Source organism: Gillisella taibaishanensis (assembly GCF_001938985.1).
Classification (GTDB): Bacteria; Pseudomonadota; Alphaproteobacteria; order Rhizobiales; family Rhizobiaceae; genus Allorhizobium; species Allorhizobium taibaishanense.
In genome coordinates, this window is the sequence record NZ_MKIN01000019.1 from 57,672 (window position 1) to 113,813 (window position 56,142).

Sequence of the window (56,142 nt, forward strand, 5' to 3'; positions counted from 1 at the left end):
GCTGAAATGTCGATGCGCTTGCCGCTTTGCGCGCTTTCAATCGCGGCAAAGACCATGGCGAGGCTATTGATATTGTCGGAACCGACGGTTTCGGGCGCACCGCCGCCCTCGACAGCGGCGATGAAGCTTTGCAACACGCTTGCATGGCCGTGGGTCTCGCCCGGAAATATATCACCGGAAACGTTTACGGTGGAAAACCCGCGCAGCAGGCCTGGTTCATCACCGGCAACGGTCGCTTCGAATGCCTCTTCGCCATCCCACGTCAGCATGCCCTTGCTGCCGACCAGCCGCCATTGGCTTTCCCAACTGGTCCTTCTGCCCTCGGCACACCAGGATCCCCTGTAGGTGAAGACCACGTCGTCGCTGAATTCGAAGATCGCGTTGGCGCTGGCGCCATGGGCATACCAGGAGCCGCGTGGATTGCGCTCGACGCAATAGACGGAAAGCGGCTGGCGGTTTGCGACAAAGCGGGCCGCGTCGAAGGTATGGATCGCCATATCTAGCAGCAGCACATGCTGCATCTCGTCACGGAAGCCACCGAAATGCGGGGCCAGGAAGAAGTCGCAGTGGACCGCCGTCAAATCGCCGATCGCGCCGCTGTCAATGAAGGCGCGCATACGCCTTATACCTTCAATGAAACGACGGTTCTGCACCACGGCATGAACGCGGCCGGTCTCGGACGCAAGGCTAACAAGAGCCTTGGCCTCATCAAGCGTGTTGGCCATCGGCTTTTCGCTGAGCACGTGGCAACCAGCGCGTAGTGCCGTCGACACAACATCGAAACGGGCAACCGGGATGACAACGTCAAAGACGAGATCCGCTTGAACTGTGTTTAAGATATCAGAGAGACTGGTTGCAACCACGGCGTCACGCAGGCCGAATTCCTCTGCCAGCGCTTGAGCGGCCGCTGGATTGAGATCGACCATTCCGACAATATTGATCTTATCAGCGAGATCGGGGGTCTCGGTCACGGCGCGCACCCAGCCCTTGGCCATAGCTCCGCATCCGCATAAAACGGCTTTGAACGGCAAAATATCCTCCCTACGTTTCGGTAACCACCTTCCGACCTAGCACCTCTGCCAGAGTCCTCCAGCTGTCCTCTGCCTGCGCAAACTCCTCACTTGCACATGCTCCGTAAACGTTTACGATCCTAATTCCAATTCTTGCTACCTGTCAAGTCGGGGCTAATATCTTCGTCGGCTGGCGTGCAGATCTCTCAGTCCGCTCTCGGTGAACGCGGTCGACGCGAGGGATTCCGATTTCAAGAATTTTGCAGTAAACCAAAAAGGCGAGCCGACGAAACGGACAGCTTGCGGGGGAGAAAGCAGCGCATGAAGGGCATACACCAGCTGGCAAAGCATCTCGATATTTCGATCGGGACTGTATCGCGCGCGCTGAACGGCCGGCCGGATGTCAATGCCGAAACACGCCGGCGCGTGCTGGAAGCGGCCGAGCAGTTGGGCTATGTCGCCAACCAGTCCGGCCGCAGCCTGCGCAAGGGATCGACGAATGTCATCGGGCTAATGATCGAGTCCGGCAAGGACAATGTCGACAACAGCGACAACTTCTTTTTCGGCGTCATCGGCGGATTGCAGACAGTCTTTGCCCGCCACAATCTCGACCTCGCCATTCTCCCCTGCCCTAGCGAAGAAGATCCGCTGGAATATCTCCAGCGTATGGTCGCCCGGCGGCTGGTCGATGCAATGATCATTTCCGCGACCCAAAAGATCGACAAGCGAATCGATCTCCTGATTGAAAAGCGCGTTCCTTTCGTCGCACTCGGGCGCAGCCACTCGGGCGGCAGCCATACCTGGATAGACCTCGACTTTGCTGGCGTCGCTAATTCCGCCGTCGACCGGCTCATCTCAAAGGGCCACAGGCGCATCGCTATCGCCGCTCCGACGACCGATATCAATCTCGGCTTCGTCTTTGTCGACGCCTACCGAGCAGCACTGGAACGGCACGGTCTGACCTACGATCCAGCTCTTGTCCTGCGGGCACGATCCAGCGAAGACGGCGGCTACAGCGTCGGCGGCGATCTTCTAGCCCTCGCCCCACGCCCGACCGCAATCATCCTGATCTACGAATTGATGGCCATAGGCCTTTACAGGCGGTTGATGGAGGCGGGCGTAAAACCTGGCTGCGATATTGCCGTCATCGGCTTTCGCGAAGCGCCGCGGGCCCGCTTTCTGCAACCTGCCCTGACCTGTTACCGCTTGTCGCTGCAGGATCTGGGCACGGAACTTGCCGAAACCCTGTTATCTTCAATGCCTGACTATGCCGAGATCTACTCCAGCCATGCCTGCAATCGGCTCTGGCCGCTGGACCTGGTGCCCGGCGAGAGCGATGCCTTTGAGCTCGCGCCATAACAGCTGAGCACCGCTTCAATCCGGTAGAAGCGGCATCGCCTGAAAAAAATACGCCGCTGCCGAACCGAATGCCAATTTAAAATACTCTTTCTGCTGCGGTAGAAAGGCGTTTGTCTCTCGAATTACCGATGATCGTTGACATACCCTATAACCTCAATAGATTTTAAGGTCTAAAGGGTGAGGAGCACGCAATGTCCCGGTTTCTAAACATAAAAACTCTTGCTGCATTTGCCATCGCAGCCGGGCTTTCAATGCCGGCATCAGCGGCAAACGTGACGTTGTTGAATGTCAGTTATGACCCGACGCGCGAATTGTATAAGGACTTCAATCCCGCCTTTGCTGCATACTGGAAGCAGAAGACCGGCGACACCGTCTCCGTGCGCATGTCTCATGGCGGTTCCGGCGCCCAGGCGCGCTCCGTCATTGATGGTCTCGCGGCCGATGTCGTGACGCTGGCGCTTGAGGCCGATATCAGCGCCATTGCTGAAAAGACTGGCAAGATCCCGTCAGATTGGAAGACCAAACTCCCAAGCAACAGCGCGCCCTACACCTCGACGATCGTCTTTCTGGTGCGCAAGGGCAATCCCAAGGGCATCAAGGACTGGGCAGACCTGACCAAAGATGGTGTCGACGTCATCACGCCAAACCCTAAAACTTCGGGCGGGGCTCGCTGGAACGTACTGGCTGCGTGGGGCTGGGCGCTGAAGGCCAACAATGGCGACGAACAGAAGGCTAAGGATTATCTGGCCGCGCTGTTCAAGCATGTCCCTGTGCTCGATACCGGTGCGCGCGGCTCGACCACCACCTTTGTCCAGCGTGGCATCGGCGATGTCCTGCTCGCCTGGGAAAACGAAGCTTTTCTGTCCATCGACGAACTCGGCCCTGACAAGTTCGACATCGTGGTGCCTTCCGTATCGATCAAGGCCGAGCCGCCTGTCGCCGTCGTGGAAGCCAATGCCAAGGCAAATGGCACCGAGGCCGTGGCCAAGGCCTATCTCGAATATCTCTATTCGGATGCTGGCCAGAAGATTGCCGCCAAGCGTTACTATCGGCCCGCCAAGCCGGAACTGGTCGATCCCGCCGATCTGAAGCGGTTCCCAAAGGTCGATCTCGTGACCATTGAGGACTTTGGCGGCTGGGCGAAGGTGCAACCCCAGTTCTTTGCCGATGGCGGCCTGTTCGACCAGATCTACCAGGGAAAATAAGAAAGTCAGAATGTCACATAATCCTGCGCAAAGCAGGTGGAGATTTCGTGAGCCGAGCGTTCTTCCCGGGTTTGGGTTGACGTTCGGCTTTACGGTGTCTTACCTCGCTCTCATCGTTCTCATTCCGCTGGCCGGCCTCGTGTGGCGCTCCGCCGATCTCGGCTGGACCGATTTCTGGCGGCTGGCGCTGGATCGGCGCACCCTCCAGGCCTTGAAGATCAGCTTCGGCTCCGCCCTCCTGGCCGCAACCGTCAATGTCGTGTTCGGCGTGCTCGTCGCCTGGGTACTGGTGCGGTACAATTTTTGGGGCCGGCGCGTCATCGACGCCATGGTCGACCTCCCCTTCGCGCTGCCGACCGCCGTAGCCGGTATTGCACTTGCCTCGCTTTATGCTCCGAACGGCTGGATCGGTTCGCTGCTGGCACCGCTTGGCGTCAAAATTGCTTACACTCAAGCCGGTATCGTCGTCGCCATGGTCTTCATCGGCCTGCCTTTCGTGGTTCGCACCGTGCAGCCGGTCATGGAGGAAATTGACCGGGAAGTGGAAGAAGCCGCAGCTACGCTGGGCGCTACCCGCTTTGCGACGATCTTCAAGGTTCTGTTGCCCGGTCTGGCACCTGCAATCCTTACCGGCTTTGCCTTGGCGCTGGCACGTGGGGTGGGTGAATATGGCTCGGTTATTTTCGTCGCCGGCAACGTTCCCTTCGTGTCGGAAATCGCGCCGCTCCTGATCGTCATCCGACTGGAAGAGTTCAACTATGCCGGCGCCACCGCCGTTGGAACGATGATGCTGGTCATTTCCTTTGCCATGCTTCTGCTGATCAATCTCATACAGGCTGCAAGCCGGAGAAAATACGGCCATGACTGAGCAACGATCCCCTCGTTTTCGCCGGGCGACGACCGAGACGCCGCTGGTCCAGGCGCTGATCATTGGCTTGTCGCTGGTGTTTTTGTCGATCTTCCTGCTGCTGCCGCTGATCGCAGTGTTTTCTGAAGCCTTTCGCAACGGCGCTTCTGCTTGGTTCGAAGCACTGATCGAACCCGATGCCCTGTCGGCCATGCGCCTGACGCTCTTGGTTGCCGTCATCGCCGTACCCGCCAATATGGTATTTGGCATTGCCGCCGCCTGGGCGATCGCGAAATTCGAGTTTCGCGGCAAGGCCTTCCTGATCACGCTGATCGACCTTCCGTTTTCGGTCTCGCCAGTCATCTCCGGCTTGGTCTATGTGTTGCTGTTCGGCTCCAACAGCCTGCTTGGCCCCTGGTTCAAGTCGATGGGCATCGAGATCCTGTTTGCCGTGCCGGGCATCGTGCTCGCCACGATCTTCGTAACCTTCCCCTTCGTCGCGCGCGAACTGATCCCGGTCATGCAGGAACAGGGCTCGGGCGACGAGGAGGCCGCCATCAGCCTGGGTGCAAGCGGCTGGCAGACCTTCTGGCGCGTGACCCTGCCGAATATCCGCTGGGGCCTGCTTTACGGCGTGCTGCTCTGCAATGCCCGCGCCATGGGAGAATTCGGCGCCGTCTCCGTCGTGTCCGGCCACATCCGCGGCGTCACCAACACGATGCCGCTGCATATCGAAATCCTCTACAACGAATATAACTTCGCCGCCGCCTTTGCCGTCGCATCGCTTCTGGCAGGTCTCGCCCTCGTCACCCTTGTTCTCAAGACAGCAATCGAACTGCGTTACGCCGACCAATTGTCGGCTGTCCGTGGGCATTGATCAGGAGTCCGCTCATGGAACTGAATATTCGCAACATCCGCAAGGACTTCAACTCGACCGCCGCCCTGCATGACCTGTCTCTGGACATCCGCTCAGGCGAATTGATCGCGCTGCTCGGCCCTTCCGGCTCAGGCAAGACCACCCTTCTGCGGCTGATCGCCGGCCTGGAACGGCCGACGGCCGGCCAGATCTTCTTTGGCGAGGACGATGCATCGCGCAAGACTGTCCAGGAGCGCCAGGTCGGCTTCGTCTTCCAGCATTATGCCCTGTTCAAGCATATGACCGTGCTGGAAAATGTCGGCTTCGGCCTTGCTGTTAGGCCGCGCGCAACACGTCCGCCCAAGGCTGAGATCCGCAAACGCGCGCTCGAACTGCTCGACTTCGTCCAGCTCTCGGGCCTTGAAAAGCGCTATCCGGCCCAGCTCTCCGGCGGCCAGCGCCAGCGCGTGGCTTTGGCTCGCGCCATGGCGATCGAGCCGAAGGTCCTGCTGCTCGACGAACCCTTCGGCGCCCTTGACGCCCAAGTACGCAAGGATCTGCGCCGCTGGCTGCGCGAAATCCATGACCGGACCGGCCACACAACGGTTTTCGTCACCCATGACCAGGAGGAAGCACTGGAACTGGCCGACAGGGTCGTGGTGATGAGCCAGGGACGGATCGAACAGGTCGGCACCGCCGATGATGTCTATGACAATCCGGCAGCTCCCTTCGTGCACCGCTTCATCGGCGAGTCCTCGGCCGTTCCCGTTCGCCTCGATTCCGGCCAGGTCTGGATCGATGACTGGCCGACGGGATTGAAGGCCGAAGGACAAGGTCCAGCCACCCTGTTTTTCCGCCCGCAAGAGGTTGATATCCTTGACGGTTGTGGCGGTTGTATCGCCGGAACCGTTACCGGCAGCCGGCGACTATCAGGAACGCGACGCCTGGAACTGGAACTTGGCGGCAGCCGACATCTGGTGGAAATCGACGTCCCCGTCGATCATCCCGCCGCGACCCGGTCAGGCATTTCCTTCCGCCCCAGGCGCTGGAAAGTCTACCCGAGCGGCACCTGACCGGCTCGCCACTTTCGCTTTTCAAGGGATTTTGAAGGCCGCGTCTCATGATGCGGCCTTTTTTGATGCACAGGCATTTATTCCTTCAAAGCTTGCGGACTTTGGTATGGAGCGTTAAGCGAAGCCTGCTTTCGCTGTGTATTCTCCCAAGTGCCACAGCAAGCCGTGGCTGCGTTCGCTGGCGCGCGCATCTCCGGCTGGTCCAGGAACAATCACGCCCTCCTCGGCGTTGCCAGCCGGCAGGCGCCTGTCGGCGCAGCAGTCGCTCCGCCTGAACGTTAACCCATGCCGCAGGTCACCTGCGTAGCATCAAGAAAAAAGAACCGAAAATGGCAGGAATTCAAACTGGCGTGCCGCAGGCCGCCCATGAAGGAGCTGGTCATGCTGGTCGCTCCTATACCGGCCCGTTGATCGCGCTGACGTCTCTCTTCTTTCTCTGGGGCTTTATTACCTGCCTCAATGACATTCTCATCCCGCACCTGAAAAACGTCTTCCAGCTGAACTACACGCAGACGATGCTGATCCAGCTGTGCTTTTTCGGCGCCTATTTCATTGTGTCTTTGCCGGCCGGCGCGCTCGTCAAGCGCATCAGCTACAAATGGGGCATCGTCACCGGCCTTGTCGTTGCGGCAATCGGTTGCGCCCTGTTTATTCCCGCCGCAAACCTCCGCGTCTATGAACTGTTTCTCGGCGCCTTGTTCGTGCTGGCCGCCGGCGTCACCATTCTCCAGGTTGCCGCCAATCCTTATGTCACCGCGCTTGGCGCACCCGAAACCGCCTCAAGCCGGCTGACGCTGACCCAGGCATTCAACTCGCTTGGCACGACGGTCGCACCGTCCTTCGGCGCGCTCCTCATCCTGTCTTCAGCCACGGTTGCCATGGATACGTTGACACCGGATCAGCTCGATGCTCTCAGGACGACCGAAGCAGGCGCCGTCAAATTTCCCTATCTGCTGCTTGCGGCAACCTTCCTCATCCTCGCCGCAATCTTTGCTGCGCTGAAACTGCCTGCCATCGAGGACGAAGAGGCTGCCCCCAAGCCCGGCGAAGCAAGCGGATCGGCCTGGGGCTACCGGCACCTCGTGCTCGGCGCCGTTGGCATTTTTCTTTATGTCGGCGCAGAAGTCAGCATCGGCAGCTTCCTCGTCAACTTCGTTGGTGATCCCAGCATCGCCGGTCTGTCGGAGCAGAGTGCCGCACATTACGTCTCCTTTTTCTGGGGTGGCGCCATGATTGGCCGCTTCGTCGGTTCAGCGGTGATGCGTTATGTCGACGACGGCAAGGCACTGGCCTTCAATGCCGTTGCCGCTGGCATCCTTCTGCTCGCCACCGTGCTGACAACAGGCCATGTGGCGATGTGGTGCGTATTGTCGATCGGCTTCTTCAACTCGATCATGTTCCCGACGATCTTCAGCCTGGCCCTGAAGGGCCTTGGCCACCACACCAGTCAGGGCTCGGGCATCTTGTGCCTGGCAATCGTCGGCGGCGCTTTGCTGCCGCTGGTGCAGGGCGGTCTTGCCGATAGCGTTGGCATCCACCTTGCCTTCCTGATGCCGATTCTCTGCTACGTCTATATCGCCTTTTACGGCCTCATCGGCTCCAAGCAGACGGCCTGAGCAACAGGCGCCGGCCCAGCGGCCGGCGCCACTCTTATCTGAGTGTCATGGCCAATCGTGGTATTCCAGGTTGGCGCCGAGGCCCGGCATGGCAGACGATTGCCGGACCATACGCCGGTATGAGGCGGGCGACAGCCCCGTCTTATTTTTGAAAAAATGGCTGAAATGAGCGGGATCCCGAAAGCCAAGCGTCTCCGAAAGATCGCGCACGCTGGCGTCGGATCGTTCAAGCCTGATACGCGCCTCCTGGCACAACCGTTCATGCAAAAGTTCGAGCGGCGAGCGGCCGAGATTGCGCCTGCAAAGATCGTGAAGACGATCAGTGGTGACGCCGAGCCTGGTTGCGTAGATCGAAATCGCCAAATGCTGCCGATAATCGGCCTCGACCAACTGCCGGAAACGCTGCAGCAACGGGACACTGCCACCTGATGACAATGATGTCGCGGGTTCGTCCGGCGTGTTCTCCCGCCAGACCCAGTGAAGCAGCAGGCGCAGACGGGCCGAAACCGCCATGCTCGATGGTTGGCCATCCCCATTGATTTCCTCGACGAGACCCGCCAGCGACTGATCCAACACATGTGCCTGCGCGCCGGTGAGACCGCTCATAATGGTCCTGATACCAATGAGGCGAGAGATTGGCTCTGATTCCGGATAATCGCCAATCGCATCCGCGATTATGTCGAGTGCCGCGCCAAAGAGATAGCCGCGCGAGCCGGCGGAAAGCCGCAATCTCACCAGTTCCGATGCCGGCAGAAGCAAAAGACAGGGACCAGGTATGGTTCTGGAGGTCTCGCCTGACGCAGCACGTATTGTACCAGCAGCGACAAAGATCAAATGAGTGAACCAACGATAGGGATGGTCTCCGATGCGCAGGAAACGTTCGGAAAGAGTCGGCTCCAAGCTTTGCGCTCTCAAGCGCCGCATCAGTGCGAATTCCTCGACCAACCACCGTCTCCATGGGATACGAAATGCCAGAAAAATACAAACGTAGCCCAGATATATACATTCTTCTTGGCGCGCAAACCTATAAAGTTGCCGAGACAAAAGGGATAAAACCCCAAAGATAGAAAGTGCCGCCGGTATCGAATCCGGCTCGTATTACTGAAGCGCCTTTGGGAGGAGGCTCTATCGATGGTCAGCAAGCGCTCCGCAGTGGTGGGCCGAAATGGCTCCGTCTCAGACGGATTGGCTGATCTCGTGCGCAAACAAACCTCTCCCTATCAACCCTTCACAGCCCCATTGTTGATCGGCGGCATGGCGGCCGAAGCAAGCCAGGGTGCTCAGTTTACCCGCGCCAATCCCTTGACCGGCCAGACCGTCACAGTGGCCGCAGCAGCAAGTCTCGGGGATGCCGAACGGGCGGCTCTTGCCGCCGCGGCAGCGTTTCCGGACTGGTCCTCCTCACCGCCGAAGACACGCCGGTCGATCTTGATGAAAGCCGCCGATCTCCTGCTCGACAGAAGCGAATTCTTAATCCACGTGATGATGGCCGAGACGGGGGCGACACTTGCCTGGAGCCGATTCAACATTGAGCACGGCGCCCGGATCTTGCGCGATGCCGCCGGGATGGCCGACCATGTCCGGGAACCGGCAGCACTCGCCGAGTTAAAACCGGGGGCATCCTTCGCGCTGCGCCAGCCGGCTGGCGTATGCCTCGCCATTGCGCCCTGGAACGCGCCGGTTCTGCTCGCGGTGCGCTCGATTGGGCTGGCGCTTGCCTGCGGCAACACCGTCATCCTGAAAAGCTCGGAACTGGCGCCCGCCACCCAGAGGTTACTCGGCGACGTCCTGCAGGATGCAGGCCTGCCCGATGGCGTGCTCAACATTATCTCGAATGCACCTGCCGATGCTTCGGCAATTGTCGAGGCGCTGATTGCCCATCCTGTTGTTCGGCGCGTGAATTTTACCGGATCGACCCGGGTTGGGCGGATTGTCGCGCAGATGGCCGCCCGGCATTTGAAGCGCTGCCTGTTGGAGCTTGGCGGCAAGGCACCGCTGATCGTCCTTGAGGACGCCGATCTGCATCAGGCTGCGGAGGCCGCTGCTTTCGGCGCGTTTTTCAACCAGGGTCAGATCTGCATGTCGACCGAACGGATCATTGTCGTCGAGGCGGTGGCCGAAGCGTTTCTAGCCCTGTTCACCGAGCGGGCCAAACAATTCAAGGCGAGCGATCCCGCCCTGGACCTGACGCCGCTTGGGGCCTTGATCTCACAGGAATCCGGCCGTCGGGTCGCCGCGATGATCGACGACGCCGTTGCCAAGGGCGCGCAGGTGCTAACGGGCGGGCGCGTCCATGACACGCTGATGGATGCGACAGTCGTCGACCGGGTTCTGCCGGGCATGCGGCTTTACCGCGAGGAGAGTTTTGGGCCAGTAGCCTCGATCGTGCGGGCCGGTGATGCCGATGAAGCCATCAGCATTGCCAATGACTGCGAATATGGCCTTTCAGGTGCTGTGTTCAGCCGGGACCTCCGCCGTGCGCTCGAGGTCGCACGGCGCGTGGAGACTGGCATCATTCACATCAACGGAGCGACGGTGGCTGACGATCCGGCCATGCCCTTTGGCGGGGTCAAGGCTTCCGGCTACGGCCGGTTCGGCGGCGAAGCGGCACTGGACGAATTTACCGAAATAAGGTGGGTCAGCCTCGCAAGCGGGCCGTCATCCGGTCCGCTGACGCAGCCGGATTGACCCCGCCAACCAGTTCAAAACATCACGCAATGGCCCGCAAGGGTTTAAGATCAAGTGGAGGAAAGTGACATGCAAGAGATCCAACAGATTATCGGCGGCAAGAAGACCGGCGCTCTGTCCGGGCGGACATTCGACCGCATCGACCCGTTCAACGGCGAAATCGCCTCGCGCGCGCCGGCATCGGGCGTAGACGACGTCAAAGCCACGGTTGCCGCAGCCCAGGCCGCTTTCCCCGCGTGGTCACGCACCGGTCCCGGCGAGCGGCGCGCATTGCTGCTGAAGGCCGCCGATATCATGGCGTCGAAGGCACCGGAATTTACCGCGCTGATGATTGCCGAAACCGGCGCAACCGCGCCCTGGGCCGGTTTCAACACCATGCTCGCCGCCGGCATCCTGCGCGAGGCTGCCAGCATGACCACCCAGATTCAGGGTGAAGTCATTCCGTCCGACAAGCCCGGCACACTTGCCATGGCCGTGCGCCAGGCGGCAGGGGTATGCCTCGGCATCGCACCCTGGAATGCGCCCATCATTCTTGGCACTCGCGCCATCGCCATGGCGATTGCCTGCGGCAACAGCATCATCCTGAAAGCCTCCGAAGCCTGCCCCGGCGTACATGTGCTGATTGGCCAGGTTCTGGTGGAAGCCGGTCTGCCGGACGGGGTCGTCAACGTCATCACCAATGCCCCTGAAGACGCGGCTGACGTCGTTGCTGCCTTGATCAGCGCTCCGGAAGTGCGCCGCGTCAACTTCACCGGCTCGACCAAGGTTGGCCGGATCATCGGCGAATTGTGCGGCCGCCATTTGAAGCCGGCCCTGCTGGAACTCGGCGGCAAGGCCCCCTTCCTGGTGCTCGAAGATGCCGATATTGACGCCGCCGTCAACGCCGCCGTCTTCGGCTGCTACATGAACATGGGCCAGATCTGCATGTCGACCGAGCGACTCATCGTCCATGAAAAGGTGGCTGACGAATTCGTCGCCAAGCTCTCCGCCCGCGCCGCCTCGCTGCCGGCCGGAGATCCGCGCGGCCATGTGGTGCTCGGCTCGCTAGTCAATCCGGAGGCAGCCGCTAAAATGCAGGCTTTCATCGACGACGCCGTCTCCAAGGGGGCAACACTGGCTGCTGGCGGCAAGGTCACGGGCAGCGTGGTCGAGGCCACCCTGCTGGACCACGTCAAGGCAGGCATGCGCAGCTTTGACGAGGAAAGCTTCGGCCCCGTCAAGCCCGTCATCCGCGTCAAGGATGAGGAAGAGGCGATCCGTATTGCCAATGACAGCGAATACGGCCTGTCTTCGGCCATTTTCAGCCGCGATATCCAGCGCGCCATGGCGATTGCCGCCCGGATCGAAGCCGGCATTTGCCACATCAACGGCCCGACGGTTGCCGATGAAGCACAGATGCCGTTCGGCGGTGTGAAAAGTTCGGGCTACGGCCGGTTCGGCGGTAAGGCAGGGATCAACGAGTTTACCGATCTGCGCTGGATCACTATCGAAGATCCGGGCCAGCACTACCCATTCTGAGCGATGGGCTAAATCCGAACAGCGGATGTAGAGCAATTGCAAGGACCGCTTTCGCCCTAGGAAATGCAGAATAAAAGGCTAGAGCACTTCACTGTTTCCGAAACACTGAAGTGCTCTAAAAGCCATGACGTCGGCCCTGCCCCAAGGCGTAATCATATACCTAAAGCGCCTGGAGACGATCGTATTCGATCGTCTCTACCATCGCCAATGCGGCATCGCTGGTAAGTCCACGCTCAATCGCCGTCACCAAGGCCCGGTGGCTTTGTAGAACCGGCGCAAGATCGTAAGGAAGTTCGTATGCGATTACAGATCGATAGGCTAACGCATGCGACAATTCTATCACGCCCTGCAGCGCCCGGATAAAGGGATTACTGGCCGCTTCAGCAATAATTCGATGCAGTTCGAAGTCGGCGAGACAGAAGCTTTGCGGCTCTGACAGGGCCACTTCCATCTGCCTCAGCCAGTAATGCATCAGGCGGATTTGATCGCCGGTGCGGTCACGTGCTGCATCTGCCGCGGCCAAGGGTTCAAGCGCATGGCGCACCTGCCAGAGACCGGCGAGAAACTCTTCATCAGGCTCAGCTTCCAGACACCAGGCCAATACCTGTGGATCATAGAGGTTCCAGCGACTCTTCTTCGCGACCTTAGTGCCTACTTTCGGGCGCGCTTCCACCAGTCCCTTGGCTTCGAGGGTCTTCAGCGCCTCGCGTAACACCGTGCGGGACACGCTGAACTCGTCCATCAAGGCGGCATCGTTGGGCAGGATCGAGCCCACAGGAAAGCGGCCGGAAATTACTCCGGCGCCGATTTCGTTGATCACGTGGGAATGGAAGTTGCGCGCCGTGGCCCGCCCGGAAAGGGAGCGAAGCAGGCTCCCCGGGTCGATCATACGGTAGCCTTTTTCATCCTCGTGCGTCCATTTCCAGCATGAAACACCAGCTTCTGCAACAGGATGAACATCAACAGCAAAGCCCCGATGGCGATTTTCGTCCACCAACTCGAGAGCGTGCCTTCAAAGACGATATAGGTCTGCACCAGTCCTTGCAGCATCACGCCGATCAGGGTTCCAAATATGAAACCGTAACCTCCGGTCAGCAACGTGCCGCCTATCACCACCGCAGCGATGGCGTCAAGCTCGATGCCGACGGCGGCGAGCGGGTAGCCGGCGGACGTGTAGAGGGAATAGACGATACCGGCCACACCCGAGAGAAATGCCGAGAGAGCATAGATGCCAATTGTTACCGGCCCGGTTGGCACACCCATCAGCGCCGCCGACACCGGATTGCCGCCGAGTGCATAGACATAGGAACCAAACCGAGTGCGATGAGCGATAAAGCCGCAGACCAGAAATGCGCCGAGCATCAGCAAACCGATTGCGCTGAGACGGCCCCCGCCCGGCAGGCGAAGATATGCCTGCGAGATCGCCCTGTAGACCGGGTTATCGATCGGAATACTGTCCTGCGTCAGCACCGAGGCGATGCCACGCGCCAGGAACATGCCAGCAAGCGTCACGATAAATGACGGTACCTTGAGGAAGTGAATGACCGCCCCCATGACCGCCCCGAAACAAGCCGCGGCCGCCAGCACGATCGGAAACACCACGATTGGATCAAGCCCGACATGGCTAATCAATAAGGCTGTCAACACGCCAGTCAGACCGATAATGGCACCGACCGACAGGTCTATGCCGCCAGAGAGAATGACGAAGGTCGCGCCGACGGCGGCAATACCCAGAAAGGCGTTGTCTGTCAGAAAGTTGCCGAGCACCCGGGTCGAGAACATTCCGGGATAGCTAATGACGCAGAGCGTATAGGCGACAACGAAGATCAGGGTTGTGGCGACCAATGGCCGATAGCGCGGGTTCATCCCATTTTCTCCGGAGCCTGAATATTGACTTGTGTTTTGGATTTGGCCTGATCGGCCTGCGGCAACACGGTGGAGCGGCGCTTCCAGCCGGCGACGAGCTCCCCGACCCTGTCGGACTGTAGGATCAGGATAACGATGATGACGCTGGCTTTGACGATCAGGTTGAATTCCGGCGGTAGGCCCGAGACCAGAATGCCGGTATTCATCGCCTGGATGATAACGGCGCCGAGTACGGACATTGGAATGGAGAACCGACCACCGAGCAGCGAGGTGCCACCGATCACGACTGCAAGGATCGCATCGAGTTCCAGCCAAAGGCCGGCATTGTTCGCATCAGCACCGCGAATGTCAGCGGCGGCAATGGTGCCGGCGATGGCCGCGCAAAGCCCCCCGAACCCGTAGACGGCAAGGATAAGAGAGCGGCTGCGAAGACCGGTGTAATTGGCGGCAGACAGGTTTGTGCCGATCGCCTCAATGAACAGGCCGATGGCAGTCCGGCGCATGAGAGCATGAGCAGCAAGCATCAGCACAAGAGCGATTACGACCGGCATCGGAAAGCCGAACAGCGAGCCGGTACCGACGAAAACCAAGGCCGGGTCGCTAAATGTCACGATGGTACCCGACGTGACCAATTGCGCCAGTCCCCTGCCCGCGACCATCAGCACAAGCGTGGCGACGAACGGCTGGATGCCGAGATAGGCAACCAGCAGACCGTTCCAGAGCCCACAGGCCAGGCCGATGCCAAGGGCTGCGGCTAAGGTGACGATTAAGGGCTGGCCAGCCACCGCGCAGGTGGCGGCTACGGCACCGGCAACCGCCATCACTGCACCGACCGACAGGTCAACACCGCGTGTGGCAATGATTGCGGTCATGCCGACCGCCAGAATGGCAACCGGCGCGCCGCGATTGAGCACGTCTATCAAGCTGCCGAACAGCCGACCATCACGCCAGGCAATGTCGAAGAAGCCTGGAAAGACCAGCCAGTTCAAGAGCAGAACAGCAAGAAGTGCTGCGAATTGCGGTTTCATAAATGCGGAACCCAAGCGGATTTTCATGGTGCAGCGCCTTCGAACGGGGCGGAAGATGTGGGTTGGGCCGCAATGGTCTGTACAATCACGTCAGGCGCGATATCGGCCCCATGCAATTCTGCCACCATTGCCCGGTCACGCATGACCACGATACGCGAGGAATAGCTGACGACTTCGTCAAGCTCGGAGGAAATGACAATCAGCGCCAATCCGTCTTCCCGCAGCCGACTGATCATCCGTACGATTTCGGCATGCGCACCGACGTCGATACCGCGCGTCGGTTCATCGAGGATTAGAAAGCGCGGATCGGTCGCAAGCCAGCGGGCAAGGATTGCCTTTTGCTGATTGCCACCGGACAAAAGCTTGATCGGCAATTCAGCAGACGCGGTGCGAATATCCAGCGCCTCGATAAAGTGACCGGCAATCTCCATCTGCTCGTCACGACTCAGCGTGCGGAACCAGCCAAGTTTTGCCTGCATCGCAATGATGATGTTTTCTCGCACGGAGAGATCACCGAAAATGCCGTCGGCCTTGCGGTCTTCAGGGCAAAAGCCGAAACCCAGATCTATTGCATCGCGTGGCGAGCGGATTTTTCGCGATTTGCCGTCTAGGACGAGTTCGCCCTGATCGGCGGCGTCGATGCCGAACATCAGCCGCGCCATTTCCGTGCGGCCGGAACCGAGAAGGCCAGCAACGCCGATAACTTCACCCTTGTGGATGTTCAAGGTAAAGGGCTGGACCTTGCCGCCAAGCCCGTAGGCCGAAAACTGCATGAGGCTCTCGCCAACTTCTGCCTCGATGCCAGCAACGGCATCCTCGTGAAGCGAGAGGTCTTTGCCCAGCATCATTCGCACCAAGGTCGTGCGGTTGAGATCGTCGATCGGCTGGCTGCCAACCAGGCGTCCATTGCGTAGCACTGTCGCGTGATCGCAAAGCTCGAATACCTGATCGAGGAAATGGGTAATGAAGACGATGGCGAGCCCCCTCGCCTTCAGCACTCGGATCACCTCAAACAGTTTGAGCACTTCGGAGCGATCAAGGCTGGCGGTGGGCTCATCGAGGATCAGCACCTTGCCGGATAACTCGACGGCGCGTGCAATGGCGATGATCTGTTGGACCGCGACGGAAAAGGTCGATAGCTCGGCATGCACGTCGATATCGAGGCCATAGCCTGCGAGAATGCGGCGGGCATCGCGTGCCATGGCGCGCTGGTCGACGAGACCGAAGCGACGCGGCTGGCGGCCGATGAAAAGATTGTCTGCCACGGTCATATTGGCCAGAAGATTGACCTCTTGATAGACCGTGCCAATGCCAGCGGCCTGAGCCTGCAGCGGTGTGGCAAAGCTCATTGGCGTGCCATCCACCAGCACAGTGCCGCTGTCGGGCGTATAGGCGCCAGTCAGTATCTTGATGAGGGTCGATTTACCGGCACCGTTTTCGCCGAGAAGTGCATGCACTTCGCCTGGGCGGAAGGTGATGTCTATATTTTGCAAGGCGACATGGGCGCCGAAAGTCTTGGTAATGGCTGTTGCGGCCAGCACGGCCTGTTGGCTGCTCGTCATCGTGTCACCCGGCTGCTGCCTCTCAGCGCATTCCGACAGAAAGCGGGACATGCTTCCGGTTCAGCAATGCACAACACAAAAGATCAGAGCGTTTCCGGGTTTCCATGAAACGCGGAAACGCTTGAGTATATGGAGCCGCGCCCGACAGACGTCCTGCCAGGCGCGGATGCGGCAACAGTCTTAGTAGCCAAGACCCTTGCGGCGCTCGTACTCACCCTTCGGGTCATCTGCAGGCGTATAGAGCTTGGATTCGGTGATGATGAACTTCTCAGGCTTCTTGCCGTCCTTGAGATAGGCGGCAAGTGCATCGAACGCCGGACCAGCCATGTTCGGCGTCAGTTCGACCGAAGCATTGGACTCACCCGCCATCATCGCCTGGAAGATATCAGGAACGCCGTCAATCGAGACGACCTTGATGTCCTTACCTGGCTTGAGGCCAGCGTCCTTGATAGCCTGGATGCCGCCGACAGCCATATCGTCATTGTGGGCATACATGGCGCAGATGTCTTTGCCGCCATTTTCAGCCTTTAGGAAGCCTTCCATGACTTCCTTGCCCTTTGCACGGGTAAAGTCGCCGGTCTGACTGCGGATGATAGAGATGTTGGAATGGCCCTTGATCGCGTCCTCGAAGCCCTTCTTGCGGTTGATCGCCGGTGTGGAGCCAACCGTGCCCTGAAGTTCCACGACCTTGCATGGCTTGTCGCCGACGGACTTGACCAGCCAGTCGCCGGCAACCTTGCCTTCCTTGACCTGGTCGGAGGCGACTGAGGTCAGGTACAGATCCTGCGGAGCATCGATACCGCGGTCGAGCAGGATGACCGGGATCTTGGCTTCCTTGGCTTCCGTCAGCACATCTTCCCAGCCGGTCGCAACGACAGGCGCGACAAGAATGGCGTCTACGCCCTGGGCAATAAAGCCGCGGATCGCCTTGATCTGGTTTTCCTGCTTCTGCTGGGCATCAGCAAACTTCAGAGTAATCTTGCGCTTTTCGGCTTCCATCTTGGTGACCGAAGTTTCAGCCGCGCGCCAGCCGGATTCAGAACCGATCTGCGAGAAGCCGACCGTCAGATTGGCCGCCATGGCCGAAGAGCAGGCGAGCGCGGTCATGCTCACGCCAAGCGCGAATTTGCAAAGCATATTCATGGATGTCCTCCCAAAAAAAACGTCACCTCCATGACGTCTGCGGCAATTCATAGGCACAAATATTAGGGTTGTAAAGATGATTAGTAGTATTATATGTGCTGCACTGCAGCATAGCGGAAATGATGTCCTCAAGAGCCCTTTATAGAATGCCCCAGGCCCGGTAACGACCACGGCCGGTCAACTCGCGCAACGGTAATTGCTTGAGTAGTCCGAGCGCGCCTTGAGGCGTCAAATCAAGTTGTTTGGCGACAAGGCCCGCCGAGACCAGCGGTCGCGATAACACCAGATCAACGAGGTCTGACAGCTTGGACGAACCGCGCCGACCCACGGTGCGGCGCTCGAGCGTCGTGCGGGCAAGAGATAGCCGGTCGTGCTCCTTCAGCCCGAGCCTAGCCCCCTTCTCGAAACCGTCGATAATCGCAAGCAGCCTCTGGCTCCGCTGATGCGCTTGGCGTTGTTCTCGCGGAACGGCCCTCAAGCCAATAGAAACCGCAGGCAGATGGAACTGGACCAAGCCGGTTTTGTGCAGGTAGGCTGCGGCGAGCAGCCGGCCTAGCCATGGGCTGTGCTCGCTCACGTCATGGCTTTGCCAGGCGTCGAGCAAACAGGCGGCAGCAAGAACCGGGGGGAGATTTTGGACGTCTTCGACCAATGCCCTCCAATCGGACAGCCTCTCCTCTTCGTTCCAGTCAGGGTCGTAAACAATGGCGCGCGGATCGTCGGCGCGGGATTGGAACCGACGAGTTGAGACATCGTCGAGTACAGATGCGCTGCGCTTGAGGATAGCATCAAAGCGGTCGAGTTCTGCTTGAAACTCATCTGCCGAGCTATCGCCTGTCTGGCCGTCTTCCGCAAAGTCTGCGTCCTGAGATGAACCGGCCGTCCCGGTGGGCCGGTCACCGCCTATCCCACTTTCACGTCCGCGCAATCGCAGAAGTCCCTGATCGCTGAAGGCCCACGCAGGTGGATGCTGCACAATTTCGCGGCGGCTGCGCAGGATGAGATGGGCGATGGTCAGTTCATGCGTAGGCGTCCGGGTGTCCATCCTCGCATCGTGGAAAACAAGATCTTCCATATGTACCAGTTCGCCATCCACCCAGAGCGACGAGATCGCATCGGCATAATGCTGACGCTCCCGCAAACCAGCGCCAACAGGAGATCGCGCCGCACGCTCATCAAGCCGTACGATCGCTTCTGCCGCCGCTGAGACAGGAGCGAGCAAGCTTTGCCAAGGCAATTTTTCAACTGAGTAACGCATTGAAAACACGTTACTCCAGTTTCTATATGAAAGAGAAGAGGGCGTTAGCTTTCATCAACGATATCGCGTGCGAAAAGCTTATTCGTCAAGATCTGGGGAAAATTGGACCGATCTTTCAGGTAAAATGCCACAAAGCGCGTCGGATTAGAAGCTTATTTTCGCTTTATTCGCAAGAATGGTTAAAACGGTATCTTTACGGCGCATGGCTGTGGCTACGGGCTGACCGACGCGTCGACGTGACAAGCGTATATGACCACGAGATCAGTCACCGTACATCACCTGCTGACAAACCGGTTTTTCGCGAACTACCTTAGGCTCGTTTAAAGCTAGCGACCTGGCAATGTTCCGGGGGCCTGCGGTCGCTGCATGGAAACTGTCTGCGAAAGTGGAGCTGACATCGGAGCGACTAATGATCGGCTTCGTTGGCGCCGTTTTGCTTTTTTACGCACGACGTCCGAACACTCAAATGTGGGGACGCAGCCTCATCAAAACTGGCATCCTTAAGTTACCATCGCCGCAAGTAGAATTTACATTGTCACTAAGAGACCATGTCGCGCGGTGAAAAGCGACTTTGGAGCCGTAGATCACCTCACCGATGGCGCCATGCTGATGCTCCGGGTCCAAGCCATAAGCCTGGAGGAGCAAGAACCCTGATCAATCCGGGTTGAGGTCTTCAGCAGATAAAAAGAATGCTGGAGCCATAAGTGTTTCATCCTCAGCGTCTGCATTTGGCGGCGCAGCTTCTTCGATGACTTTGTGCTCGGCCAGAGCCAGAAGGTCCGCCTGCTTTTGCCTGAGATCGAGATGTCGCAGGATATCTGCCGCATAGACGGGATTGGCTCGGGGATCATAGAATTCGGCGACAGGAACGCCCATCTCCCGCCTCTGAGTTTCCAGGCGCAAACGCAAGGCCCGCGCGGCATCCCGCGTCTCGAAATACAGACGCATAACGTCGACTAATGGGAAATCATGGTCGGGGCGGGCCATGAGACACTCCTATGCTTCTATTGAAGGAGTGCGCAGACACGATTCGCATGGCGAAGTCGAGGCAAAAGCCCTAAAAATCACTGGATAAATTCATCCAGAAACTGTCGCCGGAAAGAGTGAGGAAGCCGCGCGTACGCAATACATTTCGCGCTTGAAGCTGTTATGCCCGCGCAGGAGTAAAGAAGTCATGAAGATCTCGAAGCTTTCTTCTATAGCCCAATGAGTTCAGCATTGGCGGCGCCGAATTTCGTGTCGACGACATTGGTAGCTAGCGCTGTAGAGATCACGCGCCCGCCCTCCTTCGTTGACAGCTGTCAACACGAATGATGGTGCGAAGCTAATTCCGGTTGACAGCTGTCAACGCTCAAAGCGAAGGCGCCGTCTAGCAGTTGAAGTTCAAGCCAGCCAAGACTTCATGTCTAAAGCCCCCCACCCGCCGTCCGCACATGGACCAACAAGTCGACAAGGTGAACGTCACCGTCGCCCGATTCACGCAGCGATTACCGGCGACGAGCTAACCGCTTCTTTCTGTCGTTCGGCAGGCTGCCCAAGTCAAGCCACTTCAAGCTGTGCAGATCCTATGTCGCGGGAGCGGCTGGAACAACCGCCGCAGCCCCATCAAGAAGCAAAGCTACTCCAAGAGGCCGATGAAATGATGGGGAGGAAGCCCTGGGCTACTGAGCTGCAGAATTGCCCGACGGTAACGTAACGTACTTCATTTATTGATCTCAGAACCGCCAAAGCCGTCCTTCTGAAAGCGAGCTCTTACAAGCGGTCCTCGGAAAATACGTAGCAAGATAAACACAGCAAAAACCAGAACAACCATACTAGGGGCCAGAGCCGGGGTCAGAGTTAGGACAGTCGAGTTCAGCAACGCACAGCCGCCGTCAGCAGAAGACAAGCAAGAAGGCCATGATGTGGCAGCAGAATTACCTCCAGTTCAACTACTGGCCGAAGAGAGAAGAGGGAGGGGAGGGGAGGGGAGGGGAGGGGAGGGCTGGCTACCCGCTAACAAGAAGGCAACGCTCTTCCAGCAAAGCAAAACTTCCTCTTCAACGCCATCAGCATCGGGACCAACTTCAACATACCTCCAAATCCACCAGGATCCATGCCTCCGCTGGAGATAAGCCCTCGCCTACACACCGTCTCAACAAATCGTCAGTTCGATTTCATTTCACCCACTTGACGTTATGTTATCGATAACATAGGTTTACGAACGTCACTTTGGGAGGAGTAACAATGGTCGATACAAGGATCCTGGAATTTCGAGGAATCACCAAAACATTCGGTGGAACCCGCGCTCTTTCTGATGTCTCGATTGATCTCCGTCCAGGCGAAATTTTAGCGCTGCTTGGCGAAAATGGCGCCGGAAAATCAACGCTGATCAAGACGCTGGCAGGCATTTACAAGCCCGATCAAGGCGAAATTCGTTTTAAAGGTGAGGGCTATCACCATCGTCCTCCAAAACCAAATCAACGCCAACCGGTGGCGTTTATCCATCAAGATCTCGGACTGATTGAATGGATGACCGTTGCAGAAAATGTTGGTCTCGCCCAGGGTTATTCGCTTAGGAACAAATTGATCAACTGGCGCGCCACGGAAGCACGCACAGCAGAGGCACTACGGTTGGTGGGCTGCGACTTCGACCCGTCAACTCGCGTCCAAAACCTGACGCGGACCGAAAAATCATTGGTCGCTATCGCCCGCGCTCTTGCTGTAGAAGCCGATGTGCTTGTTCTCGATGAGCCTACCGCCAGCCTTCCGGCTGATGAAGTGGAAAAACTATTCGCCGCGATCAGACCGTTAAAGCAACGTGGCGTTGTAATGATCTATGTATCACACCGCCTGGACGAAATTTTTCGCATCGCAGATCGGGTCGCAGTATTGCGCGACGGGCAGTTGGTCGGCGAGAAGCCCGTCAAAGAGACCACGCCAGACGAGTTAATCCGCATGATCGTTGGCCGTAAAGCCGACCAACTCTTCACCAAGAGCAACGCACCCGCTGGCCCTGCCATTGTGAAGGTAAGGGACCTCGCCTGCCGTGGAGCGGGACCAGTTTCCTTCGATATTCGCCAGGGCGAACTGCTCGGGCTTGTCGGCCTGCGCGGCGCAGGCCACGAACTGGTGGGCCGCGCTTTATTTGGCGCAGAACCCGCCTCCGGCACCGTCACCATAGCGGACCAAAAAGTCGATCTCACCAATCCTACGACGGCCATGACGAGTGGCGTAGGGCTGATCGCACGCGACCGAACGGAAGAATCGGTCGCCATGTCTCTTAGCCTGAGGGAAAACACCTTCATCAATCCCGGCGCCTCCGGCCGGCGTCTCTTTTCCTTCAAGACTCCAGACCGGGAAGCCGCAGAAGCCCATGCCATCGGCACGCGCGTTGGGCTCAGGCCAAATGACCAGAGCCTCGCAATCGAAGCACTATCGGGCGGAAACCAGCAAAAAGTTGTCGTCGGCCGTTGGCTCGCAACCGATCGTAAACTTCTGGTAGCGGAGGACCCAACCGCCGGCGTCGATGTCGGCGCCAAGGCCGACATCTATCGTCTGATCGCCCAAGCGGTCGAAGGCGGGTTGGCCGTGTTGGTCGTCTCGACCGATTTCGAAGAGATCGCTCATATCTGCCAGCGAGCGCTGGTATTTTCCCGTGGCCAGATCCTGAGGGAACTGAGCGGCACGGATTTGACGACAGAAGCGGTGATTGCCGCAGCCTCCGCCTCTGACGCGGCGTGACTTTGGGAGAGAAACAATGCAATCCATCGAATCCAATGCACTGGAACCCACCCGCGCCGAATTGGCAGGAATGACGCTCGGTCAAAAAATCCAGCGCCTGCTACCTGTCTACGGCCTGGTATTTTTGACTGTCGGCCTGATCCTGCTGTTTTCGCTGCTCTTGCCGCAGACCTTTCCGACGGTGCTCAATCTCCGCTCGATCATCTCCGACAAGACAATCATCGCCATCCTGTCGCTTGCAGCGATGATCCCGATGGCTGCCGGCCGCATTGATCTCACCATCGGCTATGGCATCGTGCTCTGGCACGTTCTCGCCATTAGCCTGCAAACAATGTTCGGCCTGCCATGGCCTGTCGCCGTGCTGATCGTCATTGCGCTTGGAGCCATGACCGGCTTTCTCAATGGCTTGTTGGTCGAAGTTGCGAAGATCGACAGCTTTATCGCAACCCTCGGCACCGGAACCGTGCTTTACGCCATAGCGCTCTGGCACACCGGCGGCCGTCAGGTCGTCGGCATGCTGCCGCAGGGCTTCTATAATCTGAACGGCACGATGGTCTTCGGTTTGCCGATCACAGGCATCTACGTGCTCGTTCTCGCGGTCGTGATGTGGCTGGTGCTGGAATACACACCGCTTGGCCGCTACGTTTACGCTATCGGCGCCAATCCAAAGGCTGCAGCCCTGAACGGCATTCCGGTTCGCCGCTTTGTTATCGGCGCTTTCGTGACATCAGGCACTTTGGCCGCGGTTGCAGGCGTCCTGCTGGCGTCGAAGCTGCGGATCGGCCAGGCCAGCGTCGGCCTCGAATATCTGCTGCCCGCTCTCGTCGGTGCCTTCCTGGGTTCAACCACGATCAAGCCCGGACGGGTCAATGTCTGGGGCACGATGATTGGGGTGATCATCCTTGCGGTTGGTATCGCCGGCATCCAGCAGATCGGCGGCTCTTTCTATGTCGAACCGCTGTTCAATGGCGTCACGCTTCTGGTCGCAATCGGCATTGCCGGATATGCGCAGCGCCGCCGCAGCCTGTCAGGCCGAATGGCGCCCGTGCCAAAGCCCCAGGCCGAAAAACAACAAGCCTAACAAATTTCGAAATCAACATTTCCAGAGGGAGGAATGGATATGAAGCGCAGATATCTTTTGCAGGCGACCAGCGTCATCATGTTGCTGGCAGCTAATCAGGCTCTGGCCGATCCAATGGCAGACGCCAAGGCCGTTGTCGACAAATATGCCAGCAAGGTCACGACCTGGGACGGCCCAACAACTGCCCCGAAGCCGCAACCCGGCAAGACCATTGTCGTCCTGGCCGGCGACCTGAAAAACGGCGGCATCCTCGGCGTCAGCAATGGCGTGCAGGAAGCAGCCAAAGCCATCGGTTGGCAAGTCAAGGTGCTGGACGGCGCAGGCTCGATCGGCGGACGTACCTCCGCCTTCGGTCAGGCCATGGCATTGAAGCCGGATGCGATTATCATCGATGGCTTCGATGCGGTCGAACAGGCCCCGGCACTGGAACAGGCGAAAGCCGCCAAGATCCCGCTCGTTGCCTGGCACGCCGGCCCCACTATCGGCCCGGATGAAAAGAACGGCCTGTTTGCCAATATCAGCACCGATGCCATGGAAGTATCGAAGGCCGCAGCAGATTGGGCCTATGTCGATGCCAAGGGCAAGCCGGGCGTGATCATCTTCACGGACTCGACCTATGCGATCGCGATTGCCAAGGCCGATAAGATGAAGGAAGAAATAGAACGGCTCGGCGGTAAGGTTCTCGCCTATGTCGATACCCCGATTGCCGAGACATCACAGCGCATGCCGCAGCTCACGACATCGCTGCTGCAAAAATATGGTGACAGCTGGACCCATTCACTTGCCATCAACGACCTATATTTCGACTTCATGGGTCCGTCGCTTGCCTCAGCAGGGAAGGGGGGCACTGATGCGCCGATCAATGTCGCCGCCGGTGATGGATCCGAATCCGCCTATCAGCGTATTCGTGCCGGCCAATATCAGAAGGTGACGGTTGCTGAACCGCTGAACCTCCAGGGCTGGCAGTTGGTGGATGAATTGAACCGGGCGCTGAACGGTGAAAAATGGTCAGGTTATATGTCACCGCTGCACGTGGTGACCGCTGACAATGTCGAATTCGACGGCGGTCCGAAAAACTCGTTCGACCCCGACAATGGCTACCGCGACGCCTATAAAAAGATCTGGGGCAAGTGAGCTGCCGCTTTAGAGTTTGTCAGGGAAGAGCAAAACCCGGTTTTCCCGAAAAGATAAACGAAAACAGACTCTAGCGATCCAGACGAAAAAATCTTGGGCCATGCATCGAAATGGATGCATGGCCCAAATTGTATGGCAAGATCTTATGGGGCGTGGCCAGTTCCCTGTCGCACGGCAAGCAAACCAAGCGCCCCCGGGCTGGCGTTATCGGCTGCTGTCACGCAGGATCAGCTCGGGTTGAATGGTGATATTATCCGCCAGCGCCTGTCCATCGAGGAGATCCAGAATAAGCCGCGCCGCCTTCTCGCCGATATCCCGGGAAAAAGCGTTGATCGTGGTGATCGTCGGCACGGAAATCGCGCCGATTTCGTAATTGCCGAACCCGGCAATCGCGATACCGTCGGGCACCGGAATACCCCGCCGCTGACATTCCGTCAGAGCCCCAAAGGCCGAAAGGTCGGAAACGCAGATGACCGCCTCGGTATCGGGCAGCGTTTCGAGCAACCGTGCCATCGCATTGGCGCCTTCGCGCATCGAGATCGGTGGCGGACCTGCGGCAATCAACCGGGACGGGTCCAACCCATGCCGGTTCATGGCCGCAACAAAGCCGTTGCGGCGATCGCTGCCGCGAGTGTCGCGGCCGACATCGCCGCCGATAAATGCCAATCGCTGGTAACCGACGTCAACGAAATGATCGACCATGCCGCAGACGGCACCGGCATTGGAAAAGCCGACGAAATGTCCAATCGGATCAGGCGGCACATCCCATGTTTCGATAACCGGAATATGGGCATTGGCCAGCAGCTTGCGAGCACGTGGCGTATGCTTGCCTCCGGTCACGACGATCGCCTGCGGCTTGCGCCGCAGCAATTGCTCGATCAGCCGCTCCTCTTCCTGCATGTCATAATTGGTATAGCCGAGCAGGATCTGCATCTTGCGAGTGGCCAGCGTCTCCGAAAGGCCGCCAACGGTATCGGCAAAATTGGCATTGTTAATCGACGGGATCGTCACCGCCACGAAATCCGATCGCTGCGACCGCAGATTTGAGGCGGTCGAATCGAAGACATAACCAAGATCTTCCGCCGCCATCAGAATGGCATCCCGGGTTTCCTTGCTGATCAGGCTGTCGGTCTTGAAGGCGCGCGACACCGTCATCGGCGACACACCGGTGACGCGGGCAATGTCGGCCATCGTCGGCGGTTTACGGATATCGGTCAACAACGCCCCCTGTTATCGTTACCAGCCTACTACACAGGCTTTGATAAGCCAAAGCAAGCAGACATGCCCCATTTCCCCATAAGGTCAGCCCCCACCCATTTCGAAAGGGGAGGGGGCTGCTGCGTCAGAGCGAAAACTCGTTCGCCACAGTCACGTGATGATGAATCCGGCCATCGAAGAACTGGGAGAGCACGGCCTCGGTTGCCGCGCGTGCCTCCGACCGAACAGGACTTTTCAGAGCTGCGTCAACGGCCTCAAGGTCGGGATAGTTGATCGCAAGGATCATGGGAAATTCCGGTGCACCGTCATCGCGGCTTTCCGCAAAGGAGACGCGAACATCGAGCGCACCTGGGAACTGCTTCCATTTCGGCAATATCGTTTCGAGAACGGCAGCTCGAAAAGCCAAGGTCTGTCCCGGCTTTACCGTGCCCTCGAACAAAGCATAGCGTGTAATCATCAGGAGATCTCCCTTTTTGCTCCCTTGAAAAATTCCATCAGCATAGCCTGGTCCTCACCACCAAGGCCTGCTGCCGTCAGCATCCGGTGCACTTCGGCGCAAATCGCCGTCAGCGGCATCGGGGTATGGGTTCGGCGCGCCAGATCCTGGGCGCCGTTCAGATCCTTGACCATGTTGTCGATCCGGCCGGTCCGGCGATAATCCTTCGCGACATAGCGCGGCATATACTCCTGCAGGATCGCGCTATCGGCGCGACCGCCCTTCAGCGCCTGCGGAATTTTCGCGGCATCAACGCCAGCGTCGAGCGCCAATTGGGTTGCCTCGGCCACGGCCAGAAAATTCAACCCGCACAGAACCTGGTTGATCAGCTTGGTCGTCTGGCCGGCACCGGCAGGGCCCATATGGGTATAGTTCGATGCGACATGCTGAAGAACGTTATGAGCATCGGCCACATCCTGTGCTGCGCCGCCGGCCATCAGCGTCAATTCGCCGATCGCTGCCTTCGGCGCGCCGCCCGACAGAGGGCTGTCCACCCAACGCAAGCCTCTTTCGGCGGCGTCACTGGCCAGTTGTCGTGTCGCTTCCGGATCAATAGACGACATGTCAATAATAAGCGTTCCCGGCCGCGCACCGTCGGCCACACCCTCCTTGCCGAACACCGCGGCGCGCACGATGGCCGGCGCATTGAGACTGAGGATGACATAGTCGGACTTTTGAGCAGCAGCAGCAGCCGTCGGTGCAGCCTCGGCGCCGACTGCCACCAATTCCGCAACCTTCTCTGCATTCAGATCGAAAACCACGAGTGCATTGCCAGTCTCGACCAGCCGTCGTCCTATAGCGCCACCCATGGCGCCAGCGCCGATCAGCGCTACTTTGTTCGTCATGCCAATTCCTCCCGAAATGCGGCTGTGATCACTGAGACAAGCTCATCGAGCGGCTGATCGAAATCGACGGTCACCGCCCGCTCATCCGGTTGCGGCGGCTCGAGAGCAGCGAATTGGCTATCGAGCAACGCGGCCGGCATGAAATGTCCCGGCCTGTTGCTGACACGTCCAGCGATCACCGCCCGGCTGCCGGCGAGATGGACGAAGAATACCGGAGAACTCGCACCGTCTCTGATCCGGTCGCGATAGGCACGCTTCAGGGCCGAGCAGCCAATGATGACTGTACCGTCCGCCCGAACCAGGCTCTGCGCCACCGCATCCAGCCAGGGCCATCGATCCTCATCCTCTAGCGGAATGCCATTGCGCATCTTTGCGATATTGCCCGGCGGATGCAGATCGTCGCCGTCGAGATAAATACATCCGAGCCTTGCAGCGAGCGCTGCACCGACTGAGGACTTGCCGCAGCCGGAAACACCCATCAGCACCAGTTTTGTCATGGCGCTAATATCCTAAAGCGAAACGGTGATACCACCATCGACATAAAGAATATGGCCGTTGACAAAGGACGAGGCGTCGGAGGCAAGGAAGATGCAGGCCCCAACCAATTCCTCGACATTGCCCCAACGACCCGCCGGCGTGCGTTTTTCCAGCCAGGTTGTAAAATCGGGATCGGCCACCAGGGCCGCGTTGAGCGGCGTATCGAAATAGCCAGGTGCAATCGCATTACATTGCAGACCGTATTTCGCCCAGTCGGTCGCCATGCCCTTTGTCAGGTTGCCGACCGCACCCTTTGTCGCCGTATAAGGCGCAATCGATGGGCGGGCGAGGGCGGTCTGAACACTGGCGATATTGACGATCTTACCCTTGCCGCGCCCGATCATGTGGCGGGCGACGGCCTGACCGACATTGAAGACGCTGGAAATATTGGTCCGCAACAGCCGCTCGAAAGCATCTGCCGGAAACTCCTCCAGCGGCCCCCGAAACTGCATGCCGGCATTGTTGACGAGAATGTCGATGGCGCCACTGTCGGCCTCGAATGCGTCAATCGCCTCGCGCGCCGCCTGATGATCGGTGACGTCGAAGGGCAACATTGCGCAGCCTTCACCGACCTGTTCGGCGGCGGCAGTGAGTTTCGCCTCATCGCGGCCATTAAGCACGACACTCGCGCCCGCCTCCTTCAATCCCCGCGCCAAGGCAAGGCCAATGCCCTGCGAGGAGCCCGTCACCAGGGCGCGCTGTCCGGTCAAATTGAAAAGCCCAAGCGACATGAGATCCTCCAGTTTTATCTCGACAAGTTCTGTTCGATCTGTTTATGTTATCGATAACATAACGTCAAGATATTTAGCCGTTTGTCAGGGAAAAGTGGAAATCGATTATCCCGAAAAGACAAATGGCACCACAAAAAATGCAGGAATGGGAGGAGAGTAAAATGCCCGCGACCGAGGAAAAGCCTGAAATCCTGCAGCTGGGACCTTACCCTCCGTGGGATGAAGAGCCGCTCAACCAAGCCTTCAAGATGCATCGCTACTTCGAAGCCGAAGACAAGACGGCTCTGCTCCAGTCCGTCGGCGCCCATATTCGTGCGATCGCGACCCGGGGCGAACTCGGTGCAAACAGTGCATTGATCGACGCCTGCCCGAACCTTGAGATCATCTCGGTTTACGGCGTAGGCTACGATGCCGTCGATCTCAACACCTGCCGCGAGCGTGGCATCCGCGTGACCAACACGCCCGACGTGCTGACGAAAGATGTCGCCGATCTAGGTGTCGCGATGATGCTCTGCCAATCGCGTGGAATGATTGGTGCAGAGACCTGGGTCAAGGATGGAAGCTGGGCGCAGAAGGGACTTTATCCGTTGAAGCGGCAGGTCTGGGGTAAGAGAGCAGGGATCCTCGGGCTGGGCCGGATCGGCTTTGAAGTCGCCAAGCGGCTCAAAGGCTTCGACATGCAGCTTTCCTATAGCGACACATCGGCCAAACCCTATGCCGAGGGCATGACCTATATTGCCGATCCCGTCGAGCTTGCCCGGACATCCGATTTCCTGTTCGTGACGCTCGCAGCCTCGATCGAAACCCGCCACATCGTCGGGCGCGAAGTCATCGACGCGCTTGGAGCGAAGGGGATGCTGATCAATATTTCCCGCGCCTCCAATATTGATGAAGACGCTCTTCTCGATGCGCTGGAGGCAGGCCGCCTCGGCTCGGCGGCCTTGGACGTGTTCGAAGGCGAGCCAAATCTCAATCCCCGCTTCCTGGACCTTCCCAACGTGCTGCTCCAACCGCATCATGCCTCCGGCACAGTCGAGACCCGGCAGGCCATGGGCAAGCTGTTGCGCAATAACCTGACGGCCCATTTCGCTGGCGCCGACCTTCTAACTCCCGTTTTGTGAGGATTGACCATGAGAGCCATTGTTGCCCATGCGGCAAAGGACGTGCGCATTGAAGAGATGGACGAGGCCGAGCCAGGACCGGGTGAAGTCAAGCTGAAGCTCGCTACCGGCGGCATTTGCGGTAGCGACCTGCATTACTACAATCACGGCGGCTTTGGTGCTGTGCGGCTGAAACAGCCGATGATCCTGGGTCATGAAGTTTCCGCGTATGTGGACGCGCTCGGACCCGGTGTGGCGGGTTTGCAGATCGGTCAATTGGTTGCGGTCTCGCCGTCGAGGCCATGCCACACCTGCCAATATTGCCAGGAAGGCCTGCACAATCACTGTATCAATATGCGGTTTTACGGCAGCGCCATGCCGTTTCCCCATATCCAGGGTGCCTTCCGGCAAAGCCTCGTCGCCGATGCCAGCCAATGCGTGGTCGCCGACGGGCTGACGGCAGGTGAAGCAGCTATGGCCGAACCGCTGGCTGTAACGTTGCACGCCACCCGCAGGGCTGGGGATATGCTGGGCAGGCGGGTTCTCGTGACCGGCTGCGGCCCCATCGGCGTGCTATCGATCCTATCAGCCCGTAGGGCAGGGGCGCGCGAAATCGTGGCCACCGATCTCTCCGATTTCACCTTGAACCTGGCGAAATCAGCCGGCGCTGATCGGGTAATCAATACAGGCGCGGAGCCGGAGGCACTTGCGGCCTATGCCAGCGGCAAAGGCACGTTCGATGTCCTCTACGAATGCACGGGGGTTGCTGCAGCGCTCACTGCCGCCATTGCAACCATGCGCCCGCGCGGCGTCATTCTCCAACTCGGTCTCGGCGGCGACATGAGCCTGCCGATGATGGCGATTACGTCGAAAGAACTCGACCTGCGCGGCTCGTTTCGCTTCCACAGCGAATTTGCGGTGGGTGTCGAATTGATGCGCAAGGGCCTGATCGACGTCAAGCCGCTGATCACGCACACGGTTCCACTGGAAGAAGCGCTGTCAGCCTTCGCGCTTGCATCGGATCGAAGCCAGGCGATGAAAGCACAGATCGAATTTTCCTGATCCAGGCTTACTGCGGATATCGATGCTACAACGCCGCGGGTTTCATAAAATGCGCGGCGTTGTCAGGGTCAGGCAGAAGCGAGCGCTAACTCTGCTTCCTTTCGCTTACGCTTGTCAGCATATCTCTGAGCAATCACCGCGCAAGCCATCAACTGGATCTGATGAAACAGCATCAGTGGCATGACGATGGCGCCAATGCTTTGCCCCGCAAAGATCGCGCTCGCCATCGGCACCCCGGAAGCCAGGCTCTTCTTTGAGCCGCAGAAGGTGATGGCAATCTCGTCTTCTTTGGAAAAGCCGAGGAGACGGCTGCCATAGGTGGTTATCAGGAGGGCAAGCGCCAGAAGCACCATATCGACAACGACCACGGCGCCGATATCGCTGAGCGAAAAGGTCTTCCAGATCCCCTCGATGACGGCTTCACTAAACGCTGAATAGACGACCATCAGGATAGAGCCGCGATCGATCGGCGACAGCAGCGCCTTGCGTGCCCGCACCCAATTGCCGATGAAAGGCTGGAGGATTTGCCCAACCAGGAAGGGTAGCAGCAATTGCACGAAAATCTGCAGCACCGCGTCGAGCGAGATCCCACCATGGCCGCCAGCCGACAGCATCAGCCCACACAATAACGGCGTCAGCACCATGCCGAAAATATTGGAGGCAGAAGCCGAGCAAATCGCCGCCGGCACATTGCCACCTGCCATGGACGTGAAAGCGATGGAGGATTGCACTGTCGAGGGCAGGACGCAGATATAGAGAATGCCAAGATAAAGCGCCGACGGCAGGAAACCCTTCACGAAGAAGCCGAGGCCGAGACCGAGAAGGGGGAAAATAGCAAAAGTCACGATCAGAATCGTCAGATGCAGCCGCCAATGCAGGAAGCCTGCGACCACCACATCACGCGACAGACGCGCACCATGCAGGAAGAACAATGCCGCAATCGCGATTTTCGTCGCCAGCGCAAAATAACCAGCCGGGGCGCCGCTGATCGGCAACACCGAAGCGAGCGCCACCGTGCAAACCAGCATCACAGTAAATTTATCGGGTAGAAAACGCATCATGACCGCCGCAATTCCCTGTCCAGCCAAAGGAGGAGGATGCGCTTGCATCATCGACTATTGGCTTTTGTCAATTTCGTCCTAGTTCAAAGAGCACGGCAGCGGAATGCAAACGATCGGTCGCATTCGAGCGCTGCGGTACTCTCGATCCGCTTACTAATTCCATAGGGCAGGTTCGACTTGATGAGTGATGCACTGGAGTGATTTTTGACCGCCAATAATCCATTCAGCATAGCGCTTGAGGATCACATGCCGACCATTCCACCAGCGCATGAGTTTGCCGATGCCCGTAATTTTGCCAGGAAGAGCGTCACCCTCTGGCATCCATCACGATCTGACCACTAGGCCATTGCAGAAGATGATGCAAACGCCAGACCTGCAAGGCAGCTATCACTTTTCTGAGTGTTGCTACTTCAAAGACGCAAGACAAGGCGACGGAACAAATGGAACGAGGTAATGTTGATAGACCCAATATCAACCCGCAAGTTGTTGAAGCATGGATCCCACCGGATACAAAAGAAGGAGGCATGATGGCAAAGACTCTAGGCCTCGACCTTTACCGTAATAGCCCGTTGTCGTGACAATGCAGGTTTTCACAGAAGTCGATTGGCTGGCGCAGTGGCGCCAAAGCGGCGTAACCGGCGAGGAGGCGATCACACGATTTCTTGCGCTTGCGCCCGTTGAAGTCGATGACATGATCGGCCTATGGCGTGGCCAGGAATTGCCGACCAACCATCGAATAGACGGATTGCTCCCGCCATTTGGCTGGCATGGTAAGAATTTCGTATCCGCCGATGAGGGGCATCCGCTGATCATGCGCGATCGCTTCGGCACCTATCCTCTCAACCCGTTTTTCGTTCCCCTGAAGCTATTGCTCGCCTGGCCTAAACTTTTCAACAACGTGCTTGGGCGGGTCGCGGTACGCAATCTGGGCCGACTGGTCTCTTCGGCCAGACCTAAGGCCCGACTGAGACCGGTGGAACTCGGCGGAACTGTCAGCGCTGCAATGATCTATGATGAAAAACCAATCATTGATCACTTTAGGCACATCGACGACAACCACTGTCTGGGTCTGATGGAACACCGCGATTTCGACCGGCCGTTTTTTTTCCTGCTGATCAGGGAACAAATCGCTGTACAAACAGCGGGTTGACAGGTGTCAACCTGTCAACTTTTATTGACCTTAGAAGTCACTCTTGTCCGTTAGCCGTTCCGCTACCGGTAACGGTTGAGGCCATCGACACGGGATCGCTTGCTGGAAAAGTGTCCTTCAGCGCGTCGTTCAAGTCGCCGTCTTCGTTACTCCAACGCGTTTCCTCCGGGCGATGTCCACCCTCTGAAACATCTTTCGTTCCGATATCTTGAAGCAGCGATCGCGCGACCTCAGGAGCGTTCGTCCGCGTGATCGAGCGGTCCTCGGTTTGGCGCAATTGCACAGAGACAACATCGCCGGTATCGGCGACAAATTCGACAATGTAGCCGTTTCCTCCACCATTTTCGGGATGTACGAGCGTACCGATCAATTCCATTGTCTTCTCCTTTGCGTGGAAACAGGTGGCTGAAAAACCGGTTGAAGCGCCTATTGTTCCTGAAAAAGCGGCGACCGAGCCAGACCAGACTTCCATCGACGACGGGCAAGAGGGTTACTAACTGGTAACCCTGCGGAAAATTTCCCTATGGGAATGCTTCCTGAACGGGAACAGAATGGGTCGATTTCTCGTTATGTCACCGGTCAATGGGAGATATACGATGAAGCCGTCCGACAGAGAGTGGATCGAAAAACGCGCATATAGCCTCTGGGAAGAAGAAGGCAAGCCGCACGGGAAGGACGATGCCCACTGGGATCAGGCCTATGCCGAATTTCTCGCCCTGTCGCAATCAGCTGAAAGAGCCAAGAGCAGCACCCGCAAACGGGTAAACCAGGCGGCCAAGACCAGACAAAGCCCTGAAGCAGAAATGGCCGATGTGCCGGCGGATCCGAAGCCGGCAGCCGCACCGAAACGCAAGCGGAAGACAAGCTGATGACCCCTGTTATCCCAGAGCGCCCGGAATTTGCGATAGCCGCAGCCGGTGTCCGTTGCCTTCCCAAGCGCGTCCAGAAAGGCAACCCAATCGATCAGCCCATGCTTTCACTTTCCGTTACCTCGGAAATTTTCCCTCTGGTCAAGACTGGGGGCCTGGGCGACGTGACTGGCGCTCTGCCAAAAGCTTTGGCGAGCTTTGGTGTGAGCACCCGTACGCTCGTTCCCGGCTACAGTAACATTCGTCGCCTGATCAAGGATCAGCCTCCGCTTCTGGTATTTGAAGATCTTCTTGGGGAATGGGCAGCCCTTTATGCCGTCAGCGTCCATGGACTGGACCTTTTCGTGCTCGATGCTCCGCAACTGTTCGACCGCCCCGGCGGTCCCTATGTCGATGAGCATGGCCAAGATCATCCCGACAACTGGAAGCGGTTTGCCGTGCTGTCGCTGGCCGCCGCCGAAATCGCTGTTGGCAGCTTACCAGGCTGGGTTCCCGATGTCGTTCATACCCATGACTGGCAGACGGCTTTGACCTCCGTCTATCTCCGCCACATGGATTGTGAAACGCCGGTCGTTTTAACGATTCATAATATCGCGTTCCAGGGCCAGTTCAGCGCTGCACTGCTGCCATTGATCGGCTTGCCCGCGACCGTCATGTCGACGGACTGCATGGAATATTATGGTGACATCAGCTACCTCAAGGGTGGTTTGACGACTTCGAACATGATCACCGCCGTCAGCCCGACCTATGCACGCGAAATTCTTTCACCACGCTTCGGCATGGGGATGGAAGGCGTGCTGAACCAGCGCAAACATATCCTGCGCGGCATCGTCAACGGCATCGACTCCGAGATCTGGAACCCTGCAACGGATCCGCACCTCTTCACCCGGTTCGATCAGAAGACGATCGGTCTCAAGCGTTTGAACAAGACGGATCTGCAGAATCAGTTCGGCCTCGACAATGACGATGGCCCACTCTTTGCCGCGATCACTCGCATTACATGGCAAAAGGGCATGGACATGCTGGCCGAGGCCGCAAGCGAAATCATCGAGGGCGGTGGCAAGCTGATCGTGCTGGGGCAGGGGGATAAGGCACTGGAGCAGACGCTGGTCGAAACGGCGCAGCGCTATCCCGGTCGCATGGCGGTTAAAATCGGTTATGACGAGGAAACCGCCCACCGCATTCACGGTGGCGCTGACTCCGTCATTCAACCGTCGCGCTTTGAGCCTTGTGGGCTGACGCAGCTTTATGCGCTTCGTTACGGTTGCGTCCCCGTTGTGTCGCGCACCGGCGGTCTGGCCGAGACCATCATCGACGCCAATGACGCCGCGATGTCGGCTAAGGCAGCGACCGGCTTTCAGTTTGACCCAGTCAACACGGACGGCCTGCGTCATGCATTGCGTCGCGCGCTCGAAGCCTATGCCTCGCCACGTCACTGGCGCCGACTGCAATTGCAAGCGATGCGGGCACATTACAGCTGGGAGCGTAGTGCTGAACAGTATGCCGCTCTTTACAATATGCTGACTCATCGGCGCTCGCCGGCGCGCAGCAAGCCTGTAAGAAGTCTTCATTCATGATCGACAGTGCACCGTCGCATGACATCACACAGGAAGACTTGCTTGGGCGGATCAACGCCCATCGCGAATTGCTGATCGCCCTGATGACGGCGGGCCTTAAGGGTCCGGACGCCGTGAGAGACCTCGTTCAGGATCTCGAGCAGGAGGCGCAACTGAGCGACGGGCAGGAGGATCCCGGCGCTGTTCCGAACCGCGCCCTTGCCGAAGCTATCGCTGCCCAGCGCGAAACACGCGACATTCTTGCCGCCGCCCGGGCTCGGGCAGGGCAGAGCGATCCCAAAGCCTGAACCCCATAACCGCCGGCGTCACGAAACCGTGTCGCCGGTGGATCACGGCAATTTAGACTTGCCGGGGAGGGATCAGCTCTTATGCTGGCCAAGTCCAGTTTATATAGGGTGCCCCCGTGACCGTTTCCTCCAATACTTCATCTGCGCTATGGGCGATCATTGACGCCAAAACATCCGATTTTATCGCGCTGAGCGACCGGATCTGTGGCATGCCCGAGACCTGCTACATGGAAGAAGCGTCGGTTGCCGAACATGCTGCCATGCTGGAGGCCGAGGGATTTCGTGTCACCAGGGGCCTTGCCAATATTCCAACTGCGGTCATGGGCGAAGCCGGGGAGGGCGGCCCGGTTATCGCTTTCCTTGGAGAATATGATGCCTTGTCTGGCCTCAGCCAGGAAGCCGGCATTGCCGAACATCGACCGATAACGCCTGGTGGAAACGGCCATGGCTGTGGCCATAACCTGCTTGGCTCGGCCGCCTTGCTCGCGGCAACAGCCCTGAAAGACTGGCTAAAGCAGCAAGGCATGCCAGGCCGGGTGCGGTATTACGGCTGCCCGGCGGAAGAGGGTGGAGCGGCCAAGGCCTTCATGGTCAGGGCAGGGGCTTTTGACGGCGTCGACATCGCCATCAGCTGGCATCCCAGTTCCTTTGCCGGCGTCCAGCGCACCACGTCGCTCGCCAATTCGCGGGTTGATTTTACCTTTCGGGGCAGGGCGGCCCATGCCGGCTCCAATCCCGATCTCGGTCGCAGCGCCCTTGATGCCGTCGAACTGATGAGCGTTGGCGTCAATTACATGCGCGAACACATGCCTTCCGACTGCCGGGTGCATGCCGCCATTCTCGATGCCGGCGGTATTTCGCCCAATGTCGTGCAGGCCTATGCCAAGGTACGCTACCTGATCCGCGCGCCAGAGCTGCAGGGCATGAAGACGCTTGTGGAGCGGGTCAAGAAGATCGGCGAGGGGGCAGCGTTGATGACCGAAACTCGCCTGGAAACCCAGGTGATCAGCGCTGTTTCCAACGTTTTGACCAATGGCCCGCTGATGGCAGCGATGCAATCGGCCTGGGATGAGCTCGGCCCGCCGCCGTTCGACGATGCCGATCGGGCTTTTGCAGAAAGAATCCGCGCCACTCTGACGCCGGAAGAAAAGTCAGCGCCCTGGCGGTTCGAATGCCTCGCCGAGCGCGACACGCCGGTCGCAGATTTTATCATACCCGCCCATGACCGCACGCCACTTCTGACTGGATCTACGGATGTCGGCGACGTCAGCTGGGTGGTTCCCACGGTGCAGGCGGATGGGCCAACTTGCGCGATCGGCACACCCTTCCACACCTGGCAACTCGTCGCTCAGGGTAAGAGCGCGCTCGCCCATAAAGGCATGATCACCACCGCCAAGGTGATGGCGGCAACCGGCAGAGCCGCGTTCGAGAGCGAGAGCCTCAGAGAAGCGGCGCTTGCTGATCTGGTGGCGCGGCGCAAGGGGCAGCCGTACCAGAGTCCGCTACCCGAAGGGGCCGAGCCGCCTATAACAGAGATGGGCGGAAGAAAATAAAGACGCAGATCCCAAAGCAGATGGGCGTTGATCCGACACGCCAACGAGAACCTTGACCCCCCTTACGTAATGTTATAACAAAACGCAGAAACTGAGAATGCAGAAATGACCTTGTGCGGAGCGGCAAGCCATGCCACTGATGAATCGAAATGGTGCTGCGGCCTTGAAACGAGGGCTGCGGCTGAAAAGGGAATACGGTGAGGCTTACCCAAAAGGGACCGAAACCGTGGCTGCCCCCGCAACTGTAAGCGGCGAGTGGGCCTGCATCATGCCACTGGCGATAAGCCGGGAAGGCGCAGGCCAACAGCGACCCGCAAGCCAGGAGACCTGCCATTTCATAGGTCAACCGCAACGGACGGGGTGTTCCGATGGCAGCGAAAAGGTCTACGGGCCGCCGCAAGGCGTTGCCTTTCTTCATTCTATTAGGCGTCTCGGCGTCGGTTTTCGGTCGGCTTTACAGCGGCCGCCTCTTAGCCGTGGGCTCTCGGCCCCGAGCATCTGCATGAGCTGCAACGGTCATGGCGCCTCTATGCAGGTGAGGGGACTGCGCTACGGTCCTGCTGGAATTGATCCGCTGATCGACGGTGTCAGCTTTCAACTCGATCCCGGCGACCGGCTAGCCATCGTCGGCCCGAACGGCGCCGGCAAGACAACATTGCTGCGCTGCCTGTACCGCGCTTTAAAGCCGGGGCAGGGGAGTGTGCTGCTGGATGGATACGATATCTGGTCGCTCGATCCGCGCGATCTTGCACGCCGGGTGGCCGTCGTGCTGCAGGAAATGCCGGCGGATTTCTCCTTTACGGTCGAAGATATCGTCACTATGGGGCGCATCCCCTGGCGCCGGTCCGGCTGGCTTCCTGCAATCGGGCAAAGATCGGCCTGTGCCGCCAGTGAAAAGGCCGCCGTCTGGCATGCGATGGAGCATCTCAACGTCGTCAACCTCGCAAAGCGCGGCTTTGCCACGCTGTCTGGCGGTGAAAAACAACGGGTGCTGGTCGCCCGGGCGCTGGCCCAGGACCCGCAAGTCCTGATCCTCGACGAGCCGTCGAACCATCTCGATATTCGCAACCAGTTGGAAATACTCGATCTTTTGCGCGGCCTTGGCATCACGGTCATCACCACCCTGCACGACATCAATCTCGCGGCCGGCTTTGCGACACGGGCACTGCTGCTGCATGGGGGCAGGGCAATTGCAGAAGGCCTGCCCGAGGACGTGCTGACGGAAGCCAATCTCTCCGCGACTTTTTCCGTCAAAGCCCATATCCACGCCACCGGCAATGGTAGCGCCCCGAATTTCTCCTTCGCGCTTCGCGCCTGAAAAGCCATGGATATCCACATGCACAAAGCCTTCAAGACGCTTGCTTTCGCAGCTGCTCTCGCTGCATCTACTTTCACCGTTGCCCAGGCAGAGCCGGTCGCCATCAAGAGCTGTAACCGTGCGGTTACCTTTGACGCCCCACCGCAGCGCGCGGTATCCAACGATGTCAATCTCACCGAAATGATGCTGGCCCTGAAGCTGCAGGATCATATGGTCGGCTATACCGGTGTCTCCGGTTGGAAGACGCTGGATGAAAAGCTGCGGGCCGGCATCCAGCAATTGCCGGAATTGTCGCCGAAATACCCGAGCAAGGAAGTTCTGCTCAATGCCAATGCCGACTTCTATTTCGCCGGCTGGAACTACGGCATGAAAGTCGGCGGCGAGGTGACGCCTGAGACGCTCGCGCCGCTCGGCATCAAGGTCTATGAACTGACCGAAAGCTGCATCCACATCATGGCCAAGGCGAAGCCGACCATGGATGACATGTTCGTCGATATCCTCAACCTCGGCCGGATTTTCCGCGTAGAGGATCGGGCGGAAGCTTTGGTTGCCGGCTACCGAACGCAGCTAGCCGCGATCCGCGCCAAAATCAGCACCACCGACAAACCGGTTCCGGTCTTCGTATATGATTCCGGCGAGCAAAAGCCATTCACATCTGGACGTTTCGGCATTCCAACCGCCATGATCGAAGCGGCTGGCGGCGTCAATATTATGGACGATGTCGAAAAGAGCTGGACGGAAGTATCCTGGGAGCCCGTCATTGAGCGCAATCCGCAAGTCATTGTCATCGTCAATTATGGCGAAGTGACCGCTCAGCAGAAGATCGATTTCATGAAGCACAACCCCGCCTTCAAAGCTATCGATGCGGTTAAGAACGACAGGTTCGTCGTGCTCGATTATGTCGAAGCGACACCAGGTCCGCGCAACATCGATGCTATTGCCCGTCTGGCGAAAGCCCTCCACCCACAGAGAATGTAAGTTTTGAGTTACATAAATAAACTTGTCATTCCGCTGGCACTGGTCTTGGCCGCCATTGCCGCCATCAGTGCCGGTATTTCGCTGGGGGCAGCGCCGATCCCGCTGGCAACCGTGTGGAAAATCCTGGCAAATCATGTAGTTGCGGGAAGCTTTACCGCCAATTGGCCTGTCGGACGGGAAAGCATTGTCTGGAATGTCCGCTTTCCCCGCGTGCTGCTCGGAGGACTGGTGGGGGCAGGGCTGGCGCTGACAGGCGCGGTGCTGCAGCCGGCAACCCGCAATCCGCTTGCCGATCCGCATTTGCTCGGCGTCTCCTCAGGTGCCGCTTTCGGCGCCATCATCGCACTGCTGCATACCGGCATGATCTTTGGATTGTTGACCGTACCGCTGTTTGCCTTTGCCGGCGCGCTTTTGGCCACCGCAACGGTCGGCCTGATCGCCAGCATGACCCGCAGCCTTCAGGCCGACCGTTTGGTGCTGACCGGCGTCATCGTCGGCTTCTTCTTCACTGGGCTTGGCAATCTTCTGGTATTTCTCGGCGATCCGCGCGCCACACAGACCGTAACCTTCTGGATGCTCGGCGGGCTTGGCCTCGCGCAATGGTCGCACCTGATTTATCCAGCCGTCGTTCTAGCGGGCGGACTATGTTATCTACTGCCCAACGCCCGGCTGCTGAACGCGATGGCGATGGGCGACGAAACTGCCGCAACGCTTGGCGTGCCTGTCGTCCGCTTCCGACTGACCCTGTTTGTCGTTTCGGCATTGATGACCGGCACAATGGTCGCCTTTTCCGGCGCAATCGGCTTTGTCGGGCTGATGGTTCCGCATATGGTGCGGGCGCTGGCCGGGTCCGACAATGTCCGCGTCCTGCCTCTATCGGCGCTGGCTGGTGGGTTGATCTTGATCCTGGCCGACCTCGTGGCGCGCCTTGCCGTTGCGCCCGAGGATATGCCGATCGGCATCGTCACCGGGCTCGCCGGCTGCCTTGCCTTTCTCTGGATCATGACCAAGAGCCGAACCGGCCCCTGATAGGGCCGATTCTAGGTACCGCTACATCTTCAGGCGGAAAGAGCCTTCGCCACCTGATGAATATGGGCAGCACCAATACCGCAGCAGCCGCCGATAAGAGTGGCTCCCGCATCGGCCCAGTCGCAGGCAAAGCGGCAATAGGCATCGTCGGTCAAGTCGGCGCGGGTGCCGTGCAGGCCTTCATTGGCCGCTGCCTCGCCCTGTTCGCCTTCGAATGCATTGGCGTAGACACCGATATCAAGCGCGACGCCTTTCTCCGCAAACACTGCTCGCGCTGTTTCGACCGCCGCTTTCATCACTTCAGGCTTGCTGCAATTGAACAGAAGCGCTGCCGCACCGGACCCTGCTGCCCAAAGTGCTGCGTCACGCACCAACTCGCCTGAGCGCAATTTTGGCGCGCCTCCGGCAACCTGGGCCGGTTCATCAGCCAGCGTGAAGGAAATCCAGAAAGGCTTGCCGGTACCAGTCACCGCCTGCCGCACCGCTTCGCCCTCGGCAATCAAGCTCAGCGTTTCGCCGAGCCAGACATCGACATGCGGTGCAAGATTGGTCACCAATACGCGCAAATAGTCCTGCACACGGCTCGGATCGAAATTTTGCGGCTCGTAAGAACCGAAGATCGGCGGCAACGAGCCGGCAACAGTAACCGCTCGTCCCGATGCATCGGCCGCCTCGCGTGCCAGCTTGCCAGACAGCGCAATCAGATCAGGTCCTTCATTGCGGAACCGGTCTTCGCCAATGTGGAACGGCACCAGCGCATAGCTGTTTGTCGTCACCACATCGGCACCTGCTTCGATGAATTCGGCATGGACTTGACGGACGATGTCGGGCGCATCGATCAGCGCCAGCGCCGACCATTCCGGCTGCTTCAACTCAGCGCCAAGCCGCAGCAATTCGCGGCTCATGCCGCCATCGAGAATCCGTGTCTTCGTCATTCTATTGTTCCTATTCATTATTTCATCATCGGCGCACCGGCACCTGTGCTTCGACAATGCGGAAGCATCGGGCGATGATGGCGGTCAGCACGAGATAGAAGACCGTGACGACAATAAGCGGTTCATACACAAGCAGTGTGTCTTGCCGCACCTTATAGGCGACGGCGTAGAGATCCATCACCGTTACGGTGAAGGCCAAAGGCGTCGCCTTCAACTGCATCACCACCTCACCGGCTATGGTTGGCAGCGCAATACGAAGCGCGCGCGGCAACCAAACGCGGCGCACAAGCGTAAACCTGCCCATACCGAAGGCGCGCCCAGCCTCAAGCTCGCCTTTCGGCACAGCCAGAAGCGCACCCCGCAGTACCTCGGATTCGTAAGCGGCATAATTCAGCGTAAAACTGACGGCCGCGAAGAAAAAGCCTTCGCGCAGGATTGGCCAAAACAGGCTCTGGCGAATACCCGGGATCATCGGCAGCAACGATCCGACCCCGTAGTAGAGCAGCCAAAGCTGTATCAACAGCGGCGTGCCGCGAAAGAATGTCGAATAGCCGCGTGCTGCATAGCGCAAAAATGGCCCACCGCTCACCTGCGCGAAGGCAAGACCGATGGCCATCAGGAACCCAAGGCTCACGGAAATCACCAGCAAGGCCAGCGTTTGCCAAGCCCCGGTCAACAACAGCGGCCAATAATTGGCTATCCAGGAAAAATCCATCTCTGCCTCCTAGGCCAGTTTCGGCTGGCCACGCCGCACGCGGCGCTCGAGCAGCCAAAAGATCAGGTTGGAGACAAGCGTGATGGCGAGGTACAACATTGCCGCCGCCAGGAAAAACAGGAAATAATGCTTGGTGCTGGCCCCGGCAAGGCGGGTGGCAAGCGCCAGTTCCTGATAGCCGACGACGGCCACAAGAGCGCTATCCTTGGTGACCGACAGCCAGAGATTGGCTAACCCGGGCAGGGCATTGGGCAAAAGCGCCGGCAGCGTCACTCGGCGAAATCGCAATCCTCGTCCCATGCCGAAGGCCTTCGCAGCTTCGATCTGACCGGCGGGAACCGCGAGGATCGCGCCGCGCAAGACCTCGGTCATATAGGCACCTTGCACCACACCAAGAACGGCAATCGCTGCAATAAATCCGTTGACCTCAAGCGGCGGCAGGCCAGCCGCCTGCAACAATCGGTTCAATCCATCCGTACCCGCATAATAGAGACCGACAATCAGGATCAGTTCCGGCACAGCGCGCACCGCCGTCGTATAAAGTTCGAGAAAGGCGAGCAACAGTCGACTGCCACTCAGTTTCCCAAGCGCACCGGCGATGCCGATGATCAACCCGATGGCAAAAGCACCAGCAGAGATCGCCAGCGTCGCCCCGGCACCCCAAAGCAAAGTCCCTCCCCACCCGGGAGGGTAGGGGGAGAGCAGCTCCAAAATGCCGGGTGCATTGGCCATAGGTTAGTTACCGCTTACCTTTTTGCCATAGATGTCGAAATCGAAATACTTCTTGGTGATTTCGTCATACTTGCCATTGGCACGCACTGCGGCGATGGCAGCGTTCAGCTTTTCCTTGAGCTGCGTGTCCTCCTTGCGCAGACCGCCGCCGACGCCGGTGCCCAGTACTTCGACATCATCGGCGACATCGCCCATATTGGCGCAGCAATCCTTTCCGGCATCGCTCTTGACGAATGCATCGAGCACGATTGAATCGCCGAAGACATAGTCGATCCGTCCGGAAGCAAGATCCTGGAAGGCTTCATCCAGCGTCTGGTAGGTCTTTTCGGTCGCCACCTTGGCAAAATACTTCTTGTAATATTCGGACTGGATGGTCGAAACCTGGATGCCGATTGTCTTGCCCTTGACGTCTTCAGGGCCAGCGCCAGGCTTGATATCCTTTAAGCCAATCAAGCGGCTTGGGGTGTTGTAATATTTGTCGGTGAAGTCAATCACCTTCTTGCGCTCTTCTGTGACCGACATCGACGACCAGATCACATCAAATTTCTTTGAGGTGAGGGCAGGGATCAGCCCGTCCCAAGACAACTCCACGATCGAGCACTTTTCCTTCATCTCGGCGCACACAGCATCCATGAGATCGATTTCCCAACCCTGCCATTTGCCGCTGGCATCCTTGGCAAAGAAGGGCGGGTAGGACTCGTTCATGATGCCGAAGCGGACATCGGCTTGAGCGGTAAAGGCCGAAAGCGTGAAAGCGGCGCCGGCCAAGAGGAGGGGAATGAACTTCATGAAAAACGTCTCTCTGGTTGGATGTGTTGAATGGTGGTTCAGGCGCCAATGGCGCCGGTAAATTCGCGGCAACGCGCACTTACGGGATTGCCGAAGACCTGTTCTGGCGGACCTTGTTCCTCCACCAAGCCCTGATGCAGAAACAAAACGGTGTTGGAGACATCCCGGGCAAAGCGCATTTCGTGGGTGACCAGAATCATCGTGCGACCTTCCTCGGCGAGGTCCCTGATAACCTTCAGGACCTCCCCGACCAATTCAGGGTCAAGCGCCGACGTCGGCTCATCGAACAGCATCACGGCCGGCTCCACACAAAGAGCCCTCGCTATTGCCGCCCGCTGCTGCTGGCCGCCGGACAAAAAGGCTGGATAGGCGTCGCGCTTTTCGTAAAGGCCGACTTTTTGCAGTAAAGCCTCGGCGCGCTCGACGGCCTGCGCGCGTGGAACGCCCATGACGTGAACGGGCGCCTCAATAACATTTTCGAGCACGGTGCGATGCGGCCAAAGATTGAAGTTCTGAAAAACCATACCGAGGCCGGTGCGCAAACGCTCCACCTGACGCCAACTTACAGGACGTACCTCTCCACGGCGCCCCGTCTTGAGGGCTATTTCTTCGCCGTTGACGCGAACCCGGCCGCTATCTGGAATCTCAAGGAAGTTGATGCAGCGCAGGAACGTACTTTTGCCGGACCCGGAAGAGCCGATGAGCGAGATCACGTCGCCCTTTTTCGCTTTGAGCGAAACGCCCTTCAGAACAGCATGAGCGCCAAAGCTTTTGTGGATATCCTCCACCTGTAGAGCGCATGTCTCACCGTCTGTCATCAAGGTCCCAGTCTCTGGATTGTTCGCCACCATAATCGCTTATATCTGCAGTTTATGCGCGCAAATAGAAACTAAGCTGCATAAATTCCGCAGAAAATCCTTGCAGCAAGCGAATAATCGCTGGAAAATAGGACGAGATCGACGCGCACTTGAAGGGGTATCAGAATGAGCCAGCTTGATCGCTTCGACCGACAGATCATCGAAATCATTCAGCGAAACTGTCAATTGAAAGCGGAATTGATAGCCGAACAGGTGGGATTGTCGCTGTCTGCGGTTCAGAGACGACTTAAGCGTCTTAGAGAAGAAGGCGTCGTCAAGAGCGAAGTCGCCGTGATCGATCGCAAGATGACTGGTCACCCCATGGTATTCATCGTCGGAATGGAGATCGAGCGCGACAATTACGACGCGCTCGCCCGGTTCCGCGCCTGGTCGGAGCGGCAGGATCATATACAGCAGGTCTATTACGTGACCGGCCAAGTGGATCTGATCGCAATCATCACGGCCCGCGATGTCGAGCATTATGACGATATCGCCGCGCTGATCATGGCGGAGAATCCGCAGATCCGCCGTATGCATACCAATGTCGTGCTACGGGACATCAAGCTCGGCTTGTTCGTACCTATCGCGAACTAAAGTGGCCAACCGCCTCCGACATCATTTGTTCAGAACGCCCAGGCAAGCACATTGCCAGCGGCTTCCACCAGGTAATAGGTGACGACAGCCGCCGCAACAGTGACAAACAGCGATGCGATAACAACCGCGCCGTCGCGCTCGGCCAAGGCAATGGCAATCAGAATGATTGCAAGGGCCGGAACTGTGTTGCCGAACGGAATCGGCAGGGAAATCAGTACGGCAAGCATCAGGATCGGCAGAGCCAAAATCATCCTCGCCGTCTTGCCGGTCAAAAACGGCAAACGGCCAGCGATGAGAAAATTCTCAAGCCGCAAGACCCAAGGGCGGCCGAGACGAACCATGGTCTCCACCACCTTCAGCGATATCTTTCGCCGCGCAATGAAGCCCGGCATCCAGATGCGATCCGCACCCCAAAGCATCTGCACCGCAACGAAAGCGAGACAGGTTCCGAACACCATACCGAAAGGGCCGGGCAGGGGAACGAGCGTCGGCAGGCATAGCACCAGCAAGGTAAAGGCGATGCCGATCCGTCCTTTGCGCCCGACAAGCTCTCCAATCGAAATGCCGTCGCTTTTGCGCGCGGTTTCGAGAACGTCGAGAAGAAAGCCCGAGCCCCGCAACGTGTCATCACCGCCGGAAGGGCTTGGCTGGAAAGATGCTGCCATTAATCCGTACACCCGGTTTCAGCAAGCGCCCGAAGGTGTGACTTGCGCAGCATGAGATATAGATCCGCATCACTGACCGACATCCGGGCTTCGGAAAAATCCTGCTTCATCTTGCCAATTACATCTTCGTCGCCGCGCAGACGGAAATCTTCAACATGTATGGCTTGGGCGTAACGGGCGAGATCCGGACCTTGCAGACCCAGGCGTTCACCCGCCCAGAAACCCGCTAATATATTGCGCCGGGCACGGATGGCAAAAGCGGTGTCATCCTTAGGGCACCAGTTGGCACTCGCAACGCTATCCACAATGGTGTGTTCTTCCAGCGCGGTTTTCTGCATAAAAGGCTCCTCATCGTGCAACTCAGACATTTTCACCGCCATTTCGGGCTGAGAGCCAGGCGAGGGGGGCTTGGCAAGCCGGAGAGATACCAATCACGATGTCAGCCGGATCGGTCAAACCAAGCCCAACCGCGACGCTGGACCGAACCGCCCAAACTGGCTGATCGACAGCTCGTTGTACTATCTGCGCCCCGGCATCCACCATACAGGCTTGCATCTGCGCGATGATTGCGGGCGGCGCATTTAGCGACGCGAAACGAGCGCGAAGCTCCGCCTCAACAGGGTCAACGAGAAAAAAAGCAATAAGGGAGGCGAACAAATCAGCGATCATGAGCGCACTTCCCCTACTGGCAGACGAGGGGCGGAGGCGACTGGAACCACAATCATGGCAGCAATCCTTAGCCGGCGAGAATGTCGATAAAGGTCCGACATCGCAGAAGCGCCGGCGGCTGCTGCCAGAGGGGCCCGGACCACGGGTTAGGATGAAGATGATGTGTGATGTCGACCGTTTCAAGGCATGACCTAAAGGTTTCGGCGAAAATAGATCGGCGTGTTGGCACTCCGCTTTGGGTAATCGGCATCGTGCAAGTCTGGCACGCCGCAGCAGAAAACCCCTGCACATAGTCGGTCAATATGTTGTAGAACCACTTCACCCTACCAAGAACAGCCGGGACCCTATGACCGAGAACCAGTACTTTACCGCCTATGGCGGTCTCCCACCTCAGACGCAATTGCTCTCCGGCAAGGCCGTGTTCAAAACGGCTTACGCTATTATTCCCAAGGGTGTGATGAGTGACATCGTCACCAGCCTCCTTCCTCATTGGGACGCGACCCGCGCCTGGATCATTGCACGACCCATGACCGGCTTTTCCGAAACCTTCTCGCAATATGTCATGGAAGTGCAGGCGGGCGGAGGCAGTGCCAGACCGGAGCCGGACGCCCGCGCCCAAGGCGCCATCTTCGTTATCGAAGGTTCGCTGACAGTTACCCTCGACGGTGTTGCCCATGACCTGCGCGCTGGATCTTTCGCTTTCCTGCCAGCCGGCGCCGCATGGACCCTTCGCAACCGCAGCGACGCAGCCGCAAAATTCCATTGGATCAGAAAGCCGTTTCAACCAGTCGAAGGCGTCGAGCCTCCGCCTGCGATCTTTACCCATGAAGACCAGCACGAAATCGGGATGATGCCGGATACGGACGGGGCTTGGGGAACGACGCGATTCATTGATCCCAATGATGTCAGATACGACTTTCACGTGACCATCGTCACCTTCAAGCCGGGCGGGATCATACCGTTCATGGAAACCCATGTCATGGAACACGGGCTCTATGTTCTCGAAGGTAAAGCGGTCTACCGGCTGAATGACGACTGGGTCGAAGTCGAAGCTGGCGATTTCATGTGGCTGCGCGCCTTTTGCCCGCAAGCTTGCTACGCTGGCGGACCCGGTCGCTTCCGCTATCTGCTCTACAAGGACGTCAACCGCCACGTTTCACTCTGGTAGGTGAGGTGACCGTTTAATATGGTATGCTCCACGAAACATGAGTCTTGGAGCATACCATATTCGCTCGATTTAAGTGCGTCCAGAAATGCGATAATCTACATTATGGAACTTATCGATATCGTGCTACTGATTGAGGCAAGATCGGCGGAGAAGCAGTTGAATGACAACCTCCACATCTATGTCGACGGCTCCTTTTCATCAGACACACAAACTGGTGGCTGGGCATTCGTGGTCTACCACAACGAAATTCAGATCGCCTCAGCTTCTGGACGCCTTCATGCTCGCAGTAACGGGCATACGGAAATCCTAGCTCTTTTACGAGCGTTGGAATGGATCGCTATCTCCAAGACTGGAGAAGACATTGTGGTCTGGTCCGATTCTCACTACGTCGTTGACGGCTGCAACAGGCTTTTGAAAATCTGGCGTAACAACGGGTGGAAGCGTGTGGTGGCAAACCCACGCGAGCGCAAGCGCGCAATTCCCGATCTGGAAGAGTGGCAGGCTGTAGACCGCACCCTCGCCGATCTCACATCAACAATCATTCGATGGTGCAAAGGCCACTCAGGAAGCACTGGCAACGAAGAAGCCGACAAACTTGCATCGGTTAGATTGCTGGACAGCGGCACTTGAAGATCGCTCAGATTTCCAAGGTAACCAGCACCGGCAAATGATCGGAGGCTATTCTTGTCAGCTTTGTATCGACTACCTCTGTTTCGATAACCTTTAATCCGCCAGAGATCAAAACGTGGTCGAGACGCAGAAATGGAAACCGTGATGGAAATGTCGATTTCCGGCGGCCTGGCAATGTCGAAGAAGTATGAGTCATCTGCCGTGTCAAAAGCCTGAAGGCCTTTGAGCTGGGAACGGCGTTCAAATCTGCCGCGACCACAAGCTTGGCCTTCGCAGAAAGTGATGGCTCTAGCCAATCTGGTCCTAGAAGCGCTCGCGCCTGCTCGTCTCTTTCACGGGCGCGAAGGCCAAAATGCGTCACACAAATATGAACCGTTTGACCGTCGACCATCACTTCTGCAAGCAACGCGCCTCTCTGCTCCCCCCGCGACGGCAGCATGCCCTGGTGGATAACCCGCGTCGGAAACGCGGTCAGGAGTGCATCGCCATACTGTTCTTCGGCAACGTTCAATGCGGAATGGAAATGCGACGTCATAGTGAGATGGCCGGCAATACATTCAGCCTGGTCTATACCGTCAGTTCTTTTTCGTCCGACATCGACCTCCTGGAGGCAAACGACGTCCGCATCAGTGGCGGCGATTACGTCGGCAATCCGTTTTGGGTCGAGACGGCGGTCTGTGCCAATGCAGCTATGAATATTGTAAGTGAGAAGCCGAAAGATGGATGTCATGCGGGGGGAACACCTTTGCCTGCAAATCGTTCCCTGATTTCGAGCCGTATGCTCGAACCACACGGCGGACGAATAACATGAAAAAAAAGATACTTCTCAATGGCCTATTTCTGATCGCGACGGCAATCGCCCTTTGGCTTAGCTACCGCGCGCTCAGCAAGTTTTCCGTCGATGATATCAAGACGTCTCTTACTGCTATACCGCTGAGCGGTTTCGCGCTTTCACTATTCTTTTGCGCCCTCTCCTATCTCTGCCTTTCCGGCTTCGATTATCTCGGTGTCCGCTATGCCGGTTGTCGCCTGTCATGGCGCAAAGCTGCTGTTGCGTCGTTTGTCAGTCTTTCTATCGGCCACAATGTTGGATTGGCTGCACTTTCGAGCGGCGCAGTTCGCTACCGCTACTATCGGCGATGGGGCCTGAAGAACGAGGAGATAGCCAAAGTCATTCTATTTTGTGGCGCGACAGTTGGTATCGGGCTTATCGGGCTTGCTGGAATTTGCCTTGCTCTCTTTCCTGAAAGTGCAGCCAAGATCGGCGGCATGGGCGATACCGCGGCCCGCTGGATTGGCGTCGCCTGTATTATAGCGCTCGCGCTCTATCTTGCCGCCGCCGCCAGGATCCGGGGTGAGATCCGTATTTACAAGTGGCGTTTTTCGCTGCCGACGTGGCAGATCGCAATAGCCCAAGTGGCCGTGGGTATTGCTAACTTCACCGCTGTCGCGGCATGCCTGTTTTGGCTCACCAAGTCATCGGCCGGCTTTTTCGAGACCACCACCGCCTACGTGATGGCCAATCTCTCGGCCCTTGTCGCTCACGTACCGGGTGGACTGGGCGTGATGGAAGCGACGATTTCCTTCATCATGGGAAAAGACGCCTCGATCGGTGCGTTGATAGCTTTCCGGGTCGTCTATTTCTTCATTCCCCTCGCCCTGGGTTTACCGATCTTTGCCGCCAGCGAATGGTTCGGGAGTCGGGCAAAAAACAAGAGCAACGCCCGTAATGACAGACAACTCCATGCAGAAGCCGCACGCACTTAAATAAAAGAGGTTGGATTTGAAATCCGACCTCTTTTATGCGCATTTGATCAAACGGTGCTGCTTATGGATTACCGGCAGAGAGCGTGTTTCTCCCTCGTCCGTCCTGCTTTGCAGCAGCTTTCGAAATTGCAGCACGCTTCGCTCTCTTGACAAGAGCATAAGGGGCCAACAGCAGATGCAACGGCCACCATGGTTCGCGTGGGTCGACAAGCCCTGTTAAAAAATGCAGATCTGTTTTGCCATTACCCTGCTCCGCCGGAAACGAGCGCAGTCCTCGAAGGCCGATGTTGAGGTTGTCCAGGGCATGAACCAGTGAATTGGCAGACTGATATGCGGCGGCGACTGCCGCACTATCCAAGCCGAGATGTTCAGCGAGCAAGCAGTTGCGCATATCCGTCAGCGCCTGCCGCTCTCTATCATCCCGCGTTTCGATTGCAACATCGAGTTCCGTATCAAGGCCGATCGAGCGGTGATTGAGGTTTGACGAGCCAACCCGGATAAATCGATCGTCGATCATGATTAGCTTGGCATGGACAAGCACTTCCTCATGACGTTTTTCCCTGCCGTCAGCCGGCACGATCGGATAGAGCGCACGGAATCGGCCAAAGCGATCTGCCTGTCTCAACTTCCGAATCATGCGATCTCGGTTTTCACCGAGCACTTTTCGCTCCAGATAGCCGTGGGAATTCAGCGTGGTGATCAAAACAATTTCAGGGCCATCCGGCTCTTGTAACCGCTTTGCCAACACATCCGCCACCTGTTTGGACGCGAAATACTGGCTTTCGATATAAATCAGCTTTCGTGCCCGCGCGAAACAATCGAGCGTCAACTGAGACGTCTCGCGCACGGATGCCCCGCGCCGGATCGCAGGTTCGGTCCGCGCAAACGCGACCTCGCAGTCGGAGAAAACGTGGCGAGCAAACTTTGGGAAGGAATGGGAGTAGCAACGCGGCCTCACCAAGTCCTCCCCTGTGGCTTGCCACCAGCGGCGTCTGGCGATTTCAGCGGCAACTTCTGCTGCTTCTCCATCCATTGCCATCTGCAAATCGTGAACGGGTTCGTACCGCTCGCCCTTAGGAGTCTGGCGCAGTGGATGGTCAGCGCGGTGCTCCGGCGTATCCCATCTTTTTGCAGTCAAATCGATGCCGCCAATAAAGGCGAGAGCATCATCGATTACGACCATCTTCTGATGATGCGACCCGCGAACGGCATGGCGGGTGTCGAGGCGGAGGTCAATCCGTGGATGGCTGCTGAGCTCGGTCTTGCCCAGCATGCGAAGGGATTTGCCGGAATAAATCGGACCCATCGCCCATACGAGAATATGAATTGAAAGACGGCTGTTATTTTCGACGAGAGACAACAGAAATTCCCCAAGCATCGGGGAAGAATGATCTTCAGGTGTCAGCCGGATATCCGGATTGAAATCCCAACCGATGATAAAAACCTGTTCCTGTGCCTGCCTCAAGGCGGTCGTCAGCGCAGCATAATAATTGGCGCCATCGATCAGAAAACCAGCGTTCGAAGCGACGCCCGATTTCCAGGCATTATGGCCAAGTCTGACAATAGAATCCGCCCCATTGCGATGACGACCGATAGCGGTTTCGAAATGTTGCATTGATGTCTGATCCCGGCTTGGATGATCGCGTTTCAGTTCCGCTCTACCTAGCCCCGCGTCTTGTCCCGATGTCTAAAACACCGGCCTGATTGAAGACGCAATGAACCCTTGGATTCGCGTATCACTTAACGATCCGCTGGTAAATTTGTTCCGCCCCTCCAGCTGTTTTAACTCAGCACTGACGCGGTGCAGGCCGTGTCGTTAATCACGGCTCGCACCGGTGCGGCTTTTCTCAAGTGCTTGCAGCATGGGATAGACGCTGAATTGGCCTTGCTCTGCTTTTTCAGTCAGTGTTCTGAGATATCCGCCTGCAGAACGGATGGTATCGGCACGTTCAAGCATTACGGCTATTGCGATGGCTGCCGCCTGGTCGCCCATTGCCTGCCGCGCCTTCAACCACGCGTCTGGGGAAACGCCGAGCATAGTGCGCACCACATCAGCCGCTCGCAAAATATCCTGCCACCCGCCAATGCCATCCTTCGCATAATCTGCGATCTGTGGGCAGAGCGACATAAACTTGGTGAGGCTAACTGCAACAGCACGCTTTTGCGTATCGGCCTCAGATGAGGCTGGCGCTGTTATATGTTCTTTGCCGTTTTTATCAGATTGTAGTTCTGTGTTTGAATTCTGATAGAGGCGCTCAGATCGGTCGTCATTGCCGCTCAATTCTTGTTCAGAAAGGCTTGAAAGATAAGCATTTTCTACTTCTGCCAGCATATGGTTAAGATTTAGTGCAAGGTCTTGCAGCTCCTGGCTCGGGATCTGACGGCCAGATGTCACACGAAGCGCTTGGTAGTCGAGAAGGTACGTGTCCCATTGTCCCGCGCGCTGCTCTTCGAGAGCAAGGGTAATGACCTTTGAAATATCACGCGAGAGCACGGTTATTTCGCCTCTCAGTGCACGGCTACGCTTGGCTTCGGCCCGTGCCTCTTCGGCGGCTGTGTAGATATCGTCGGCCTTCAAGGCAAACGGAGCGAGATCAAAGCCGAATGCGTCTTCGATCTCTCCACTTTCGGCTCTGCGGCAGTAGCGCTTACCATTTGCGCTGTCGCGCCGGAAAATCATACCCTTTTCGACAAGGCACGCGAGATGCCGCCGAATTGTTGCCGGCGCCATGCCGCGGGCTCTAAACGCAAGTTCTCGATTGGATGGAAAGACGATAATCGGCTGGCTGCCATCCAGTTCACGCTCAGTTGTGAAACTGACGAGGGCTTCAAGGACGCAGATGGTCCGGTCGCCCAACCCGTAGACGCTTCTGGCTTCCGTCAGCGCCCGCAGCAATTGCCACTTCTCGGCACGACCCGAACTGTTCGTTCCGTCGCCCTGCTGCAGTTCGGCCTGCCTTTGCCCTACCCGGGCCTGACGTGCCAGAACGCGGCCAGACATTCGTCCAGCGCCAAAGGGCGATGTTGCAATTCTTTCCATAGCGTTACGTCCCCTCTCAAGGAGACAAGTGACCCTATGGTAAAAGACAGCTGCGCTCTCCCGCAGACGCGAGAAGCTGAACACAGGATAGATGCTCTCAAAGCAAGACATCAGAGATGATCTCAACACAAGCGAACGCACGCAGATCTGCTGGCCGTGCGGATGGACCACGCGGCTGACAGATACGTCAATGCCAAGGATTTGAGGTCTCGGTTTGCCTAGCGAAAACCAAGAAATTCTCATCCATGGCAATTGCGTTGCCTATGGTCACCTTTTCAAAGGCAACAATTATCCTTCGCCAATTCATCGCTCTCGTTGAGTTTTGAAATAGCGTGAAATCTTGCTTCGCCACATGCCAGGAACACACCTGAACATATATCCTGGTCATGCTTTAGAGGGATTTGCTGTCGTTTAGCCATAACGGCACCACGGACCGGCTGATAAAAGCGCGGACCAAAGCACAAAAAAACGTTCACGATCGCAGGCATGCGGTCATGGGTTGACTTTTGAGCCCGAAAGTGATTCTCTTGGATTGCTACATAGAAGAGGGCTTCCGGAATGGCGACGTTTTGGGGGCCTTTTTTCTTGTCTCGATTGACGTCCTTCTCGTTAGAATTAACCTGCCAAGAGCAGGCATACATGGTCCCGCAAGCTGCGGAACTTTAAGCTTATGTCTTTCCGCCAGCCAAAAAGGCTGCGTAATCAGCGGCGAGCCTTGCCTCGAAATGATCGACAAACCCCGGATCTGCTTCAGCGAGAAACTCTACTCTGAGCCGGCGTCCCTGACGGTTGATCCGCGCGAACACCCGACCGTCCGGCCCGCGAATATCGTCCGGCTCTGGACGTTCGGCCGGTGCTTTGCCTGACAACCTGTCAAACAGCTTCTGGAAGCGGTCATCTGTTGCCGCCATGCGGAATTCCTGGCTTGCGATCAGACTTGCCGCTTTGCCCTGCCCTTGTTCACTGGACAGCAGCTGGCCAAGGGCCATCCACCGCTCGCGTCCAGCCTTCGGTGCTGGGCCGATGGCACGGGCAAAGCGGTCTGGAACGCTTTCTGCCACCTGGATCAGCCGGGACAATTCGCTTTTCTGAACGGAAAGGGCGTCACCGATAACTTTGCGATCAAAGCCGCGGTCAGCAAGGGCCTTGGCAAACAGAGCGCGCTCGATGAAGGTTAGATTGCGGCGCTCGGCATTTTCCTTGCCTTGCGCCAGCACCAGTTCGTCGTCGCTTAAGGGCCGGATGAGAGCTTTGACCGTGATCCCGAGCCGCTTGGCAGCGCTGAGACGCCGGTGGCCATAGGCCACCTGATAGCGATCTGCCTCAGTCGGATGACGACGCACCAGGATCGGAACCTGCTGGCCACTTTCTCGGACGCTGTCGACCAAAGCGAGGAAATCCGGATCGTCCCGTTCTTCATCGCTCAGACGGTCGGAGACGAAGGAGGCGTCGATCTTGTCGGTGGCGAGCGAAATTACGCGTTCGCCTTCGTCGATCGCCTGGCGCAACGCCCGTGCTTCCTCGGCCTCACGAGTGATGGAGGATAGGGTCAGGCCCATCGCCTTGATTGCGCCAGAGGCGGCGCGCTGGACAGGCGGCTGTGGCGGTGCGGCAACCGGCTTTTGCGTCTCTGCCGCAGGCTCAGATTCCGTTGGTGCGAGCGGTTGCGCAGAAGGCGCTTCTTCCGCTTCTGGTCGCGCGACTGATCCCGGATCGGAAAACAGAGCGCGCAATTCGCTTTTGCGGTTCTTTCCAATCATTCTTTTCGTCCCCACGCTGTGTGGATCAACTGTTCAATTTCTGCATTCACAGACTCGAGAGCCTCGATGGCGCGGTCATAAGTGCCGCGGCTGAAATTTTCGCGACCGACCTCATACAGCGTCTGCTTGGTGAGGCCCGCATCGGAGATCGCCGTCGATTTGACCATCGGTGAGGTCAGCACGCGTCCGCCAAAGAGGGAGCGCAAAAAGCCGACGATCTGCGCCTGCGGCCCATCGTTCGGCTCAAATCGCGTGACTAGGTAGCGCAGGAAGTCGAAATTCAGTGTGCCGCCCGCTTCGCGGACGACGCCGAGCAGGTCCGAGGTCATGAACAGGAACTGGCTCATCGAGGCAACATCGAGCATTTGCGGATGCACGGTGACGATGACTGATGTCGAAGCGCAGAGCGCCGATAGAGTGAGATAGCCGAGCTGCGGCGGGCAGTCGATGACGACCACATCGTAATCGTCGGCGACGCTGTGCAAGGCATCTTGGACCCGCGCGAAGAACAGGCTCTTTGCGTCGCCCGACTTGCGCTCGGCCAGTGCCCTTGGCGTCACATGTTCGAATTCCTGCAGTTCAAGATTGCCCGGCAGCAGGTCGAGATTGTGAAAATAGGTCTTGCGGATGATCTCGCGCAGCGGACGAACTTCGGCATCGTAGCGAATGGCGCCGTAGATCGTGTCATTACCGACGAGATCGAGTTCCGGCTGGTATCCGAACAAGGCAGAGAGCGACGCTTGTGGATCAAGATCGACAGCAAGTACCCGGTGGCCGGTCATAGCCAGATATTGGGCGAGGTGCACGGCAGACGTGGTCTTGCCGGAGCCGCCCTTGAAATTGGTGACAGAAATGATCTGCAAATGTTCGCCCCGTTCAGGGTCGCGCCACTTTACGTAAGAGCGCGCCTTGGCGACATTGCCTTTCTGTAGCGCCTGATCTGCAAGATAATGGCGCAGAGCATCGATGTCAGACAGAGAATAATAACGACGGCCGCCCGCGCCTACGACCGGTGCTGGGCCTTCGCCAGCCAAGGACAATTG

At 58.0% G+C, this 56,142-nt stretch carries 54 protein-coding genes and 1 riboswitch (2 of these 55 running past the window's edge); of the genes, 25 read left to right on the forward strand and 29 right to left on the reverse strand.

Going from position 1 to position 56,142, the window contains the following annotated elements:
- Positions 1 to 1,031: the 5' portion of a Gfo/Idh/MocA family protein gene (locus BJF91_RS03770; protein ID WP_075613157.1), read on the reverse strand. Its footprint begins 10 nt before the window's first position; only the first 1,031 of its 1,041 coding nucleotides appear in the window; the start codon lies at positions 1,029 to 1,031; its stop codon lies beyond the left edge, outside the window.
- A 300-nt stretch (positions 1,032 to 1,331) separates the two neighbouring features.
- Here BJF91_RS03770 and BJF91_RS03775 point away from each other — a divergent pair, with 300 nt between their 5' ends.
- The 6 genes from BJF91_RS03775 to fucP all read left to right on the forward strand — a co-directional run bounded on the left by BJF91_RS03775 (position 1,332) and on the right by fucP (position 7,966).
- Positions 1,332 to 2,369 carry a LacI family DNA-binding transcriptional regulator gene (locus BJF91_RS03775; protein ID WP_075613158.1) on the forward strand — a complete coding sequence of 346 codons (1,038 nt, stop codon included), beginning with the start codon at positions 1,332 to 1,334 and terminating at the stop codon, positions 2,367 to 2,369.
- 191 nt (positions 2,370 to 2,560) lie between these two features.
- Positions 2,561 to 3,574 (forward strand): sulfate ABC transporter substrate-binding protein, encoded by a 1,014-nt coding sequence (locus BJF91_RS03780; protein WP_075613159.1) that lies wholly within the window; start codon positions 2,561 to 2,563, stop codon positions 3,572 to 3,574.
- A gap of 10 nt (positions 3,575 to 3,584) precedes the next feature.
- Positions 3,585 to 4,442 carry a sulfate ABC transporter permease subunit CysT gene (gene cysT / locus BJF91_RS03785; protein WP_075613160.1) on the forward strand — a complete coding sequence of 286 codons (858 nt, stop codon included), beginning with the start codon at positions 3,585 to 3,587 and terminating at the stop codon, positions 4,440 to 4,442.
- On the forward strand, positions 4,435 to 5,298 hold the full coding sequence (cysW, locus tag BJF91_RS03790; RefSeq protein WP_075613161.1) for a sulfate ABC transporter permease subunit CysW: 864 nt from the start codon (positions 4,435 to 4,437) through the stop codon (positions 5,296 to 5,298). Before cysT ends, cysW begins: the two co-directional genes overlap by 8 nt.
- A 14-nt stretch (positions 5,299 to 5,312) precedes the next feature.
- Positions 5,313 to 6,350, forward strand: a complete 1,038-nt coding sequence (locus BJF91_RS03795) for a sulfate/molybdate ABC transporter ATP-binding protein (protein WP_075613162.1) — start codon at positions 5,313 to 5,315, stop codon at positions 6,348 to 6,350.
- Positions 6,351 to 6,679: 329 nt separating this feature from the next.
- On the forward strand, positions 6,680 to 7,966 hold the full coding sequence (fucP, locus tag BJF91_RS03800; RefSeq protein WP_075613163.1) for an L-fucose:H+ symporter permease: 1,287 nt from the start codon (positions 6,680 to 6,682) through the stop codon (positions 7,964 to 7,966).
- 45 nt (positions 7,967 to 8,011) lie between these two features.
- On the opposite strand, the gene BJF91_RS03805 is transcribed toward fucP, so the two are convergent.
- A complete protein-coding gene (locus BJF91_RS03805; RefSeq protein WP_083943115.1) occupies positions 8,012 to 8,911 on the reverse strand; it encodes an AraC family transcriptional regulator in 900 nt (299 codons plus the stop codon).
- A 309-nt stretch (positions 8,912 to 9,220) separates the two neighbouring features.
- Here BJF91_RS03805 and BJF91_RS03810 point away from each other — a divergent pair, with 309 nt between their 5' ends.
- Complete coding sequence (locus BJF91_RS03810; RefSeq protein ID WP_075613405.1) at positions 9,221 to 10,654, forward strand: aldehyde dehydrogenase; 1,434 nt, start codon at positions 9,221 to 9,223, stop codon at positions 10,652 to 10,654.
- A gap of 69 nt (positions 10,655 to 10,723) precedes the next feature.
- Entirely contained in the window at positions 10,724 to 12,172 is a 1,449-nt protein-coding gene (locus BJF91_RS03815; RefSeq protein WP_075613164.1) for an aldehyde dehydrogenase, read from the forward strand.
- A gap of 160 nt (positions 12,173 to 12,332) precedes the next feature.
- Here the strand turns inward: BJF91_RS03815 and BJF91_RS03820 are convergent, their stop codons facing one another.
- The 7 genes from BJF91_RS03820 to BJF91_RS03850 all read right to left on the reverse strand — a co-directional run bounded on the left by BJF91_RS03820 (position 12,333) and on the right by BJF91_RS03850 (position 20,016).
- Complete coding sequence (locus BJF91_RS03820) at positions 12,333 to 13,061, reverse strand: FadR/GntR family transcriptional regulator (RefSeq protein WP_075613165.1); 729 nt, start codon at positions 13,059 to 13,061, stop codon at positions 12,333 to 12,335.
- Entirely contained in the window at positions 13,058 to 14,038 is a 981-nt protein-coding gene (gene yjfF / locus BJF91_RS03825) for a galactofuranose ABC transporter, permease protein YjfF (protein ID WP_075613166.1), read from the reverse strand. The genes BJF91_RS03820 and yjfF overlap by 4 nt, the downstream gene beginning before the upstream one ends.
- A complete protein-coding gene (locus tag BJF91_RS03830) occupies positions 14,035 to 15,066 on the reverse strand; it encodes an ABC transporter permease (RefSeq protein ID WP_234801537.1) in 1,032 nt (343 codons plus the stop codon). The genes yjfF and BJF91_RS03830 overlap by 4 nt, the downstream gene beginning before the upstream one ends.
- Before the next feature lie 23 nt (positions 15,067 to 15,089).
- Positions 15,090 to 16,628: a sugar ABC transporter ATP-binding protein gene (locus BJF91_RS03835; RefSeq protein ID WP_075613406.1), complete on the reverse strand. Its 1,539-nt coding sequence runs from the start codon at positions 16,626 to 16,628 to the stop codon at positions 15,090 to 15,092.
- A 180-nt stretch (positions 16,629 to 16,808) separates the two neighbouring features.
- Entirely contained in the window at positions 16,809 to 17,765 is a 957-nt protein-coding gene (gene ytfQ / locus BJF91_RS03840; RefSeq protein ID WP_075613407.1) for a galactofuranose ABC transporter, galactofuranose-binding protein YtfQ, read from the reverse strand.
- Between the two features lie 145 nt (positions 17,766 to 17,910).
- Positions 17,911 to 19,029, reverse strand: a complete 1,119-nt coding sequence (locus tag BJF91_RS03845) for an RHE_PE00001 family protein (protein ID WP_075613168.1) — start codon at positions 19,027 to 19,029, stop codon at positions 17,911 to 17,913.
- A 654-nt stretch (positions 19,030 to 19,683) separates the two neighbouring features.
- Positions 19,684 to 20,016: a hypothetical protein gene (locus BJF91_RS03850; RefSeq protein WP_139310577.1), complete on the reverse strand. Its 333-nt coding sequence runs from the start codon at positions 20,014 to 20,016 to the stop codon at positions 19,684 to 19,686.
- Between the two features lie 1,239 nt (positions 20,017 to 21,255).
- Here BJF91_RS03850 and BJF91_RS03855 point away from each other — a divergent pair.
- Genes BJF91_RS03855 through BJF91_RS03865 form a run of 3 tightly spaced genes read left to right on the forward strand, consistent with a single transcriptional unit; the run spans position 21,256 to position 24,967 of the window.
- Positions 21,256 to 22,752 (forward strand): sugar ABC transporter ATP-binding protein, encoded by a 1,497-nt coding sequence (locus BJF91_RS03855; protein WP_075613170.1) that lies wholly within the window; start codon positions 21,256 to 21,258, stop codon positions 22,750 to 22,752.
- A 16-nt stretch (positions 22,753 to 22,768) separates the two neighbouring features.
- Positions 22,769 to 23,833 (forward strand): ABC transporter permease, encoded by a 1,065-nt coding sequence (locus BJF91_RS03860; protein ID WP_075613171.1) that lies wholly within the window; start codon positions 22,769 to 22,771, stop codon positions 23,831 to 23,833.
- Between the two features lie 39 nt (positions 23,834 to 23,872).
- Positions 23,873 to 24,967 carry an ABC transporter substrate-binding protein gene (locus BJF91_RS03865; protein ID WP_075613172.1) on the forward strand — a complete coding sequence of 365 codons (1,095 nt, stop codon included), beginning with the start codon at positions 23,873 to 23,875 and terminating at the stop codon, positions 24,965 to 24,967.
- 204 nt (positions 24,968 to 25,171) lie between these two features.
- Here the strand turns inward: BJF91_RS03865 and BJF91_RS03870 are convergent, their stop codons facing one another.
- The 5 genes from BJF91_RS03870 to BJF91_RS03890 form a co-directional block, all read right to left on the reverse strand.
- On the reverse strand, positions 25,172 to 26,158 hold the full coding sequence (locus BJF91_RS03870; protein ID WP_075613408.1) for a LacI family DNA-binding transcriptional regulator: 987 nt from the start codon (positions 26,156 to 26,158) through the stop codon (positions 25,172 to 25,174).
- A gap of 151 nt (positions 26,159 to 26,309) precedes the next feature.
- The gene (locus BJF91_RS03875; RefSeq protein ID WP_075613173.1) at positions 26,310 to 26,642 is read right to left on the reverse strand and encodes a hypothetical protein; all 333 of its coding nucleotides are present in this window, start codon (positions 26,640 to 26,642) and stop codon (positions 26,310 to 26,312) included.
- Positions 26,642 to 27,526: an NAD(P)-dependent oxidoreductase gene (locus tag BJF91_RS03880; protein ID WP_075613174.1), complete on the reverse strand. Its 885-nt coding sequence runs from the start codon at positions 27,524 to 27,526 to the stop codon at positions 26,642 to 26,644. Before BJF91_RS03880 ends, BJF91_RS03875 begins: the two co-directional genes overlap by 1 nt.
- Positions 27,523 to 28,023: a gluconokinase gene (locus tag BJF91_RS03885; RefSeq protein ID WP_139310578.1), complete on the reverse strand. Its 501-nt coding sequence runs from the start codon at positions 28,021 to 28,023 to the stop codon at positions 27,523 to 27,525. The genes BJF91_RS03880 and BJF91_RS03885 overlap by 4 nt, the downstream gene beginning before the upstream one ends.
- Positions 28,024 to 28,035: 12 nt before the next feature.
- A complete protein-coding gene (locus BJF91_RS03890; RefSeq protein ID WP_075613175.1) occupies positions 28,036 to 28,794 on the reverse strand; it encodes an SDR family oxidoreductase in 759 nt (252 codons plus the stop codon).
- 161 nt (positions 28,795 to 28,955) lie between these two features.
- On the opposite strand from BJF91_RS03890, the gene BJF91_RS03895 reads away from it, so the two are divergent.
- Both BJF91_RS03895 and BJF91_RS03900 read left to right on the forward strand, forming a co-directional pair.
- On the forward strand, positions 28,956 to 29,915 hold the full coding sequence (locus BJF91_RS03895) for a 2-hydroxyacid dehydrogenase (protein ID WP_075613176.1): 960 nt from the start codon (positions 28,956 to 28,958) through the stop codon (positions 29,913 to 29,915).
- 9 nt (positions 29,916 to 29,924) lie between these two features.
- Complete coding sequence (locus BJF91_RS03900; RefSeq protein WP_075613177.1) at positions 29,925 to 30,956, forward strand: L-idonate 5-dehydrogenase; 1,032 nt, start codon at positions 29,925 to 29,927, stop codon at positions 30,954 to 30,956.
- A 68-nt stretch (positions 30,957 to 31,024) separates the two neighbouring features.
- Here BJF91_RS03900 and BJF91_RS03905 read toward each other — a convergent pair whose 3' ends face one another.
- Positions 31,025 to 32,017: a bile acid:sodium symporter family protein gene (locus BJF91_RS03905; protein WP_075613410.1), complete on the reverse strand. Its 993-nt coding sequence runs from the start codon at positions 32,015 to 32,017 to the stop codon at positions 31,025 to 31,027.
- Between the two features lie 580 nt (positions 32,018 to 32,597).
- Here BJF91_RS03905 and BJF91_RS03910 point away from each other — a divergent pair.
- Entirely contained in the window at positions 32,598 to 33,167 is a 570-nt protein-coding gene (locus tag BJF91_RS03910) for a DUF4334 domain-containing protein (RefSeq protein WP_075613178.1), read from the forward strand.
- Positions 33,168 to 33,204: 37 nt separating this feature from the next.
- On the opposite strand, the gene BJF91_RS03915 is transcribed toward BJF91_RS03910, so the two are convergent.
- Positions 33,205 to 33,543, reverse strand: coding sequence for a hypothetical protein (locus tag BJF91_RS03915; RefSeq protein ID WP_075613179.1), 339 nt, complete (start codon positions 33,541 to 33,543; stop codon positions 33,205 to 33,207).
- Between the two features lie 220 nt (positions 33,544 to 33,763).
- Between BJF91_RS03915 and BJF91_RS03920 the strand changes: the two genes are divergently transcribed.
- From BJF91_RS03920 to BJF91_RS03950, 7 genes are all read left to right on the forward strand, one after another.
- Entirely contained in the window at positions 33,764 to 34,036 is a 273-nt protein-coding gene (locus BJF91_RS03920) for a DUF2934 domain-containing protein (protein ID WP_075613180.1), read from the forward strand.
- A gap of 101 nt (positions 34,037 to 34,137) precedes the next feature.
- Positions 34,138 to 35,613 (forward strand): glycogen synthase GlgA, encoded by a 1,476-nt coding sequence (gene glgA / locus BJF91_RS03925; protein ID WP_075613411.1) that lies wholly within the window; start codon positions 34,138 to 34,140, stop codon positions 35,611 to 35,613.
- Entirely contained in the window at positions 35,610 to 35,900 is a 291-nt protein-coding gene (locus tag BJF91_RS03930) for a hypothetical protein (RefSeq protein ID WP_075613181.1), read from the forward strand. The genes glgA and BJF91_RS03930 overlap by 4 nt, the downstream gene beginning before the upstream one ends.
- 116 nt (positions 35,901 to 36,016) lie before the next feature.
- The gene (locus BJF91_RS03935) at positions 36,017 to 37,453 is read left to right on the forward strand and encodes an amidohydrolase (protein WP_075613182.1); all 1,437 of its coding nucleotides are present in this window, start codon (positions 36,017 to 36,019) and stop codon (positions 37,451 to 37,453) included.
- 133 nt (positions 37,454 to 37,586) lie between these two features.
- A riboswitch (cobalamin riboswitch) is annotated at positions 37,587 to 37,802 on the forward strand.
- Between the two features lie 153 nt (positions 37,803 to 37,955).
- Complete coding sequence (locus BJF91_RS03940) at positions 37,956 to 38,771, forward strand: ABC transporter ATP-binding protein (RefSeq protein WP_075613183.1); 816 nt, start codon at positions 37,956 to 37,958, stop codon at positions 38,769 to 38,771.
- Between the two features lie 18 nt (positions 38,772 to 38,789).
- The gene (locus BJF91_RS03945) at positions 38,790 to 39,749 is read left to right on the forward strand and encodes an ABC transporter substrate-binding protein (RefSeq protein WP_075613412.1); all 960 of its coding nucleotides are present in this window, start codon (positions 38,790 to 38,792) and stop codon (positions 39,747 to 39,749) included.
- 3 nt (positions 39,750 to 39,752) lie between these two features.
- A complete protein-coding gene (locus BJF91_RS03950; protein WP_075613184.1) occupies positions 39,753 to 40,778 on the forward strand; it encodes a FecCD family ABC transporter permease in 1,026 nt (341 codons plus the stop codon).
- 29 nt (positions 40,779 to 40,807) lie between these two features.
- Here the strand turns inward: BJF91_RS03950 and BJF91_RS03955 are convergent, their stop codons facing one another.
- From BJF91_RS03955 to BJF91_RS03975, 5 genes are read right to left on the reverse strand one after another with little or no spacing between them, the layout of a single operon-like run.
- Positions 40,808 to 41,713, reverse strand: coding sequence for a homocysteine S-methyltransferase family protein (locus tag BJF91_RS03955; protein ID WP_075613185.1), 906 nt, complete (start codon positions 41,711 to 41,713; stop codon positions 40,808 to 40,810).
- Positions 41,714 to 41,738: 25 nt separating this feature from the next.
- On the reverse strand, positions 41,739 to 42,428 hold the full coding sequence (locus BJF91_RS03960) for an ABC transporter permease (protein WP_075613186.1): 690 nt from the start codon (positions 42,426 to 42,428) through the stop codon (positions 41,739 to 41,741).
- A gap of 9 nt (positions 42,429 to 42,437) precedes the next feature.
- Positions 42,438 to 43,160, reverse strand: a complete 723-nt coding sequence (locus BJF91_RS03965) for an ABC transporter permease (RefSeq protein WP_075613187.1) — start codon at positions 43,158 to 43,160, stop codon at positions 42,438 to 42,440.
- Positions 43,161 to 43,163: 3 nt separating this feature from the next.
- Positions 43,164 to 43,949, reverse strand: a complete 786-nt coding sequence (locus BJF91_RS03970) for a transporter substrate-binding domain-containing protein (protein WP_075613188.1) — start codon at positions 43,947 to 43,949, stop codon at positions 43,164 to 43,166.
- A 38-nt stretch (positions 43,950 to 43,987) separates the two neighbouring features.
- Positions 43,988 to 44,767 carry an ABC transporter ATP-binding protein gene (locus BJF91_RS03975; RefSeq protein WP_075613413.1) on the reverse strand — a complete coding sequence of 260 codons (780 nt, stop codon included), beginning with the start codon at positions 44,765 to 44,767 and terminating at the stop codon, positions 43,988 to 43,990.
- 165 nt (positions 44,768 to 44,932) lie between these two features.
- On the opposite strand from BJF91_RS03975, the gene BJF91_RS03980 reads away from it, so the two are divergent.
- Entirely contained in the window at positions 44,933 to 45,400 is a 468-nt protein-coding gene (locus BJF91_RS03980; protein WP_075613189.1) for an Lrp/AsnC family transcriptional regulator, read from the forward strand.
- Between the two features lie 29 nt (positions 45,401 to 45,429).
- Here BJF91_RS03980 and BJF91_RS03985 read toward each other — a convergent pair whose 3' ends face one another.
- The 3 genes from BJF91_RS03985 to BJF91_RS03995 are packed head-to-tail and all read right to left on the reverse strand — an operon-like array spanning position 45,430 to position 46,734.
- Entirely contained in the window at positions 45,430 to 46,065 is a 636-nt protein-coding gene (locus BJF91_RS03985; RefSeq protein ID WP_075613190.1) for an exopolysaccharide biosynthesis protein, read from the reverse strand.
- Complete coding sequence (locus tag BJF91_RS03990) at positions 46,065 to 46,403, reverse strand: ATPase inhibitor subunit zeta (RefSeq protein ID WP_162843831.1); 339 nt, start codon at positions 46,401 to 46,403, stop codon at positions 46,065 to 46,067. Before BJF91_RS03990 ends, BJF91_RS03985 begins: the two co-directional genes overlap by 1 nt.
- 22 nt (positions 46,404 to 46,425) lie before the next feature.
- Positions 46,426 to 46,734 (reverse strand): hypothetical protein, encoded by a 309-nt coding sequence (locus tag BJF91_RS03995; protein WP_075613191.1) that lies wholly within the window; start codon positions 46,732 to 46,734, stop codon positions 46,426 to 46,428.
- A 346-nt stretch (positions 46,735 to 47,080) separates the two neighbouring features.
- Between BJF91_RS03995 and BJF91_RS04000 the strand changes: the two genes are divergently transcribed.
- Both BJF91_RS04000 and BJF91_RS04005 read left to right on the forward strand, forming a co-directional pair.
- Positions 47,081 to 47,902, forward strand: coding sequence for a bifunctional allantoicase/(S)-ureidoglycine aminohydrolase (locus BJF91_RS04000; RefSeq protein WP_075613192.1), 822 nt, complete (start codon positions 47,081 to 47,083; stop codon positions 47,900 to 47,902).
- Between the two features lie 102 nt (positions 47,903 to 48,004).
- A complete protein-coding gene (locus tag BJF91_RS04005) occupies positions 48,005 to 48,532 on the forward strand; it encodes an RNase H family protein (RefSeq protein ID WP_234801538.1) in 528 nt (175 codons plus the stop codon).
- A 7-nt stretch (positions 48,533 to 48,539) separates the two neighbouring features.
- Here the strand turns inward: BJF91_RS04005 and BJF91_RS04010 are convergent, their stop codons facing one another.
- Positions 48,540 to 49,262, reverse strand: a complete 723-nt coding sequence (locus BJF91_RS04010) for an endonuclease/exonuclease/phosphatase family protein (protein WP_075613193.1) — start codon at positions 49,260 to 49,262, stop codon at positions 48,540 to 48,542.
- Between the two features lie 77 nt (positions 49,263 to 49,339).
- Between BJF91_RS04010 and BJF91_RS04015 the strand changes: the two genes are divergently transcribed.
- A complete protein-coding gene (locus BJF91_RS04015; protein WP_075613194.1) occupies positions 49,340 to 50,299 on the forward strand; it encodes a lysylphosphatidylglycerol synthase domain-containing protein in 960 nt (319 codons plus the stop codon).
- Positions 50,300 to 50,360: 61 nt separating this feature from the next.
- Here BJF91_RS04015 and BJF91_RS04020 read toward each other — a convergent pair whose 3' ends face one another.
- From BJF91_RS04020 to repA, 4 genes are all read right to left on the reverse strand, one after another.
- Positions 50,361 to 51,914 carry a phospholipase D-like domain-containing protein gene (locus BJF91_RS04020; RefSeq protein ID WP_075613195.1) on the reverse strand — a complete coding sequence of 518 codons (1,554 nt, stop codon included), beginning with the start codon at positions 51,912 to 51,914 and terminating at the stop codon, positions 50,361 to 50,363.
- A gap of 201 nt (positions 51,915 to 52,115) precedes the next feature.
- Entirely contained in the window at positions 52,116 to 53,339 is a 1,224-nt protein-coding gene (repC, locus tag BJF91_RS04025; RefSeq protein ID WP_075613196.1) for a plasmid replication protein RepC, read from the reverse strand.
- Between the two features lie 668 nt (positions 53,340 to 54,007).
- Complete coding sequence (gene repB, locus BJF91_RS04035) at positions 54,008 to 55,099, reverse strand: plasmid partitioning protein RepB (RefSeq protein ID WP_075613198.1); 1,092 nt, start codon at positions 55,097 to 55,099, stop codon at positions 54,008 to 54,010.
- Positions 55,096 to 56,142: the 3' portion of a plasmid partitioning protein RepA gene (gene repA, locus BJF91_RS04040; protein WP_075613199.1), read on the reverse strand. 216 nt of this gene lie beyond the right edge of the window; the window shows 1,047 of its 1,263 coding nt (coding positions 217–1,263); the start codon falls outside the window, past its right edge; its stop codon occupies positions 55,096 to 55,098. The genes repB and repA overlap by 4 nt, the downstream gene beginning before the upstream one ends.

What these genes read in the sequence shown, in the direction of transcription:
- BJF91_RS03920 (WP_075613180.1), top strand. Translation starts at nt 33,764, where the DNA reads ATGAAGCCGTCCGACAGAGAGTGGATCGAAAAACGCGCATATAGCCTC.
- BJF91_RS03910 (WP_075613178.1), top strand. Translation starts at nt 32,598, where the DNA reads ATGCAGGTTTTCACAGAAGTCGATTGGCTGGCGCAGTGGCGCCAAAGC.
- BJF91_RS03860 (WP_075613171.1), top strand. Translation starts at nt 22,769, where the DNA reads ATGCAATCCATCGAATCCAATGCACTGGAACCCACCCGCGCCGAATTG.
- BJF91_RS03815 (WP_075613164.1), top strand. Translation starts at nt 10,724, where the DNA reads ATGCAAGAGATCCAACAGATTATCGGCGGCAAGAAGACCGGCGCTCTG.
- BJF91_RS03980 (WP_075613189.1), top strand. Translation starts at nt 44,933, where the DNA reads ATGAGCCAGCTTGATCGCTTCGACCGACAGATCATCGAAATCATTCAG.
- BJF91_RS03970 (WP_075613188.1), bottom strand. Translation starts at nt 43,949, where the DNA reads ATGAAGTTCATTCCCCTCCTCTTGGCCGGCGCCGCTTTCACGCTTTCG.
- BJF91_RS04005 (WP_234801538.1), top strand. Translation starts at nt 48,005, where the DNA reads ATGGAACTTATCGATATCGTGCTACTGATTGAGGCAAGATCGGCGGAG.
- BJF91_RS03895 (WP_075613176.1), top strand. Translation starts at nt 28,956, where the DNA reads ATGCCCGCGACCGAGGAAAAGCCTGAAATCCTGCAGCTGGGACCTTAC.
- BJF91_RS03850 (WP_139310577.1), bottom strand. Translation starts at nt 20,016, where the DNA reads ATGGCCCGCCCCGACCATGATTTCCCATTAGTCGACGTTATGCGTCTG.
- cysT (WP_075613160.1), top strand. Translation starts at nt 3,585, where the DNA reads ATGTCACATAATCCTGCGCAAAGCAGGTGGAGATTTCGTGAGCCGAGC.
- BJF91_RS04015 (WP_075613194.1), top strand. Translation starts at nt 49,340, where the DNA reads ATGAAAAAAAAGATACTTCTCAATGGCCTATTTCTGATCGCGACGGCA.
- repC (WP_075613196.1), bottom strand. Translation starts at nt 53,339, where the DNA reads ATGGAAAGAATTGCAACATCGCCCTTTGGCGCTGGACGAATGTCTGGC.
- BJF91_RS03820 (WP_075613165.1), bottom strand. Translation starts at nt 13,061, where the DNA reads ATGATCGACCCGGGGAGCCTGCTTCGCTCCCTTTCCGGGCGGGCCACG.
- BJF91_RS03995 (WP_075613191.1), bottom strand. Translation starts at nt 46,734, where the DNA reads ATGATCGCTGATTTGTTCGCCTCCCTTATTGCTTTTTTTCTCGTTGAC.
- BJF91_RS03780 (WP_075613159.1), top strand. Translation starts at nt 2,561, where the DNA reads ATGTCCCGGTTTCTAAACATAAAAACTCTTGCTGCATTTGCCATCGCA.
- BJF91_RS03955 (WP_075613185.1), bottom strand. Translation starts at nt 41,713, where the DNA reads ATGACGAAGACACGGATTCTCGATGGCGGCATGAGCCGCGAATTGCTG.
- BJF91_RS03845 (WP_075613168.1), bottom strand. Translation starts at nt 19,029, where the DNA reads ATGCGTTACTCAGTTGAAAAATTGCCTTGGCAAAGCTTGCTCGCTCCT.
- BJF91_RS03990 (WP_162843831.1), bottom strand. Translation starts at nt 46,403, where the DNA reads ATGCAGAAAACCGCGCTGGAAGAACACACCATTGTGGATAGCGTTGCG.
- BJF91_RS03855 (WP_075613170.1), top strand. Translation starts at nt 21,256, where the DNA reads ATGGTCGATACAAGGATCCTGGAATTTCGAGGAATCACCAAAACATTC.
- BJF91_RS03945 (WP_075613412.1), top strand. Translation starts at nt 38,790, where the DNA reads ATGCACAAAGCCTTCAAGACGCTTGCTTTCGCAGCTGCTCTCGCTGCA.
- glgA (WP_075613411.1), top strand. Translation starts at nt 34,138, where the DNA reads ATGCTTTCACTTTCCGTTACCTCGGAAATTTTCCCTCTGGTCAAGACT.
- BJF91_RS03810 (WP_075613405.1), top strand. Translation starts at nt 9,221, where the DNA reads ATGGCGGCCGAAGCAAGCCAGGGTGCTCAGTTTACCCGCGCCAATCCC.
- BJF91_RS03875 (WP_075613173.1), bottom strand. Translation starts at nt 26,642, where the DNA reads ATGATTACACGCTATGCTTTGTTCGAGGGCACGGTAAAGCCGGGACAG.
- repB (WP_075613198.1), bottom strand. Translation starts at nt 55,099, where the DNA reads ATGATTGGAAAGAACCGCAAAAGCGAATTGCGCGCTCTGTTTTCCGAT.
- BJF91_RS03930 (WP_075613181.1), top strand. Translation starts at nt 35,610, where the DNA reads ATGATCGACAGTGCACCGTCGCATGACATCACACAGGAAGACTTGCTT.
- BJF91_RS03965 (WP_075613187.1), bottom strand. Translation starts at nt 43,160, where the DNA reads ATGGCCAATGCACCCGGCATTTTGGAGCTGCTCTCCCCCTACCCTCCC.
- BJF91_RS03835 (WP_075613406.1), bottom strand. Translation starts at nt 16,628, where the DNA reads ATGACGAGCAGCCAACAGGCCGTGCTGGCCGCAACAGCCATTACCAAG.
- BJF91_RS03915 (WP_075613179.1), bottom strand. Translation starts at nt 33,543, where the DNA reads ATGGAATTGATCGGTACGCTCGTACATCCCGAAAATGGTGGAGGAAAC.
- BJF91_RS03870 (WP_075613408.1), bottom strand. Translation starts at nt 26,158, where the DNA reads ATGGCCGACATTGCCCGCGTCACCGGTGTGTCGCCGATGACGGTGTCG.
- BJF91_RS03985 (WP_075613190.1), bottom strand. Translation starts at nt 46,065, where the DNA reads ATGGCAGCATCTTTCCAGCCAAGCCCTTCCGGCGGTGATGACACGTTG.
- BJF91_RS03975 (WP_075613413.1), bottom strand. Translation starts at nt 44,767, where the DNA reads ATGACAGACGGTGAGACATGCGCTCTACAGGTGGAGGATATCCACAAA.
- yjfF (WP_075613166.1), bottom strand. Translation starts at nt 14,038, where the DNA reads ATGAACCCGCGCTATCGGCCATTGGTCGCCACAACCCTGATCTTCGTT.
- BJF91_RS04010 (WP_075613193.1), bottom strand. Translation starts at nt 49,262, where the DNA reads ATGACATCCATCTTTCGGCTTCTCACTTACAATATTCATAGCTGCATT.
- BJF91_RS03890 (WP_075613175.1), bottom strand. Translation starts at nt 28,794, where the DNA reads ATGTCGCTTGGGCTTTTCAATTTGACCGGACAGCGCGCCCTGGTGACG.
- BJF91_RS03880 (WP_075613174.1), bottom strand. Translation starts at nt 27,526, where the DNA reads ATGACGAACAAAGTAGCGCTGATCGGCGCTGGCGCCATGGGTGGCGCT.
- ytfQ (WP_075613407.1), bottom strand. Translation starts at nt 17,765, where the DNA reads ATGCTTTGCAAATTCGCGCTTGGCGTGAGCATGACCGCGCTCGCCTGC.
- BJF91_RS03900 (WP_075613177.1), top strand. Translation starts at nt 29,925, where the DNA reads ATGAGAGCCATTGTTGCCCATGCGGCAAAGGACGTGCGCATTGAAGAG.
- BJF91_RS04000 (WP_075613192.1), top strand. Translation starts at nt 47,081, where the DNA reads ATGACCGAGAACCAGTACTTTACCGCCTATGGCGGTCTCCCACCTCAG.
- BJF91_RS03885 (WP_139310578.1), bottom strand. Translation starts at nt 28,023, where the DNA reads ATGACAAAACTGGTGCTGATGGGTGTTTCCGGCTGCGGCAAGTCCTCA.
- BJF91_RS03865 (WP_075613172.1), top strand. Translation starts at nt 23,873, where the DNA reads ATGAAGCGCAGATATCTTTTGCAGGCGACCAGCGTCATCATGTTGCTG.
- fucP (WP_075613163.1), top strand. Translation starts at nt 6,680, where the DNA reads ATGGCAGGAATTCAAACTGGCGTGCCGCAGGCCGCCCATGAAGGAGCT.
- BJF91_RS03960 (WP_075613186.1), bottom strand. Translation starts at nt 42,428, where the DNA reads ATGGATTTTTCCTGGATAGCCAATTATTGGCCGCTGTTGTTGACCGGG.
- BJF91_RS03905 (WP_075613410.1), bottom strand. Translation starts at nt 32,017, where the DNA reads ATGATGCGTTTTCTACCCGATAAATTTACTGTGATGCTGGTTTGCACG.
- BJF91_RS03940 (WP_075613183.1), top strand. Translation starts at nt 37,956, where the DNA reads ATGAGCTGCAACGGTCATGGCGCCTCTATGCAGGTGAGGGGACTGCGC.
- BJF91_RS03795 (WP_075613162.1), top strand. Translation starts at nt 5,313, where the DNA reads ATGGAACTGAATATTCGCAACATCCGCAAGGACTTCAACTCGACCGCC.
- cysW (WP_075613161.1), top strand. Translation starts at nt 4,435, where the DNA reads ATGACTGAGCAACGATCCCCTCGTTTTCGCCGGGCGACGACCGAGACG.
- BJF91_RS03830 (WP_234801537.1), bottom strand. Translation starts at nt 15,066, where the DNA reads ATGAAACCGCAATTCGCAGCACTTCTTGCTGTTCTGCTCTTGAACTGG.
- BJF91_RS03775 (WP_075613158.1), top strand. Translation starts at nt 1,332, where the DNA reads ATGAAGGGCATACACCAGCTGGCAAAGCATCTCGATATTTCGATCGGG.
- BJF91_RS04020 (WP_075613195.1), bottom strand. Translation starts at nt 51,914, where the DNA reads ATGCAACATTTCGAAACCGCTATCGGTCGTCATCGCAATGGGGCGGAT.